Consider the following 57,671-nt stretch of genomic DNA (forward strand, 5'->3'; position numbering starts at 1 on the left):
CCGGTCGGTGGCCAGGACCTGCTGAATATCGCCGCACTGGGCGTGACCGCAGCGAGCTTCGCGGCCAACGTGACCATCGCCGATGTCGGGGCGGATACCCTGGTTACTATCGGAGTGGACAGCATCCGCCTGGTGGGCATCAACGATGCGACCAGCATCACCCAAGCAGACTTTATCCTGGCGGTGTGAGGAGGCCACCAGAGCAGAGCTAGCCACAAGCAGTCACGGAATGCGGCGCAATGCCGCATTCCGCATTTTCAGGCAGTGTAAAAAATTTCACGGCAGCCAAGCTCCGGCGAGTCGCAGCTTGGCTGCTGGTCGATTGCGTCACTCGGCACGGCTAATGCGATTTTTTTATTCGCGGCCGCCCTGCAATAGGCCACGCATGCGCCATCCCTGTCTCGGCACTTCAACCATTCGCACTTGAGTTAATCACCTGGCCGTACAGGCCACTAGGTCGCTCATTGTTGATGATGCGATGGCACTGTAGGCAGTCACCTGCATTGGCCGCTGATTACCGGTGGCCCATTGGCCTGGTAATCCCCACCCATGTTTAGCGCTCGGCATAAATAGAACTCAGGCCACTCTAGTCGGCTCGCTTATGCGTACCAGTCGATCAATCGAGGTCAATGGTTTCACTAATAAGCCGACGTCTCGACTTCCAGCGCTATTACACCTGGCGAAAGTAGTGAAAGTGTCGGCTTTAGTTTGGTGTATGTGAAATTTTCGTTAGTTAATTGTGAATTATTTGTAAGTTTGATGTGAAAAATTTGTTATTTAGCGTTGTTAAGATTTTGATTTATTAATCAATGACTTATGAGTTCTAAATTAGTTTTTGATTTTTAATTGTTGATTTATTGACAGAGCCTGCTGCCGGTACTTTATTCAAGACGTGAGTGAGTGCTGGCGAAGCATATTGCGCAGGAGAGGGCGCAGTGGCTTATGTCAGCCACCGACGGAAGAGACACACTATGAACAGTGTTTCGCGTCACCTGAAAGCACAGCTTTCATCGCTAGGGCATTTCTTCGATCCACAACTCCGTGGGCCACCTTATGCCTGAGGCTCAACGCCGAACCTTGCTTCGACGTTGATGGGATAAAGCCAAACCATGTTGGGCGCTGATCAGCACAGGCTGTCGGTGGAGAGAACGTTTGGCCTTATTCCTGGCATTAGTCATTTCTGAATTGCAACGCTGAGCCACGCCTTTGCGAGGTCGATGCATGCCCGTGGCTTTTTGTTTTTGCGCTTCTGCGCTTTGAACATTGAGGTAATAGCCATGGCCACCTTCATCAAATCCGATCTTGAGTTCATTCTTCAACAGATCCTTATTTCCGAAGCGCATGCCGCGGGTGGCGATCTCCTCGATTTGCTGCCGAACGTACAAGTGCCTTGGGGTATGCGCACCATCGATGGGACCTACAACAATCTCTTGACCGGGCAGAGCGGCTTCGGCGCCGCCGACACGATTTTTCCGCGTCTGACTCCCCCGGTATTCAACCCGGCGGAGGCGGGCACCTCCTACGCCCAGACCAGTGGCCTGGTGATCGACTCGCAGCCGCGCACCATCAGTAATCTGATCGTCGATCAGACCGCCAATAACCCGGCGGCGGTGGCGGCCGCGGCGGGCAATCCGGGTTCCGAGGTCGTTGTCAGTCCCGGTTTGGACGGTGTTTTCGGTACTGCTGACGACACCCTGGTCAACTTCATTCCGAACATTAAGCCGGACTTCGGTCTGACCGCGCCGTTCAACCAGTGGATGACCTTCTTCGGCCAGTTCTTCGACCACGGCCTCGACCTGGTGACCAAAGGCGGCAGTGGCACCGTATTCATGCCGTTGCAGCCGGATGACCCGCTTTACGTACCGGGCAGCCCGACCAACTTTATGGTGCTCACCCGGGCCACCAATTTGCCGGGGCCGGACGGCATTCTGGGCACCGCCGACGACATCCATGAGCAGGAAAACACCACCTCGCCATTCGTCGATCAAAACCAGACGTACACCTCGCACCCCTCGCACCAGGTGTTCCTGCGCGCCTATCAGCTCAACGGCGCTGGCGCGCCAGTGGCCACCGGCAAGTTGATCGTGAATCGCGATCTCGGTGTCGATGGCAAGTTCGGCACTGCCGACGATACCGAAATCGGCGGCATGGCGACCTGGAAGGTGGTCAAGGCGCAGGCCCGCGATCTGCTTGGGATCAACCTGACCGATGCCGATTTCGACAACGTGCCACTGCTCGCCACCGATCAGTACGGCAACTTCATCAAGGGCGCGCATGGCTACCCGCAGGTGGTGATACGTACCCCTGGGCCCAACGGCATCCTCGGCGATGCCGACGACGGCACCACGCTGGTTGAAGGCAATCCGCTGGCGCCGATCGACCTCACCAACGCGGTGCGCACCGGCCACCAGTTCCTCATCGACATCGCCCACAACGCCGTACCCGTGGATCAGGCTGGCAACATGCTCACGCCGGATGCCGACGGCGTAGCGGGCGGGCCGGTAGCCGCAGGCTTCTACGACAACGAATTGCTCGACGCGCACTACATCGCTGGCGATGGCAGGGTCAACGAGAACATCGGTCTGACCACCATCCACCACGTGTTCCATTCCGAGCATAACCGCTTGGTAGAGGTGACCAAGAGCACGATTCTCGACTCGAGTGACCTGGCGTTCCTCAACCAGTGGTTGCTCACTCCGGTCGTCGCGTTACCTACTACACAAGCGGCGATCGATGCCCTGCAGTGGAATGGTGAGCGTCTGTTCGCGGCGGCGAAGTTCGGTACCGAGATGCAGTATCAGCACATCGTCTTCGAAGAGTTCGCCCGGACCATCCAGCCGCAGATCGACATCTTCCTCGCGCCAAACGGTTATGACACTGTGGTCGATCCGTCGATCGTCGCCGAGTTCGCCCATACGGTATACCGCTTCGGCCATTCGATGTTGCTGGAAACCATCGATCGCCTCGATCCTAACTTCGCTTCGAGCGAGATCGGCCTGATCGCGGCGTTTCTCAATCCGTTGGAGTTTGCCAACAGTGGCCCGACTCCAGAAGAAGCGGCCGGCGCCATCGTCCGTGGCGTAACCCGCCAGGTCGGCAACGAGATCGACGAATTCGTCACTGAGGCCTTGCGCAACAACCTGGTGGGTCTGCCACTCGACCTCGCTGCAATCAACATCGCGCGGGGGCGTGACACCGGCATTCCGTCGTTGAACGCGGCGCGCAAGACCTTTTACGACATGACCCATGATGGCCAGCTGAAGCCCTACATCAGCTGGGCCGATTTCGTGATGAACATGAAACATCCGGAATCCTTGATCAACTTCATCGCCGCCTACGGCACCCACTCGACGATCACTAGTGCCACGACGCTGGACGGCAAGCGTGCGGCGGCCATGGCCATCGTGCTCGGCGGCGCTGGTGCGCCGGCTGATCGACTCGACTTCCTCAACAGCACTGGAGGTTGGGCCAACGATGGGCTCCATGCTAAGGACCGTGACGGTGTTACCACTACCGGTCTCGGCTCTATAGATTTCTGGGTGGGTGGTCTCGCCGAGCAGCAGATGCCGTTCGGCGGGTTGCTTGGTTCGACCTTCAACTTCGTCTTCGAGACGCAACTGGAAGCCTTGCAGAATGGCGACCGCTTCTACTACCTGTCACGCACCGCGGGGCTCAACTTCGGTACCGAACTGGAGAACAACTCGTTTGCCAATTTGGTGATGCTCAACACCGACGCGAGGCACCTGCCGGGCAACATCTTCCTGACTCCGGAATTTATCCTCGAGGTCGATCAGAGCAAGCAGTTCAATCCGAGCGTGATTGCCGGGGCAGATGGCATTGTCGGCACCGCCGACGATTTGCCAAGTAATGCCGACCCTGTCAGCAGCAATCCGATGATTCCGCTGGTGATTCGCGACAACCCCAACACCCCGGGGCCTGACTCAAATTACCTGCGCTACACCGGTTCGGCTACCGTGGTGCTCGGCGGCACGGCCGGCGATGACATCCTGATAGCCGGCGACAGCGACGATGACACCCTCTATGGCGACGCCGGTAATGACCGCCTCGAGGGCGGCTACGGCAACGACCTGCTGTTTGGTGGCGACGGCGACGACATCATTACCGATATCGGCGGCGACGACGTTATCCATGGCGGCGATGGCAACGACGTGATCCACGCCGGCAATGGCCTCAATCTGATCCATGGCGGTATGGGCAACGACTTCATCGTCACCGGTGAAGACATTTCCGAGGTGTTTGCCGGGCCCGGCAACGACTTCATCCTCGGCGCCAAGGTCAATGGGCAGATGGCCGGTAACGAAGGCGACGACTGGATCGAGATTGGCAGCCAGGACGGGGCGCCCGGCGATAACTTCGATCCGTTCGCCCGCGATCAGATCATCGGTAATGACGTGTTTATCGGCGGCGGCGGCTTCGACGAATTCATCGGCGAAGGCGGCGACGACATCATGGTCGGCAGCCAGGGCGAGGATCGCAATGGCGGCATGTCCGGCTTCGACTGGGTCACCTACAAAAACGATACGAAAGGCGTGTTCGCCGACATGAGCTTCCGCTTCGTCAATCAGCCACCGCTGCCGCTGTCGAATGCCACCATCCTCGATCGCTTCGAGCAGATCGAAGGCTTATCGGGTTCGGCGTTCAACGACATCCTGCTCGGCGATGATGCCGATGCGGCGTTTATCGCCACGGCCGGCGCCTATGGCAGTGTGCTTACTAACATCGCGCTTATCGACGGCTTGCAGGCCTTCCTCGACAGCATGCTCGGTGCGGGGCAGACCTCATTCGGCGCCGGCAACATTCTGCTGGGCGGTGATGGCAGTGACATCATCCAGGGCCGCGGTGGCGACGACCTGATCGACGGCGACAAGTGGCTGAACGTACGCATCAGCGTGCGGGCGAATATCGACGGCACCGGCCCCGAGATCGCCAGTTTCGACAGCATGGCGCCGATGGTGCCCTTCATGCTTAACGGCACCTACAACCCTGGGCAGCTGGTCATCGTCCGCGAAATCCTCTCGGGATCGGGCGGCTTCGATACGGCGGTGTACGCCGGCCTGATGTCGGAATACAACGTAACCATCAACCCGAACGGCACGGTCACGGTTGCCGACACCCTGATCAACGGCGATGGCACCGACACCCTGCGTAACATCGAGCGGCTGCAGTTCAACGATCAGGTACTGGTGCTTACCCCAGGGCTGAACGCCGAGCCGGTGGGGCAGTTGACCATCCTCGACGCCGCCAGCAACACCCCGGACAACACCCCGACCGAGGGGCAGGTGTTGCGGGTGTCGGCCGCTGGCGTCAGTGACGCCGACAATCCGGGCGGCACCATCACCGGCCCAGTGTCTTACGTCTGGCAGTTCGAGGCGGTACCCGGTTCGGGGATCTTCGAGGACATCAAGCTGGCCTTTGGCGGCGGCTTCGTTAGCGTGACCGGCCCGACCTTCAAGATCACCCCGGACCTCGCCGGTTTCGCACTGCGCGTCCGCGCCATCTACACCGATGCCCATGGGGTGATGGAGCAGGCCTTCTCGGCGGGGACCGCGCCGGTCATCGATGTGCCCAACGCACCGCCGGTGCCGCTGGCCCCGCCGGCCAACGACGTGATGAACGGCGGTGCTGGTGTGCATTTCATCCGCTCCGACCTCGACTTCATCCTCGACCAGATCCGTATCGCAGAGCGCCACGCAGCCGGTGAAGATCTGGTGACGCTGCTGCCGAACGTCGAAGTGCCCTACGGCCTGCGTACGGTCGATGGTTCCCTGAATAACCTCTTGACCGGGCAGACCAAGTTCGGCGCCGCCGACACGGTGTTCCCGCGCTTGACCGATCCGGTATTCAATTCGGCTGAGTCAGGCACCTCGTACACCCAGACCAGCGGCTTGGTGATCGACTCGCAGCCGCGGATCATCAGTAACCTGATCGTCGATCAGACCAATAACAACCCGGCGGCGCTGGCGGCTGCAGCGGCCAATCCGGGCTCACAGGTTGTCGTCAGTCCCGGCCTGGACGGTATCTTTGGTACCGCAGACGACACCCTGGTCAACTTCATCCCCAACGTGACGCCGGACGCGGGCTTCACCGCGCCGTTCAACCAGTGGATGACCTTCTTCGGCCAGTTCTTCGACCACGGCCTGGATCTGGTGACCAAGGGTGGTAGTGGTACGGTGTTCATCCCGCTGCAACCGGACGATCCGCTGTTCGTGCCGGGCAGCCCGACCAACTTCATGGTGCTGACCCGCGCCACCAACTTGCCAGGACCGGACGGCCTGCTGGGTACCGCCGACGACATTCATGAGCACAGCAACACCGACTCGCCGTTCGTCGACCAGAACCAGACTTATGGCACGCATTCCTCGCAACAGGTGTTCCTGCGCGCCTATGCGCTGAATGCCGCCGGTGCGCCGGTTGCCACCGGCAAGCTGATCGTCAACCGCGACCTCGGTGCCGACGGCCACTTCGGCACCGCCGACGATACTGTGATCGGCGGCATGGCTACCTGGAAGGTGGTCAAGGCCCAGGCGCGCGACATACTCGGGATCAACCTGACCGACGCCGACGTCGACAACATTCCGTTGCTCGCCACCGATGCCTACGGCAACTTCATCAAGGGCCCGCATGGCTTACCGCAGGTGGTGATGAAGGGGGCCGACGGCATTGCCGGAACCGCCGATGACGTGCTGGTGGAAGGCAATTTGCTGGCGCCGATCGATCTCACCAATGCGGTGCGCACCGGTCACCAGTTCCTGGTCGACATCGCCCACGCCGCAGTGCCGGTGTTCGATGGCGCGGGCAATCTGTTGCCCGATAGCGACAGCGTGGTAGGCCTGTCCGAACCGGGCACCTACGACAACGAGTTGCTCGACGCGCACTACATCGCCGGGGACGGCCGGGTCAACGAGAATATCGGTCTGACCACCGTGCACCACATCTTCCACTCCGAGCATAACCGGCTGATCGATCAGACCATGCAGACGGTGCTCGCGTCGCAAGACCTGGCCTTCCTCGCCGAGTGGCTGCTGCCGGGCACCGCGCCGGCCACACTGCCGATTACCCAGGCGCAGATCGATGCCCTGCAATGGAACGGTGAGCGCTTGTTCCAGGCGGCGAAATTCGGCACCGAGATGCAGTACCAGCACCTGGTGTTCGAGGAGTTCGCGCGCAAAATTCAGCCACTCGTCGATCCGTTCTTCGCGCCTAATCAGGTGTACGACACCAATATCGATGCCTCGATCGTCGCCGAGTTCGCCCATACGGTGTACCGCTTCGGCCACTCGATGTTGCTCGAAACCATCGACCGCCTCGATCCCAACTTCCAGAGTAGCGAGATCGGCCTGATCGCGGCCTTCCTCAACCCACTGGAGTTTGCCCCGGGCGGCTTGAGCCCCGATGAGGCCGCCGGCGCCATCGTCCGTGGTGTAACCCGTCAGGTCGGCAACGAGATCGACGAGTTCGTCACCGAGGCACTGCGCAACAACCTCCTGGGTCTGCCGCTCGACCTGGCCACCATCAACATCGCGCGCGGTCGTGACACCGGCATCCCCTCGTTCAACGCGGTACGTCGGGAGTTCTACGCTGCGACTGGCGACAGCCAACTGAAGCCGTACACCAGCTGGGTCGATTTACTGCTGAATCTCAAACATCCGGAGTCGGTGATCAACTTCATTGCCGCCTACGGCACCCATGCCGAGTTGCTCGCGGCCGATGTCGATACCCTGGCGGAAATGCGTGCGGTGGCTACGGCCCTGGTGATGGGTGGCAGCGCGGTGATCAACGCCGGAGGCGTCGGCGGTGCCGAACGGACCTTTACCGCCAATGACGCCGATCGCATGGCCTTCCTCAACAGTGCGGGCGCCTACGCCAACTTGGCCAATGGGGTCACCACCACCGGCGTCGATGCCATCGACTTCTGGATCGGCGGCCTGGCCGAGAAGCAGCAGCCGTTCGGCGGGTTGCTCGGCTCGACCTTCAATTTCGTGTTCGAGAACCAGCTCGAGAAATTGCAGGATGGCGACCGCTTCTACTACCTGAACCGGGTCGCGGGGCTGAATTTCGCCACCGAGCTCGAGCAGAACTCGTTCGCCAGGTTGGTGATGGCCAATACCAACGCAACCCACCTGCCGGGTCAGATCTTCCTGACTCCGGAGCTGATCCTTGAGGTCGACCAGAGCAAGCAGTTCAATCCGAGTGTGATTGCCGGCGCAGACGGCATCATCGGCACCGCCGACGACGTGCCGGGTAATACCGATCCGGTTGGCAGCAACCCACTCCTACCGCTGGTTATTCGTGACAACCCGGCGACGCCGGGACCCGACTCGAACTACCTGCGCTACACCGGTGCCGCCACTGTGGTGCTCGGCGGTACGCCCGGCAATGACATCCTGATCGCCGGTTCCAGCGACGACGACACCGTGTATGGCGATGCTGGCGATGACTGGATCGACGGTGGCTACGGTAACGACACGCTGCTGGGCGGCGCTGGCCACGACATCATCGTCGACATCGGCGGCGACGATGTCATCCATGGCGACGACGGTAACGACGTGATTCAGGGTGGCCCCGGCCTCAACCTGATCCTCGGTGGTTATGGCCAGGACTTCATCATCACCGGTGAGGACGCCTCGGAGGCCTTCGGTGGTCCCGGCAACGACTTCATCCTCGGCAGCCGCGCCAACGAACAGGACATCGGCAACGAAGGCGACGACTGGCTCGAAACCGGCACCGCAGATGGTGCACCGGGCGACAACTTCGACCCGTTCGGCAGGGACACGGTGATTGGTAACGATGTGTTCATCGGCGACGCCGGACCCGATAAGTTCAACGGCGAAGGCGGCGACGACATCATGGTCGGCAGTGGCGGCGAGGGTGACCGTTACATTGGTGCCTCCGGTTACGACTGGGCCACCTTCAAGAATGCGCTGGGTGGTGTCGAGGTCGATATGGACAACATCCTCTTCGATCAAGTACCGGTGCCCGGGGCCAGTGGGTCGATTCTGACCCGTTTCCAACTGATGGAGGGGTTGTCGGGCTCAGCGTACGGCGACATTCTGCATGGTGACAACTCCACCCCGACCACGCTCGCCGCGGCCGGTGCACAAGGCAGCGTTCTGACCAATATTGCCTTGATCAATGGCCTGCAGGCGTTCCTCGACAACATGTTGGGCGCCGGTCAGACCTTCTTCGATGGCGGCAACATCCTCCTCGGCGGCGATGGCAGTGACATCATCGAAGGCCGCGGTGGCGACGACCTGATCGATGGCGACAAGTGGCTCAACGTACGCATCAGCGTGCGCGCCGGCATCGACGCCAATGGCCTGCCAACTGGGCCAGAGATCGCCACCTTCGACAGCATGGTTCCGCTGATCCCGTTCATGATGAACAGAACCTATAACCCCGGACAGTTGCAGATCGTCCGGGAAATCCTCCCGGGTAATGGTGGTTTCAGCTTCGACACCGCGATGTTCACCGGCCCGCTGGCGAACTATACGGTTGTGGAAAATGCCAACGGCACCTTCACGGTCACCGACAACGTCGGCCTGGACGGCACTGACACGCTACGCGGTATCGAGCGCTTGCAGTTCAACGACCAGTCGGTTGTGTTGGTCGACGGCCTGAACGCAGAGCCCGTGGGTTTGGCCACGATCAACGACAGCACGCCAGAAGTCGGCTCCTTGCTGGCGGCGAATGTGGTCGGGGTGACCGACGCCGACAACCCCGGTATCGGTAGGGTTACTGGGCCGGTGAGTTACTTCTGGCAGGTCGACCGCGGCACCGGTGTCTTCGAAGACATCACCGTGATAGTCCTGGGACAGGTAACGCGTATGTCCGGGCCGACCTATCGGGTAACCGGAGACCTCGCCGGGTTGCAACTGCGGGTCAAGGCCATCTACCAGGATGCTCACGGCGTGCTGGAGACCGTGTTCTCGACCCCGACCACTGCGGTTTCGGCGGTTGCGGTCAACGACCCCCCGGTCGGCACCATGCTGATCAGCGACACCACGCCGAACGTGGGACAACTGCTAACGGCTACCAAGGCCTTCACCGACCCAGACGGCCCTGCCAACCCAGTGTTGTCGTTCCAGTGGCAGTCAGGTAATGGCGGCGTCTTCAGCAACATCGCTGGCGCAACCACCGCGACCTTCATCCCAACCTTGGCCCTGACCGGGCAGCAGCTGCGGGTGGTGGTCACCTACACCGATGACCTGGGCACGCTGGAGACGGTGACCTCGGTGGCGACGTCGGTGGTGACTAATCTAATCGTCGGCACGCCGGGGAACGATGTGTTGAACGGTACGGCGTTCGCCGACGAAATCCAGGGGCTCGCTGGGAACGACTCGCTCTTCGGTTTCGCGGGCAACGATGTGCTCATAGGTGGCGCCGGCAATGACGTGCTCAGTGGTGGCTCTGGGGCCGATACCATGACGGGTGGCACCGGCGATGATTTCTATGTCGTCACAGATATTGGGGATGTTGTCATCGAGCAAGCCGGCGAAGGTAACGACGTGGTTTGGACCACACTCTCCAGCTACACCCTTGGTGCCAATGTCGAGCGGCTCACCTATGGTGGCAGCGGTAACTTCGTCGGTAACGGCAATGGGCTTGCTAACGAAATCAGGGGGGGCGTTGGGAACGACTCGCTCTTCGGTTTCGCGGGCAACGATGTGCTTATAGGCGGCGCCGGCAATGACGTGCTCAGTGGTGGTGCCGGTAACGACACCATGGCGGGCGGCACCGGTGACGACACCTATGTTGTTACTGAGGCCGGTGATGGGGTAATCGAACAGGCTGGTGCGGGTAACGATTTGGTCTGGACCACGCTCTCCAGCTACACCCTCGGTGCCAATGTCGAACGGCTCACCTATGGTGGCAGCGGTAACTTCGTCGGTACCGGTAATGGACTTGCTAACGAGATCAGGGGGGGAGCCGGGAACGACTCGCTCTTTGGTAGTGCGGGCAACGATGTGCTTATAGGTGGGGCGGGCAATGACTTGCTCAGTGGTGGGGCAGGAGCCGACACCATGGTGGGCGGCACTGGTGATGACTTTTATGTCGTCACCGAGGTGGGGGACGTGGTAGTTGAGCAGGCCGGTGGAGGTAACGACTTGGTCTGGACCACGCTCTCCAGCTACACCCTTGGTGCCAATGTCGAGCGTCTCCAGTTTGGTGGCGTGGGTAGTTTCAGCGGTACCGGCAATGGTCTTGCCAACGAGATCAGGGGCGGAGCTGGCAACGATATGCTCCGGGGAGGGGCCGGTGACGACATGCTAGTAGGAGGCGCTGGCAACGATTCGTTAATTGGTGGCACGGGCAACGATGTGCTTGTTGGTGGTGCCGGTGACGATAACTTCGCGTTCGGGGTGGGCTTCGGCAATGACATTATCATGGACTTCGACGCCAACCCGGTCGGTGGCCAGGACCTGCTGAATATCGCCGCACTGGGTGTGACCGCAGCGAGCTTCGCGGCCAACGTGACCATCGCCGATGTCGGGGCGGACACCTTGGTGTCGGTCGGCGGCGGTACCATCCGGTTGGTGGGCATCAACGATGCGACCACCATCACCCAAGCAGACTTTATCCTGGCGGTGTGAGGAGGCCACCAGAGCAGAGCTAGCCACAAGTAGATGCGGAATGCGGCGCAATGCCGTATTCCGCATTTTGCTATCCCCCACGACCGTGGAGGGGAAATTCATCGATGCTAAAGATTCCTGGGCTGGCTGGGGGCGAGCCACGCTTCGAGTTTCAACGCGTTTAGCTTTCCAACTATTTATACCCACCCATCTGGCAAAGGGCTGTGGCTATGATGAACCCGAGCAGTAGGCGCGGGTCTGCTTCCAGCAGACTGTAGGTGCCACAATATTGGTCTGGATCAATGCCGCCGGGCCGGCGATGGAGCTATCGACATAGGACGCGGTGGCCAGGTATATGATCGCGTCTGGTAGGAATTGCGCCAGAGCTACCTTGGGTTGAGCGCCGATACTGGCCTGAAGGAACTGGTAGCGCGGGTTGTCGCCAATCAGTTATTCCAAGTAGTCGGCGTAGGTCAGCTTGTCGAGGTCGAATACCTGATGTTCGGTGTGGCGGAACAGCGCTGAGCCGATAAGATTGGCGCCGCCGGTGACCAATATCCGCATATCGATAGCCTTATTTACTAGCGCTCAGGGGGAGGCAGCATGAGTGCCACGCTCGTCCTGATCTGGTGCTTGCCTGACAGCCAAGGGCAAGTGGCCGGTAGAGGAGTGTTGCAGGTGTTGCTGAACTGGCGGGCTTCCGGAAAAAGCGCCATCGGCTGATTTATCTTGAATAGCGGCCACATTCATAGGTGGTTACTCATGCCCCAGGTTGGGGAAGATCCTCCCAGGTCAGGTTGAAAGCGCGTGGGTGGAAATTGAGATCCTCGGCGGCTGCGCTGTGAGAGAAGGCCTGGTCGCGGTTCATCCGTTCTGCCATTCCGGGTGTCCAGTCACGGTAGCGGGGGACGCGGCGTAACAGCAGCAAGGCAAAGTGAAACAGCGGTAAAGGTAGGTGCACGATCCGCGGTGGTTTTCCCAGGGCGGCGAATATTCTGCTCAGCATGTCGCGGTAGCTCAGCACTTCGGCTCCAGACAAGGTGTAAGTCTTGGCCGTGAGCGGTTTGCTCAGTGCGGCCAGGCAAGCCATCGCGACATCGTCTGCATGTACGGGCTGACGCAACCCCAAGGCCTTGCCGAAAACCGGAAAGAAGCCCAAACGTCGGATGGTTCGAGCCATCTCGGTTACATTGCCATCCCGGCCGTGCCCATATATCAGAGTAGGGCGCAAGATGAGCCAGTCGACTCGGTGGCTTTCGGCCCAGGTCTTGAAGGCTGCTTCGCTGTCCGCCAGGTGTTGGGCCAACTGGCGCTCGCGCGGATCCGGGGAGTGATCCTTGGCAATCAGGCTGGTGGACGAAAGGGCTACTACCTTCTGCGCCCCCATGGCGGAAAGCTGCGGCAGAAGGTCAACGAGCACCCAGATGGGCAGCAGGCTGATCCAGTGGCGAATGGATTTGGCAGGCGCGGTGGTGCCTCCTGGTTGGGGAAAACGCCGCCACGCGACTTGCGCATCCGTTTCGACCTCCTGGATGGATCTGGAGAAGGCGGTAACCTGATACTGCGCACCAGCCAGCAAAGCAAGCAGGCTGCTACCCACCAGGCTGCGTGCGCCCAGAACGCCCACGCTGCCATCAGTCATTGGTCTTGCCTCGTGGCCATGCGTTTCAGCAGGAGATAGCAGACGACCGCGCCAAAGCGCAGCCATACGCCGCAAATAACTAGGCCCATCAGTAGCCCAGGGTATTGATGGCGGAAGAACTTGCGGTAGAAACGCACCATTCCACGGTGTTTGTGCCACTCGACAAAAAATGGACGGGCTGAGCTGCAGCGGCCTTTGTGATGGGTAACGCGGGCGCTAGGTTGAAAAAGGATGCGAAAGCCGGCGGCGCGGAAGCGCATACACCAGTCCAGGTCTTCGCAGTGCATGAAGTAGCCCTCATCCATGACCCCGACTCGTTCCAGGGCATGTCGGGGCACCAGCATGCATGCCCCGGAAATGGCTTCTACCTCGACTGCAGCCGCGGGTAAAGGGGTGAGATGCAGCAAATAGTCCGAAAACAGGCGCGGATACCGCTGGGCGAGGTTGGCGAGACCGAATGCCCGGACAAAGGTACGCCAGGGCGTAGGCACTGAACGGCGACCACCGGCTTGTTCGCTGCCATCTGCATTGAGCAGCAGGCCGCCTACCATGCCCACGGATGGATGGTCGCTGGCCGCACCCAGGAGGCTGCTCATCGCTTCGGGCGCCAATTCGCAGTCTGGGTTGAGAAACAGTAGGAAGTCCCCCTCGGCTGCAGACGTGCCCTGATTGCAAGCACGGGCGAAGCCCAGGTTGTTGTGATTGCGTATGACCTTCAGACGGGTAGCGGCAGGAATGACCTGTATCGCCCGCTCCAGGCTGTCGTCGCTGGAGGCGTTATCCACCAGAATGATTTCCTCAACCTGGTTGTTGCAACTGATCAGGCAGCGGCTCAGATAGGGGCCGGCATTGTAATTGACTATGACCACGGAAACCCTGTTCTTCGTTTCGAGTAACTCCAAAAGCAAGCCTCTCTCTCAGTGGCGGTGAGTGCCGTTTAGGTGTTGTATTGAGCCTGACCTCAGGGTCCAAGCTGCCGCAGGTTGCCATGTCGAATGGCAAGCCCGGCGCCAAACTAATGTATTGAGCAGAAAATCCAATAGATGCAGGTATATGGCCAGCGGCAACTGCGAGAGTGCTCACTCGCATCGTGTGTCGTGATCTCTACTATTTCAGCTATTGGATGCGTGACAATTGATGCGCGGTTGCAGTACCTCAAGGATATGTTCAACGGTCTCGCTGATATGGCGGCCCTCGGTATCCACAGTCAGGGCCGGGCTCTGCGGTGGCTCATAGGGAGAGTTGATCCCAGTGAAGTCGCGCACCTCGCCGGCGCGGGCTCGTTTGTAGAGACCTTTGATGTCACGCTGCTCACAGGTCTTCAGTGAGGTGGCTACATGCACTTCGAGGAAGGCTGCCGGGCCGATGATCTGGTTGGCTTGCAGGCGGTCCTCACGGTAAGGCGAGATAAAAGAGGTGATGACGATCAGACCCGCCTCGTTCATCAGTCGTGCGACTTCGGCCACACGGCGGATATTTTCGCAGCGATCCTCTGGGGAGAAGCCCAGGTCACGGTTCAGTCCGTGCCGCACATTGTCGCCATCAAGGACGAAGCAGGCGTGGCCCATGGCGAGCAAGCGTGCTTCCAGGGCGAAGGCCAGGGTGGATTTACCGGCGCCGCTCAACCCGGTCATCCAGATGGTTGTCGGGCTCTGGCCGAAGAGGCGGCCACGCTCTTCACGGGAAACATGGCCATCTTGCCAAACGATATTTTCAGGCTTCATTTCTTATCCTTTACTTCAGCAAAGACCGCTGCTACTGACCATAATGTGGCCAAATGCCGGTGTTTTCGTTATCTAGGGTGGAGTCCAAAAAGAGCTACCGCAGCTACGGCGCTAGTTTTTCACTGAGCTGCATATTACGGCAACGGTTGTTTGGTGGCGTTGCGTTGGCGGCCCAAGCCTTTTTCCAGCAGGCGCCAGATGCTCATCAGGCTGGCTTTGCGTTGCGCCTGTATCTCACGGCGTTTGCGCCACATTTGTGGCAAGCCGCGGATGGCATCCCGCTTGGCGCGCAGTAAAACTCCACCACGGCCGCGACAAACATAAACCAGTGTGGTCAATAAGTTCATAAGTATGTGGGCGGGCAGCAGGAGCCAAAAGAGCGCGCCCGGCATGTTCTTCACATAGGTCCAGACCAAATTGCGATGCCCATGGTAAAGGGCGAAATCGCTCCTCTGGCCACCGCTGGATGCTGAGCCGACGTGCAGGGCGCGGGCGTTAGGTACCAGACGGCATTGATACCCTGCGAGCCACAGGCGAAAGCCAAGATCGACATCCTCGCAGTAGCAGAAGAAGTCTTCGTCCAACCCGCCGACGGCCTGATAAATATCGCGGCGGTAGAGTGCGGTAGCGGCACAAGGGGAAAATATCGGCCGATCCAGAAAGGCCGACTCGCTCAGCGGCTCGCCATGCCCCAGACGCCAGCACAGACCGCTGGCATGATAGGCATCGCCAATGCCATCCAGTCGCGCCGGCTCATGCGCCATCAGTGTCACCGCACCGAAACAAGCCGCCTGCGGCCAGTGCATGGTTGCCAGCAATAATTGCTCCAGGCAATCGGGCGCGAGAAAGGCGTCGGGGTTGACCAGCGCGACCCACTGACAATCCTGTAACTCGGCCATCGCCAGGTTATTGGCTCGGGCGAAGCCGAGGTTTTCTGCAGCGCGGATATAACGGGTGTTTGCGGGGCGCTTGCTTGGCAGCTCCTCGGGCGGGTTGCTGCTGGCGTTATCGATAACGATGGTTCTATGGATGGGCGCCTGTTGTTCGGCCAAGGCAGCCAGGCAGCGCTCAAGCACGTCGAAGGTATTCCAGTTGACGATAATTACACCGACCGTAGGTCTCTTGATAGAGGGGCCAGCTAGGGGGAGGCTGAAGGTGTCAGCTGAAAGGCTATCCATGGTGCTAGGGTACCGGTTTTGTAGGTAATCTGTCCCAAAGTGAAGGCAAGTCGGCACTGGCTGTCTCGATCCGAGTGGGCAGACCAATACCCCCTCACCAAACCGAAGGACAGAGCAGGCAGCTTCTGGCACGATTGCAGGGTTGCGAGAAGGTGTGCGCTAGGTAGCTACTGGGTTGAGACGGACGTACCGCGTTGCACGCCACCACTTGAGAGAGTATGAGAATGCAGATCCGTAACAGTATCGAATTGATTCTATATAAGGTCTATACCGACATTAAGGCTGAAGCGGCTCGGTCCTACCTGGGGCTAGTATGGTGGCTTATAGAACCGGTTCTGTATCTGTGTGCGTTCTACATCCTTTTCGTACTGGTATTACAGCGAGGTAGTTCGGACTTTGTGCCGACGTTTCTCTGTGGTGCGGTGGTATGGAAGTGGTTCGACAGCGGGCTTAAAGGTGGCAGCCATGCGATCAGTACTCACCATGGCCTGCTTCAGCAAGTGTATGTTCCTAAATACATTTTTCCGGTAATTGCAGTGCTTGGTAGCACGGCGCGCTTCTTCCCTGTCTTTGCGTGCTTCGCAATTTTCCTGCTTCTGTACGGGTTTCCTGCACAGGTCACTTGGCTGGCTGTCCCGATAGTCATGTTGGCCCAACTGTGCTTGATTATGGCCCTGGCATTGTTGGTGGGCGCCATCACCCCCTTCCTGCCTGACCTTAAGGTCGCAATTGACAACGGCATGCTGCTTCTGTTTTTTCTCTCGGGTGTGTTCTTTGACATTAACGAGGTACAAGAGCCTGTCAAAAGTTACTTGCTGCTCAATCCCATGGCTGGCCTGATTGACGAATACCGTAATGTCATGATCCGTGGTGTCTGGCCGGACATGGGGCGAATTGGTCTTATCATGCTTATTTCGCTTGTGGTCGGCGGTTTTGGGCTTGTGTTTCTGAAGCAGATGGATCACCGCTACGGAAAGGTACGCTTCTGATGAGCGCTAGCGAAGTACTGATCAGCGTACAGAACGTTACTGTTTCGTATCCAGTTCGACAGGGGCTCCTAAGGTGGTCGAAGTACACGCCACTCAAAGACATCTCTTTCGATCTGCATCGTGGTGAGACAGTCGGCATTATTGGGCGCAATGGTGCTGGAAAAAGCACGTTGCTGCGGATGATCGCAGGCATCTTGGAGCCGGATGGTGGACGCATTCTCAATCATGGTGCGCGCGTATCGTTGCTGTCGCTGGGGGTTGGCTTTATGCCTCACCTCAGCGGCAGACAGAATGCCATGCTGAGCGGTATGCTTCTTGGTCTGCACCGAAGTGAAATAGCCAAACGCATGGATGCGATCATCGAATTCTCCGATTTAGGTCAATTCTTTGATCAGCCGTTGCGTACCTATTCGTCAGGCATGCGTGCGCGGCTGGGATTTTCGGTGGCGATTCAAGTAAATCCGGATGTGTTGTTGGTAGATGAAGTACTTGGTGTGGGTGATGAAGAGTTTCGCGCCAAATCCACGGCGGAAATGAAACGATTGATAAAATCAGACAAGACAGTAGTTCTGGTTTCGCATGTGCTTCCAGTGATCAGGGATTTATGCGACAAGGTTGTGTGGATTGAAGATGGACTGGTAAGTCACACCGGTCCAACCCGACCAATTCTGAGACAGTACTTAGAGCAGCAAGCTGTTCTGCAAGAGAGTCAACCCGCTGTACTCGCACTAGAACAGTGCTGATGATAGTCGCATATTTCTAGCGCAGGCATAAAGATAGTGGCCCTTCTGAAACAGTTAAATATGTGTGGCTTTATCCATTCGTTCGTCAGTGTAACCAAAAAGATAATGATCGTTGTGCCTGTTATTTGGTTTGATCGTTTTAATATCCAGTTGCTTGGGAATAGTCAGTCAGTGGGTTATCTGCGAGCCTGTGGTCGTGTGAAACCATGAGGGTTGATTGCGTTGTCAATGATATTGGTTGAGAAGTTTAAAAGAGGTTTTTAATGCAGTTAGATGTTCTGGTTGGTGGTGTGCCGCGTGGCGGCACTACGGTAGCAGCAAAATTTTTGTCCTTGCATGAGGATGTTTTTTGTTATGCAAGTGAAACCCACTTAATATCGCTCATGCAAAGTATGTTTAGCCAGTTGCCGTGTCGCGCTGACAAGGTTGATGTGGTAATTGATTTTTTGCATCAACAATTTCTTGTTGCCATGGTTGAAATGCCTAGGTTTAACGTCAATCAAGGTGCACATCCTAAGAACCTCCTTTTTAACGAGAAACATGTAGCTCGCTTGGTTGAAGCGGTGCGGGGGCATTTGACCGCTCAATTGTCAGGTGTGGAGTTATATCAAGCGTCACTGGTAACGTTGCGTGATTTACTGGCGCAGGTTGAACAACGGCCGATTCTAGGGGAAAAGACGCCTGGTAATATTTTTGCCATGGCTGATTATGTTGGGCAAGGTGAGACTAAAAATATAGTTGTAATGCGTGAACCATTTGGTGTGCTTCGCTCCATGAAATCGCGTGTAGATGGTGGCGATCCTTATTCCAGCGCGTTCCAAGGGGGGCTGGAGACAAATATTGGCATGTACCTTGAGTACGCAACTGCTGCTCATCGTGCGCTGCAGTCCAGCAACAGCCTGTTAGTTAGCTATGAGGATATGGCAACGAATCCAGCCTTGGCCGTGACGCGTATGCTTGCGTTTCTTGGGCGTACGCCAGAGGAACGAGTCGTGCAGTTTGTCGAAACGGGTAAGGATCGCGAGATAGCTGACCGAGCACCAATGCACTACCGTCGTCTGTCCGTAAATTCAGGATTTGGTGAGCTTTCACCAGTCGATACTTGGAAAGTATTGAGTATTACGCGACCTATTCGTGAAGTGCTGGGATATTCGGATGCAGTATTGGCTCAGTTTGGGTTTGATATTTCTATCGAGTGGCCGGGGCTGGACGTTCCAACAACTGTCCTGCCGATGTCTGGCTTTCATCAGGGCGAAGAAGCTCCATGGATGAAGCGAAAAGGAAGTTTGATTGCCTATGCCGGCAAGGGACGTTCGTACAACCTCACTCTTGAACTTAAAAGCATATTTCCCGAACAGGTTAAGGGAGAGGTCGAACTGAAGGTATTCATCAATGGTGTGCTGCGTGAGTCGGTCAAGGTGGGCGCAGGCTATCAGTTCACAGTTATAGATGTGAACGTACATGCAGACGAATTGGTGCCCATCGGCAATAAGGGCGGGTACGCGATTATTGATCTTGAATCTTCCGGCGCATTTGTCGCGATAGGGCATATGGACGAAGGGAAAGATGTCAGGGAAATGTCTTTTCTGTTGAGCAAGGCGAAAATAAGCAAGGAATCACTATTTGGCTTTGCTGAAGTAAAGAAACGGCCTCTAAATCATGAATAAAATCATATCGATTCACGTGCCTAAAGCGGGGGGGACCTCGACCCTGACCACCCTTAAGCGAGCTTATGGGGATGATCATGTTCTGGAGGACTACAGCAGCGATCCTGGCGATCCGATTTCACCTTGCAACCTTGACCCGGAAGGTTGGCTCGCATACAGACCAATAAATATCCCGGAAAATATAATTGTTGTGCATGGGCACTTCAAAGCACAGAAATATGATCTTGTGAAGGATGCTTTTCGATTTACTATGCTTCGGCATCCATTAGATAACGTGATTTCGATCTATTGCTATTGGCGTGCAATTCCGCCGCAGCCTAGTGCTTTGCATCAATATTTTTGTATGCAGAATATGACAGTTATAGAGTTCGCCAAGTTGCCGCTCATTCGTAATTTGTATGGTGAGACTTATTTTGGCGGATGGGATATGAAAAGGCTTGATTTTATTGGGAGGCATGAAACCAGGTCGCATGACCTCCAGCGGTTAGGCGGGTTGTTAGGTATAGATATTGATACGAGTGTTCATCTCAATGTGACACCGTCTGACGAAATAGAAGTGAGTCGCGAAAAAATACTAGGGGATAGAAAAGTGTGTGCCCAGTTAATGGATATACTGGCAGCAGATATACGGTTTTATGAAATGTACGCTATTTAACTCGAGGCGTATTTGACTGAAGGGGTTGAGCGCTATGAATAAAATTTATCTAGTCGTTTGAATATGCAGAAATTTTCTGGTTCTTGTCCGGTATGTGGTTGTCTTGAATTTTCAGAGCGTGCTGTGCTCTGGCCTGAACTAATCAGTGCCTGGCAGTTGTCTGAAGTTGAAGTTTCATACATAAATAGACAGCAGGGGTTTCATTGTAAGCAGTGCTTTAATAATTTGCGTGCGATGGGGTTGGCAGCGGCTATTGTCCGAAATTACCAGTTCAATGAAACGCTCGTGCGGTTTTGTGAGTTGCACCACGAACTCAAAGTTCTCGAGATTAATGCTGCGGGCAATTTGACATCATTTTTAAGTAAGTTGCCTTTGCATCGTTTGGTTGAATATCCGCAGTTTGATATGCTCAACCTGAATGTCGAATCTAATAGTTTTGACTTAGTGGTTCACTCCGATACGTTGGAGCACGTTCCTTATCCAGAGCGAGCGCTCTCAGAGTGTCATCGAGTGCTACGTAGTCGTGGGCGATGTATTTTTACAGTGCCTATCGTGATTGAGCGAATGACTCGATCACGCGTTGGACTCGCCCCGAGTTATCACGGCCAGGCCGGGGTGCCGGCCAAGGATCAACTTGTACACACAGAATTTGGTGCGGATACCTGGCAGACGGTCTTGAATGCTGGTTTTAGTTCTTGCGAGATATTTTCGTTTGAGTATCCAGCAGCACTAGTGATGATTGCAATAAAATAGAAGGGCTATTTAATGGAATTTACCGGTGAGCGTTTTGTTCCAACAGAGCAAGGCAAAATTCGCCTTGAGCATTATCATCGTTATGCCATAGCTCTGGATCTTGTCGAAGGAAAGGATGTTCTCGATGTGGCGTGTGGTGAGGGCTATGGTTCTTTTTCAATAGCCAGTGTTGCCCGTTCAGTCGTCGGCGTGGATATTTCCGATGAAACGATTAAACATGCGTCGGTCACATATCAACAAAGTAATTTGACCTTTTGCCAAGGCAGTGCTGTTGCATTGCAATTTGCAGATGCGTCGTTCGATGTTGTAGTTTCCTTCGAAACCATTGAGCATCTGGCAGAGCAGGCGCAGATGCTGATGGAAATAAACCGAGTATTACGGCCGGGAGGCGTGCTCGTAATTTCCTCACCCAATCGACCAATCTATTCAGAGGAAAGTGGAGAACATAACGAATTCCATGTTAAAGAGCTAGACTTTGAAGAATTCGACACACTATTGAGAGCGCAGTTTTCGACCATTCAATATTTCGGTCAGCGCATGCTTATGGGGTCAATTATTCAACCGCTTGAAGGAGAGTCGAGTGCTTTTCAAATATGGCATGATGATGGAGTTGAACTCAAACGATTTGCTGGGCGTTTGGTTGATCCGGTCTATTTCGTAGCTCTGTGTGGGAAAGACAGAGTTGATTTGCCAGTAATTGATACATCGGCGCTTTACCCAGAAAATCTGGATTTGGTAAAGCATTATGTAGGGTTTGCTAAGTGGGCCCAGTCATTGGATAAAATTGTGAGCGAGCGTAGTGAACAGGTTGTTAACCTGAACCACTCTGTACTTGAGCGTAACGAGCAACTTGTAAAACTGAATGATACCGTTCACGAGCGTGATATGCAGGTTGCCAGTTTAAGTCAAGCGGTACTCAATCGTGATGAGCAGATTACCAGCCTGAATCAAGTGGTGCTCAATCGTGATGAGCAGATTACCAGCCTGAATCAAGTGGTGCTCAATCGGGATGAGCGGATTACCAACTTGAATCAAGTGGTGCTCAATCGTGATGAACAGATTACCAGCCTGAATCAAGTGGTGCTCAATCGTGATGAGCAGATTACCAACTTTAATCAAGTGGTGCTCAATCGTGACGAGCGGATTACCAACCTGAATCAAGTGGTGCTCAATTTTGATGAGCAGGTTGCCAACCTGAATCAAGTAGTGCTCAATCGTGATGAGCAGGTTGCCAGGTTGAATGAGGTGGTGCTTAGTTGTGACGAGCAGATCGCAAGCCTGAATCAAGCGGTGCTCAATCGTGATGAGCAGATTGCCAGGCTAAATGAAGTAGTGCTCAATCGTGACGAGCAACTTACCAGTCAAAACCAGGTTGCACTCGAACGAGACGGGCAAATAACTAGCCTAAATAAGTTATTGCTTGAGTGCAACGAACAGGCTGCTAAGCTGAACCAGACTGTGCTTGACCTTGATGAGCAGATCGTTAATCTGAAACAGTCTGTTACAGAGGAGAATAAATTAAGCACCAGCCTTTCGGACGAAGTCGTCCGGCGCGGTGAGTGGGGGTTGCGCCTAGATGCCACGCTCAAGCAAGAGCGCGACCGCTTTCTTGAAGTTTCACGAAGTAACTCTTGGCGACTGACTTTACCGTTACGTGAGGCCAGGCGCTGGATCTCATCACCTCTGCGCCAAACAAAGCGTTATACAGTGGGCACATTGCGCTTGGCCAAGCGCCTCTATCAATCGCTTCCCTTGAGTTATCAAACAAAGGCCGCGCATCGGCGTTTCATTGCAAAAAACTTCCCGAGATTATTGTTAGGAAGCGGAAGTCATCCCGCGACTATTTCGACGTTTACAGCAATTGCATCAGAACGAAGAAATTCTGAGCGCGTACCGGTGGCAGATGGGATAGGCTCCTTATTAACGGTACCCGCCTCCCATAGTCCCTCGGTCTCTGTAATTATCCCGGTGTACGGACAGCTTGACTACACGCTGGGCTGCCTCGCCTCAATTATAAAATATGCACCCCAGGCGCCGTTCGAAGTCATTGTTGTGGATGATTGTTCTCCCGATGGTTCGAAAGAGGTGTTGAGCAAGATCAGTGGCGTCCAATTGTTAGTCAATGAAAGTAATCAAGGGTTTATACGCTCTTGCAACCGCGGGGCTATCGCAGCTAAGGGTGAGTACCTATATTTTCTGAATAACGATACGGAAGTCACCCCGGGATGGATGGATGAGTTACTGCGGACTTTTCTGGAGTTTCCCGGTACCGGTTTTGTGGGATCAAAACTGGTATATCCTGATGGCAGGCTGCAGGAGGCTGGTGGGATAATTTGGCAGGATGGTAGTGCGTGGAATTTTGGCCGGCTTCAAGATCCACTACTTCCTGTCTACAACTACGCTAGAGAGGTCGATTATTGTTCTGGCGCCTCCATTATGCTACCAAAAGAACTGTTCACTCGTCTGGGAGGCTTTGACGAGCATTATTTACCGGCTTATTGCGAGGATGCGGATCTTGCACTTAAGATCCGCGATAGCGGTGCACGAGTTATTTATCAGCCGCTGTCGACTGTCATTCATTACGAGGGAATAACATCGGGCACCGACACCACACAAGGTGTCAAAGCATATCAGGTTGAGAATACCCAGAAGCTTTATGCGCGCTGGCAAGCGCGGCTGCAAGCGCACCAGCTACCTGGCCTAAATATCGATATAGCAAAGGACCGCCGTGCGATAAGACGCGCGTTGGTGATTGACCATTGCACCCCAACCCCTAATCAGGATGCGGGCTCTGTAATAATCTATAACCTGATGCTTTTATTGAGGGAAATGGATTTTCAGGTGACTTTTATCCCGGAAGACAATTTCCTCTACATGCCGGAGTACACGATTGCGCTCCAGCGCTCCGGTATCGAGGTGCTGTATGCACCCTATGTTACCAGTGTCGAACAGCACCTCGAGGCGTGTGCTGATCGTTATGATCTTGTCTCCTTGTACCGGCCAGGGGTGGTCGAACGGCATATAAAAAATGTTCGTAAGAACTGTCCAAAGGCCAAAATCCTGTATCACACGGTAGATTTGCACTATCTCCGCATGTCGCGTGAGGCTGAATTACTCTCTAACAAAGCTAAACAGAGAGAGGCCGACGAGATGAAGTTCCGCGAGCTAGCAGCTATACGTGCGGCCGACGCTTCAATTGTGCACAGTACTACAGAGTTAGCGCTTCTACAGCCTGAAGTACCGGAGGCCAAGCTTTATGTGTTTCCGTTGATCATGGACGTTCCGGGAACTGATAGGACATTTGCAGAGCGCAGAGATATTGTTTTTGTTGGAGGCTATCAACATACCCCCAATGTGGATGCAGTTCAGTACTTTGTAGCCGAAATCATGCCTTTGCTGCGTAGCCGTTTACCCGGTGTGCGATTCTATGTAGTTGGCAGCAAACCTCCAGTCGAGATACAGGGGCTGGCATCAGAAGATGTCATCATTACTGGCTTTGTCGAAGATTTAAATCCGTTGCTCGACAAGATGCGAGTTTCGGTAGCACCGTTGCGCTTTGGGGCGGGAATTAAAGGGAAAATTGGTTCGGCGATGGCGGTGGGCTTACCGGTAGTAGCGACTTCATTAGCAGCAGAAGGGATGTCGCTTTCTGGTGATGAAAATATCTTGATCGCTGATGATGCCGAGCAGTTTTCCAGTGCTGTCGTAAGGCTTTACCAAGATGAGTCTCTCTGGAATCGAATCAGTCAACGTGGAATAGATTTCGCAGAGAAAACATGGGGAGGGGAGTCTGCTTGGAAAACGCTGAGCTTGATTCTTGCGGGGGTATCAATAAATACGACTCGAGGAGCATACGCGCTCTCGGTTTTTTCAGATGCAGGTATGGGGCATGCGAAGGTCGTTTCTCGGAGTATTCAACTAGCCCCGCTTTGCGCTCTCAGAAGTCGAGTAGAGTTCAATGCGATGTTGAAGGGTGAAGAACTAATGAGAATCAAGCAACTTGAGAAAGAGTTGATTGATTCTTCACCAACTGAGGCTTTTGCAGTCAATGGGTTTTGTGTGCCGTGTAACAAGATGGTCTCCTTGCTGGTTGATATGAGCTCGGGTGGCCAGCGTCAAGATAATGGATGGCTACCAAATTGGCGCGAGAGATTAGAGTGTCCACTGTGTAGAATGAATAATCGCCAGCGTTTAATAGCTACGCTTGTTAAGCAGGAGTTAGAGGCAGGCGATAAGAAACGTGTGTATTTCATGGAGCAGGTTACCCCAATTTATAATTGGGCCCTGAAAGTTTTTGAAGGACATAGTCTCGTTGGCAGTGAGTACCTAGGTCATGAGTATGCAGGTGGAGAAATCGTCAGAGGGGTACGTCATGAGGATGTCGAACACCTGAGTATGTCAGCCGGTGAATTGGATTTAATCATTAGCAATGACGTGTTTGAACATGTTCCGAACCCTAGTGTGGCTTTTGCTGAGTGTGCTCGCGTGCTTAAGAAGGGTGGTGTTCTACTTACGACTTTCCCATTCCATTGTGAAAACGACTTGTCGATTTGTCGAGCAAAACTAGAGAATGGAAAATTAGAGCATATTTTACCTCCTTCATATCATGGAAATCCTGTCTCTGCTGATGGTTCGCTGGTGTTCACCGATTTTGGTTGGGACATACTTGGTGAAATACAAGCGGTGGGTTTTTCAGATGTATACGTCGAAGTATATGCATCTGCGGAACTCGGACATTTGGGTGGTGGGCAGTTGGTGTTTAGAGCGATTAAGTGAGAGTACGAAATATATAATGTGCAAACAGCTGCCCGAATGATTTTAAATATTCGAACACTCATGATTTACGGATAGGAACGTGATCCTGGGTTCTGGATTTTTACATCTGGCAGCTGAAATTGACGTCTAAATATTTACGTTTACTGCTTATGATCAACACCTAATGGACAGATTTTCCATCTGTCGAGGAAAGTAGAGAGCTACACGTGTCCCCCTATGCTTTATTCTCCCTGACATCGGGGGGCTAAATCAGGCCTTTCTTAGTACCTGTAATCGTCGAATGATTATGAAAAAAATATTAACGTTGCATATTGGCCGAGCAAAAACTGGCTCTTCCGCAATACAAGGCGCTTTGAAGGCGAGTCGAACGTCTCTTGCCTTGGCGGGTTTCTGCTACCCTATGACTGGCGGGAAGAAAAATGATAAAAATCACCCGATTTTAGCGCATGCCTGCAATAAAAATCACCCTCTCATAGCGCGCGCTTGCAATAAAAACTATCAAGCTACGCAGGGTGTCGATATAAATAATCTTAAATCAGAGTTCGAGAAAGAAACTGCTGAGTTTAATAAGATTATTGTTAGTTCTGAAGGGTTTCAAAATATAATTGAGCCAAAGTTATTCGAGTATTTCTTTCCCAGGCAGCTCGCAAATAGTGAAGGATTGTTTAAAACGTACTATGAAATAAGGACGTTATGTTATTTACGAGAGGTTCTTTCTGGTGCGAGGAGCGCCTTTTCCCAGCGGGTTCAGACGACAGGAATGTTCTGTAGTTTTAGTCAATTTTTACATCATTATGCAAGTATAGATTTGCACGTATTTTCCAAATTTTGGCGTAGTGTTTCAGATACGGTTGAATTTGCTAACTATTGCGCAGCAAAGCAGTTGCCGAAGGGTGTTGTATCTGACTTTGAACGACGCATAGGTCTTTCGCTTGAATCATCTTCGGATATTTTGTCACGAAATCCTTCGATTTCTGGAAACTTGCTAATATTTAAGCTGTTGATAAATAAGCTTGGTTTGTTTGATGAGGCTCACTCACCCCTCCTTCTTGATCTTGCAACCAGTGAGGCTCGATTCAGTGGCGGGTTTTGTATTGAAAAAACTGTTTCAGAAAAATTGAGGAATAAGTATTCGGAATACAATAAGTGCGTAACCTCCCTTTCTGGCGATTTTATCCTGGAGGACTATTCGCATGCTCCGCCACTATTTGATGCGGAAAATTGGCAAAAGGATCTTGAAATGTTTCTTGATAAGCCTGAATTTTCTGGGTTTAAGGATGATTCAAGAATTTGGAGCGAAGATCCAGGGGGATGGCGAATTGATGAGTAAAGTACAGTTTTTCGCTTAGCGAGATGCACAGTACGGGAAACTCTAGTCTGGCACTCGGCGCGAACATTAAAGAAGCGTGAAGTCGATACGCGTTCTAGTAATTTTCTGCGGCGGATCAATAAAAATGCACAGCGCTGATTTGCAAATTAAAAAAACAGAGAGTGGCTTAAAAAGTGAAAACCCTGCGAAAATCTATAGTCACGATGCTATCTATAGAAAGCTACAGCCTGACCGAAAACATGTGTGGTTGGTCTGTGCTCCAAAGTCAGGATCGACTTGGCTTAGTGTAATACTGGAAGATTATTTGGGTTGGGCCAGAGTAAGTCTCGTTCCTGGATATGATAGGCGCGAACAGGAGGTCGATCCCTTACAGCTGTTAAGAAGAAATGCGGAGTCTGGGAATGTATTTTCTCCGCACCAGCACTGCCGTTATAGTGTAAGTACCTCTGAATTTATTGCTCGCGCAAATGTAACAGTAATACTTCAGATTAGAGATATTTTTGACACCGTACTAAGTTTTTGGGATCACTTGGAGACGCATAAAAAAAATTTACCGATGGCGTATATGGACGATACGAATTGGAGTGCCTTAAGTAAGGAAAAAAAGGTAGATTTCATCATTGACTTAGTTATCCCATGGTATTTTAATTTTTATGCGGGCTGGTTTTCTTCGCCAGAATATAAGGCGGGGGCGGTTAAAGTAATATCATACGAAGATCTTTTGTCTGACCCAATATGTGAAATGAAAAATATTCTTCACCATTGCAAGGTTGAAGTTGAGCAACAGCGACTTGAGTATTCATTGACGAAAGCCAATACAGGAAATAAATCCACGCTAAAAAATGTTGGAGTAACTGGGCGAGGGGGTAGCTTGTCCGAAAGACAGGTTGAACGTATACATAAGCTGGCCAGTTACTATCCAAAAATTAATTTCAGCTCAATCGGCTTGTGATCACTGATTTTATGGTCCCTGAACTCATAGACTAAGTGCGTCACTTAAAGTGATAGGCAGAGAGCCGGCCACCGGTACAATCTAGGTGTTCATATCCTGTGCTTGGATTAAGCCGGCTCGGTAAAAAACGCGTGAATTTGATCGAAAGATCAGTCAACACTCATTAGTGGCAGAGCATCCAGCGTAAAGTTTCTTCGAGCGGCGGTGTATCCCAATCACCGATCAGTTGGCGTAGGCGTGTAGCATCTCCACAAAGGGTTTTAACCTCATTGCTGCGAACGAAGGTCGGGTTGACGTGTATTTCCAAGCTGTGGCCGGTGATCTGCTCACATAGTACGATTATCTCGCGCAATGAATGAGGGCGGCCGGAGCAGACATTTACGGGCTCACCGGTATGGCCAGACTCGATCAGTCGGCGATATGCCTGGATCAAGGCGCGTACATCAGTAAAGTCGCGCCAGACATCGAGGTTGCCCAGTTCGATCCGCGCTGCGCGCCGCCGGAAGTGTGCAACTATCTTTGGCAATAGAAACTGTTCGGCTTGACCGACCCCGGTGTAATTGAAGGGCCGCGTGATGACCAGCGGCAGGCGTTCCTGCCACAGGTTGGCCATGGCTTCCATAGCCATTTTACTTACAGCGTATTCATTGACTGGGGCCATCCTGGCTTGTTCGTCAATCATGCCTGCGGTCGCATTGCCATAGACATTTGCACTGCTGGCAAGTAGTACGCACTCTGGTTGTTTGCCCATAGTGGAAACAGCATCCAGTAGATTGCGTGTACCCATCAGATTTGTTTGATAAAAAGCATTAGGGTCACTGTGACCAACAAATGCCAATGCAGCCAGATGGATGACAATATCGGGTTGCAATTGGGCCAGGCAGTTTTTCAGTCCAACATTGTCGGTGAGGTCTACTTGGTAGTATTCGGGTTCTTGACTTGATTGTGTGCCGAGTCCAGATACTCGATACCCATGAGTGATTAGCTCCTCGGCCATATAACGGCCTGTGAAGCCGAGGATGCCTGTGATCAGTACGTGCTTGCCTAGATGGCTCATCAGAATGAAGAGCCATTTTCATTGCGACGTATATCTGCTTGCACCATCATTTGACATAGTTCCTCTAGGGTGGTTTTGGGTTTCCAACCCAGTTCACGCTCCGCTTTTTCTGGGTTGCCAATCAGTAGTTCGACTTCGGCCGGTCGATAAAATTTCGGATTGACAGCGACTACTACTTTGCCAGACGAGACATCCAGCCCCTTTTCGTTTTCGGCTGTGCCGTGCCATTCCAATTCAGTGCCGATTGCCTTGAAGGCCATATTTACAAAGTCACGTACCGTTTCTGTACGGTTTGTGGCTAGTACATAGGTGTCTGGTTGTTCGGCCTGAAGCATGCGCCACATGCCTTCGACATATTCCTTGGCAAAACCCCAGTCACGCTTGGCGTCTAAGTTGCCAAGTTCGAGGCAACCTTGCTTGCCCATTTTGATACGGGCCACTGTGTCGGTAATTTTGCGGGTGACGAACTCTTTGCCACGCAGAGGAGATTCATGATTGAACAGAATGCCACTGCAGCCGAAGATGTTGTAGGACTCGCGGTAGTTAATGGTCATCCAGTGTGCGTAGAGCTTGGCCACGCCATAGGGGCTGCGTGGGTAGAAAGGGGTGCTTTCAACCTGAGGAATGCTCTGTACCTTACCGAACATTTCTGAGGTGGAGGCTTGATAGAATCGAATCTTCGGATTAACGATACGAATCGCTTCTAATAGATTCACTACGCCTAAGCCGGTGATTTCGGCTGTGGTGATTGGTTGGTCGAAAGATGCGGCGACAAAGCTCTGCGCGGCCAGATTGTAGACTTCAACCGGTTGAGCTTTTACAAGTAAACGGAGGCAGCTGCTGAGGTCGGTTAGGTCATGTTCAACCAAGTTCAGATTGGGGTGGTTACGTATACCCAGTTCTTCGATCCGCCAGAAATTTTCTGAACTGGTGCGCCGAAAGGTACCGTAGACGGTGTAGCCTTTCTCCAGCAGTAGCTGCGAGAGATAGGCTCCATCTTGCCCTGTAATCCCAGTTACAATCGCGCATTTAGAAGTCATTTAACATCCTATTATCGTGCTATTAAGCTCACTATGCGTAGGTGATAAGCTTAACTGACTCTGTGGTTGGTGAGTGCTGCAAATATATTGTAATAGTTATATTAGGCTTGTAGGTGCGACGAGTAGTTACTAAATTCAAACTTCCCGCATCGGTCAAGTCGGTTGCTAATTTTTAGTGCGTAATTTATGGTTGTGATATGAGTGTTGTCCAGTGTCGTGTTATGAATATTAATATTCCAGCTGATTGGGTGCCGTAACTCTAGCTTGGCTTACACTGTTGGCGGTTAGGGACGTCCGTAATTATCATCGAATCTAACTATGTCGTCTTCCCCTAGATATTCACCACTTTGTACTTCAATCATGATTAGTGGTACACGCCCGGGGTTGCTTAGGCGGTGTTTTTCACCAGCCGGTATGTATGTAGACTCATTTATATGAAGGAATTTTTCACTGTCGCCGTTAATTATTTTAGCGGTACCAGAGACTACTATCCAGTGTTCGCTACGGTGATAGTGAAGTTGCAGGGATAGGCTACCGCCAGGGTTGACTTCAATGCGTTTTATTTTGAAGCGATGGCCTTCTTCCAAGACCGTATAAGTACCCCAGGGGCGATGTGCAGTTCGGTGAGTTTTGTACGCTTCGTGACCGTTGGCTTTAAGTTGTTTGACGATATGTTTTACGTCTTGGGAATTATCCAGTGTCGAGATAAGAAGGGCATCTGGCGTGTCAACGACCACCAAGTCGGACACTCCAACTAGAGCCGTTACTCTGTCTGGGCTATGAACAAAGCAATTTGTGGACTCATGAGAGTAGAATTTTCCTTGGCAACGATTACCGGCACTATCAACTTGAGTCAGTTCGCTCACTGCGTTCCAAGAGCCTACATCACTCCAACCAATTGAGCAGGGTACTACTGAAATGCGATCGGTTTTCTCCATAACCGCATAGTCAATAGAAATGTCCGGTACGTTTACAAAGTGATCGCTATCAAGTTCGAGTTGATAAAATTTATCGCCAGTAGCAATGCGTGCCGTTGCTAGAGACTTCAGTGTGCCTGCTAGGGTCGTTGGGGCATGTTTCTCAAGCTCTTCTAGTAGGCTGCCAGCCCGGAAGCAAAACATTCCTGAATTCCATAAGTATCTCTTGCTATCAAGATATTCCTGGGCTTTTTCTAATGTTGGCTTTTCAATAAAGCGAAGAACATTTGAACCTTCACTCTCTATGTATCCATAACCTGTTTCTGGAGAGTCTGGCTGGATGCCGAATGTGGCAATGCGGCCGTCATGGGCTAGCGCGCAAGCATCGCTAACGGCGCCCTTGAAAGCCTCAATATCATTGATTATATGATCTGCGGTAAGCACTAAAATCAAAGTGTCCTGACCGTGACGTTTTGCTATGTCCAAACTTGCGGCGGCAATGGCGGCAGCTGTATTGCGACCGAAGGGCTCTAAAATAAATGAAAGATGGATGTTGGCACTGATTGATGCGTATTCATCTTCTGTTTTGAAAAGCAACTCACGGTTCGTGACAGTGACTATCTCCAGAACACCCGGCAGCTGGGCAGCTCGGTTAAATGTATTTTGGAGTAGGCTTTTTCCATTCTGAAGACGCATGAAAGGCTTGGGATGTGCTTCGCGTGAGATCGGCCAGAGCCGAGTTCCGGCGCCACCCGAGAGGATTACAGGGATTAGTTGCATTCGTCCTGCTACGCTCCGGAGAGATATGGGGCTGGGATCCATAATCGAAAATTGATCATGGCGTCTTCTTAATCTGAACGTTATGAAGTAAGGAATTCGAGGAAGGTTGGATCGTAAGGCATATTCCTTGGCTAGAAAAGACTCATCTGACCGGGTGGAGGGGCGCGCTGAAATCAGTGCTCCTCAGAAATAGCGCTTTCTCCTAGTCGGATCAAGGAAATTTTGCCTGAAGACATCGCGTTTTTCGGGCAGCCAGATCATCGCCATCCTCAAGCAGGCCGAAGCCGGCAGCCCGGTCCCGGAGCTGTGCCGCGAGCATGGCATCAGTTCGGCGACCTTCTACAAGTGGCGCGCCAAGTTCGGCGGTATGGACGCCTCGTTGATGTCCCGACTGCGTGAGCTTGAGGAGGAGAACCGCCGCCTCAAGAAGATGTACGCCGAGGAGCGCCTGAAGGCCGAGATCATCCAGGAAGCCATGGCAAAAAAATGGTGAGGCCATCTCGGCGGCGATAGATGGCGCAACAGGCCGTTCACTCCGGCCGGGTCAGCATCAAGTGGGCGTGCCTGGCATTCGGTGTCAGCGTAGCCTGCTATCGCTACCAGCCACGATTATCATCGGAAAATGCCGAGATCGCCGATCACCTGATCCGGCTTACGCACAGCCAGCGCAACTGGGGTTTCGGCCCGTGCTTCCTGTACCTGGGTAACGTGAAAGGCTACCGCTGGAATCACAAGCGGGTGTACCGGATCTATCGGGAGTTGGAGCTGAACCTGCGGATCAAGCCGCGCAAGCGCATCGTGAGGGATAAATCCGAGCCTTTGGTGGTGCCGGAGGTAATTAACCACTGCTGGTCGATGGACTTCATGCCCGATCAGTTGGTCGATGGCCGCAGCTTGCACCTGTTCAACCTGATCGACCTGATCGACCTGATCGACGATTTAGCCGTGAAGCCTGGCCATGGATATCGACCTGTCGCTACCGGCGGAGCGCGTCGTGCGCGCACTGGATCAGTGTCATCGGTTGGCGCGGCAAGCCGCAAACCATACGCAGCGCCAGCAGGTCGGGGTACATCAGCAGCACACTTGTTCTCTGGGCAGAAAAGCGCGGTAGCTGTCTGAAATATATCCAGTCAGGAAATCCGCAACAGAATGCCTACGTTGAGCGCTACAATTGCACGGCGCGTTACGACTGGCTGGGGCGCTTCCTGTTCGGGTGGATCGTCAAGGTGCAGGATGACGCCACTCGGTGACTCCGGTCATACAATCATGAACAGTCAAATAGGGTGCCGGGAGGCATCACCCCAAAACAGAAGCTGGCCCTAGTGGCCTGACCTCTACTTTTGACAAGCACTAATAATGAGAAGGCTACCGCTGCGTACAGTTTGCGGTTTGTCGCGCCACTCGAGCACTTCACCCAGTGCGCTACGACATATACTGACGCATTCAGGTGAGGTACGCTGCGTAATGGGAGAGGACATCACGATTGATGCCTCTATTGGAAGCAGGCAGAGCCTGGGCACAGGAGCGAAATCCATATTGGTCGTTTCTGCGGGCCAGTCAGCCGAATATGTTCTGAAGTAAAACTATGCTGGCGAGAACGTTGGGACTGCTGATGTATACGTTCAGAAAGAGTAATTATGTTGGATGGGTTATGTTAAGAAAAACAATTCAGATTATTAAATATTTTTTTTCATATGATAGAGAGTTGCGTCTTATCGTTAAGAAAATGGTTGCAGTGGCCTGTGATAAAGAGAATCGGAAGCTAAGGGTTTTAGATGTTGGTTGTGGGACCACATCAATGCTTAGTGAGTTAGCTGGTGAAGTGAGCTTGAGAGGAAAATGCCATTTGGTGGGTTTGGATGTATATGGGCCGACGATTGAGTGGAATAGGGTAAACGGATTCCATGACGAATATGTTTTAAGTGATATTCGAGAACATGATCCAGTTCATAAGTATGATGTTGTAGTAGCTACAGACCTGATTGAGCATTTTGGTAAAGATGAGGCTTATGCTCTATTGAAAAAACTAGAGTCAATGGCTGGGCGCTCGATTATTCTGATTACGCCTAATGGGTATAGAGAGAATACCCCGCAGGATGGTAATTTTTATATGGAGCATAAGTGTGGATTCAATGCCGGTGAGTTGAGGTCTTTGAACTATGCTGTCTACGGAGCTGGTGGATTCAGATTTATGAGAGGAATGTATTCATTGCCTTGGGGGAATAAAAAAATTATGAATGTTATTTTGTATTTTGTGAGTAGACTTTTGCGATATTTCCCGAGAGCCTCTTATCATTTGGTTGCTGCAAAAAATATTTCTTGAAGTTTGCGATGATAAGATTGCCCGCGGCTCATGCTAACCTCCAGGCTGCGGTCTAAGGCCAAGGTTGCGATGGATGGAGGGTTGATGTTGGATCTTAGCTGAGGCTGGCTAACCGGCTCATTCAGGTTTGTTGACATCAGTGACTTTATTTGGGGAATTAATCCCTTCTGCGTGTAAAATTCGTCTGCTGGCCGCTACTTGTCTTCAACTATTTGGTTGATATGAGTGGCTGGATTGATCGTTTTTTTATCGGCACGAGGCTTTTTGAGTCCTGGATAGCGAAGCAGCCTGAAAGCATCGAATTACTTCAGGTCACCCCAAATGGATGCTTGATTCTGACAGGGTATTATCCGATTTATCTCGCTAGCATCAATAATTCTGAAGCAGTAGACTAGTTTAAAGTTGCTTATTTAATTGATGTTGCTTGACTTTGCAGGAAGTCGAATATTTTGAAAGATAATATAAGTGTAGGTAGCTGTGACACCTCTGGGGCTGTGAAGAGTAGCATTATTGTTCGCTTGCTCCGCGGCGGGAAGTGGGCATTCATCTTTCGTTTTATGACATCGATCATCGGTTTCTTAATTAGTGTGCTGTTGACGAGAGTCTTACCGATTTCTGATGTTGGACAGTATTTCTTGGCGCTTAGTGCCGTGTCTATACTATCTGTTGTGGCCTTGTTTGGTGTTAATTTCTCCGCTGTCAAGCTAGTGGCGGAGTCTGTTGAGTTAGGAGCGCAGGAACAGCTTAAGGGCATATTTTTGGGATGTGCCGCTATAGTTTTTTTCGCCGCTGGATTGGTTGCTCTGCTGTTTTATGTCGTTTTGAATACACTGCCGCTTGATCTTGGGGGGTTGAACTACTTAAGGGGGGAGAAGGCTACGCTGATAGCTATTTGGATGTGCTTGTTTTCTATCCAGCTGTTTTTTGCTGAATTTTTCCGTGGATTGCAGGATGTTTTTAGGGCGTCAATTTTTAGTGGGTTTTTGTCTGGAATGTTATCGCTTTTGATATTGTTTTTTTGCTGGCTCACAGGTTTTTCATGTTCGTTAGAGTCGGTTGTTTTGATAATAATTATTTCTAATTTCGTGGCGTGTATTATTCCAGGATATGAGTTGCTCAGTAGGTTCTGGTCGGCTAGCTTTTGTATCCCTTGGAGGAAAATAGTGATTGTATCAATGCCGCTTTGGATTACGAATTTAATGCTGGTTGTATTGCTTCAGGCGGATATTTGGATATTGAGTTTTTATGCGGATGGCGCTGCGGTGGCTTTGTATGGAGCTGCTTCTAGGTTTACACAATTCTTAACGCTGCCTCTGATGGTTGTGAATATGGCGTTAATGCCAATAATAAGTGAGCTGTATGTGCGGGGAGATGTTTCCCGGTTGGAGAATATCTTGCGCGCAACTGCCTCTGTTGCTTTTTTGCCAGCGCTATTTGTCATAGTGGCATTTTTGTTCGTTGGTCGTGATGTGTTGGATTTTGTTTATGGTCCTGGGTACGTGGATGCCTACTATGTATTATTGATTTTGAGTGCGGGGCAGTTGGTGAGTGTCGCATGCGGGTCTGCAGGTTATGCGTTAATGATGACAAGTAAACAACGAGCGATGATGTGGATCACCATTTCCTGTGGGGCGCTCTCTGTAACACTAAGCCTTCTGTTAGTTTCAAATTACAGTGCGCTTGGGGTTGCAATAGCATCTGCATTCGGTCTGTCTCTCCAAGGTGTTCTTATGCTCTTTTGGGTCAAGAGTGGAATTGGTATCTGGACTTTTCCGGTTGTGGGCTTGTTGTTTCGGCCGCGGAGAATTTTAAGTTATTTTGATTGATTTAAAGGTGTAGGTTATGTCGAAAGAGTACCCAAAAGTTTCTTTGGTCGTTCCTGTTTATAATGCGGAAGACTACGTTGCTGAGGCGATAGAGAGCATATTGGCTCAGACTTACAAAGATATTGAATTGATCGTTGTTGATGATGGTTCGTCTGATGGGTCACTTGAAATCATAAGTGCGTACGCTGATCGCTGCACCGTAATCTCACAGGAGAACCGTGGTCAGTCAGCGGCGCTTAATGCAGGGTGGGAGATTAGTACAGGAGATAAGCTGGGCTATTTGAGCGCAGATGATAAACTAGAGAGTAGCGCTGTTGAGTATTTGGTTTCAGCGTGGGAGACACAGCCAGAAGCGGTGATGGTATATCCGGATTACTGGTTGATTGATGAGTCCTCCAGCATTATCCGCCGTATTGAGGCGCCTACCTTCGACTATGCGGATGTAGCGCTTAGAGGAAGCTGCCCTGTTGGGCCAGGTGCTCTATTCAAGCGTGAACTTCTCGAATTTACGGGAGGGTGGGACGCCATGCTAAGGCAGATTCCTGATTATGATTTTCTTTTGCGAGTTGGTCTGTTTGGCGATGTGTTGCATGTGCGCAAAGCATTGGCAGGCTTTCGTGTTCATGGTGCTTCTCAAACCTTTGCCGCCTCGGATGAATCGAAAGCAAGGGAGTATCATTATGTGTTGGATAAATTTTTTTCCCGCGAGGATGTACCTGCTGCTTTTCGTGATGCGCGGCCAACGGCGGAAGCTAACTCACTTGTCTTGATGGCGCGATTGCATTTTCGTGCAGGGCGTTTTTTGAAGGCGTTCGATTGTTTGAGGCAGGCTTATAGTCTTGTGGGGGGCGCTATTATTAGTTATAGAAATTTCCGCTTATTAATTAATGGGATTTTTGGTCGAGTGTTTCATGGGTTCCGGGTGGTGTGCTCAAAATGGATTTAAATAAAGCGATGTGCTTAGGTGTCAAAGGCGAGTCGGGGGTAGTAATAGGTGGGTGGCTTCTGAGTGTATGTTCTAAAGGGTTTTGGCTTGCTGTTTTTGTAGTCATTTTTTTCTTGTTGTGTGCTGGTTCGCTATTTTATTATCCTGGGAGTGTTCTTGTGCTCCTGTGCTTTCAGTTGGTTTTCCTTTTAATGTTTGTATTGGCCTGGGTGCGCCCATTCGTATATTCTCATTTTTTTTTGATTTTATTCTTGTTTTTGGGGTTTTGTTTAAAGTTCAATGCTCATCTTTTTTTTGATTATCCATTTGTTGAGCCTGTTGGCGACTTTAGTGGGAGTCCACAAGAGTGGGATAGAGCTTTGGCTGGGGGTGCGGCAGCCGCCTTGGGGGTTGTGGTGTTCAAGTTCTTGCAACTTATTTGGTATTATTTTTATCCATCGGTACGGTCGGCTGCAGGCCAGTTAGTCCCTAATTGGTATCTGAGATTTCCTGGTTTTATGTGGGTTTCGCTAATTCTTTTCTCTGTCGTCTTGTACGTGACGAATTATTTTTTTGCTTTTTATCAGACTGGGGTTAATTCACGTCTCGTGCTTCCTTTTGGTTTGGGGGCAGTGTTTGCGTGGCTTTGCTATTGCGGTTCAATTATCGTATTTTATCTTATGTTGGATTGGGAGTATTTTCGAAGAAAGGACCGTACTTGGCCTCTTGTTTGGTCGCTATGTTTGTTGGGTGTGTTGGTGTCTGTGTCGTTACTTAGCAGGGCAACAGTAGTTTTACTGTTTTTGAGTTTTTCTATGGTTTTAATTTTTCATAAAAAAGATCTCCTTCTTCAGTTGTGGGGCTCTTGGCGGTGGAGAATTTTGGTTTTACCTGTTCTCTCTTTGTTCATTAGTCTCGTTCTCGTTTCTTGGTTTAGGATGAACACCTATCACTATGAATCTTCGGCGGTTTCCGCTATGCCGGTTCCAGAGCGCTCAACTGCGAGCCAGATAGAGCCATCACCGCTCGAGGGGACGGGCATGACGCCAACTTTGATGTTTGTCGAAGTGATGCGACTGGGGGTTGATCGCTGGATTGGCCTTGAGGGGATGCTGGTATTTGCAGCAAGTGATGCACGTGGATTACCTGTATTTAAGAGTATATTGAGCGAGAGTCCGGGTACAGGTATCAACTCAATCTTTCAACAGCTCTCAAACTCGCCTTATAAGCTTATGAAGGATTTTACTTATCTGACTTTGCCAGGGGCGTCGGCGTTGTTGTTTTCAAGTGGCTCGCTGATGATTACCTTTGGTGGAATGCTTTTGCTCGCAATGTTTTTGAGCCTGTTTGAATGCTTCACTTTTTGGGCGTCGCAGAGTCGGTTTGTGACTTCTTGGATGGGGGTTCTAATGGCCAATGCTGTGTGTCAGATGAGTTTTCCTTACTTATGGGGCGTATTTGTCGTTGAGTCATTTTTGGCTCTGTGCACTCTCGCTTTTATTATTAGGAGGCCGCAGGGTGAGCATTGAGTGTGCGGTGGATAAAAAGATCATCTGTGTGACTGGGGGGGCAGGCTTTATCGGGTCTTATCTATTGCCTGTTCTGTTAAGTCATAAAAATGTGTGTGTGCGGGTCTTACAGAGAACGGCTGGTACAAGAGTACTCGATCAAGTAAGTGCCTTTGCAGGCGATCTTCATGATAAAGACAGTTTGGCCCCATTCCTGCTCGGGGCTGATAGCGTTATTAATCTTGCGCTGCCATCGGTTGAGCAAGGCGAAAAAAGTATAGTGGCCGTCCAAAATCTGGCGCAGATGAGTCGTGATGCTGGTGTTAGACGAGTGATTCATATCAGTACTGCTATGGTTGTCGGTTCCGCTGCAAACACCTGTGTAAATGAAGACACGTTGTGTAACCCGATTAATGCCTATGAGCGTCACAAGTTTGTTGCTGAGCAAGTCATTCAGCAAGAATTGGTCGGTAGTGTTGATCTAGGGATCCTGCGTCCTACTGCTGTTTTCGGCGCGGGAGGAAAAAATTTGCTCAAGCTGGCGGGTGTCATAGCCCAAGGCGCTCCGTGGTACAGGCTCTTGCTTCGATTCATTCATGGGGATAGGCGGATGCACCTCGTCAGTGTCGATGATGTTGTCGCCGCTATAGTTTTTCTCGCTATGGATGCACGTTCACTTGAAGGCAACATTTTCCTTATCTCTGCGGACGATGAACCATGTAATAACTATCAGGCTATAGATGCCATTCTGGGGCGTGCGATGGGCAAGCCCATGCCAAGGCGTTCGATGTGCCTACCACATTGGGTGTTGCGGTCGTTGCTGGCGCTGGCAGGGCGGTCTCAATCCAATCCACAGCTGATTTATGACAGCAGTAAGCTGCAGTCGTGGGGCTTCCAGCGTAAAACTGACTTCGAAGGTGATCTGGAAAGGTTTGCGCATAACTATCAGGCGGAGAGTCGTTCCTGATGAAAGTCCTGCACGTTTCGGACGCGATCGATCCCTCCTTGGGGGGAGGAACGGCGGAGCGTACTTTTCAACTGGCTCTAGCGCTGCATCGAGCCGGTGCCGATTGTACGGTTCTTTGTACGAATCTTGGGCTGGGCGAGAAACGCAGGGCCGAACTCCAGTCTATTGAACTGATAGCCGTGTCGACTTTGATGCGTAGGTTTCTGGTTCCGCGAATTTCATGGAAACGTATCAATACGTTGGTGGCGGATGCGGATGTCGTGCATGTCACTGGGCACTGGAGCGTTCTGGGGGCGCTGGTTTGTTTGGCCGCCCTCCGACTGGGGCGCCCCTATGTTTATTGCCCTGCTGGGTCGTTGCGAGTTTTTGGGCGATCCGCTCCGTTGAAGCGCCTCTATAACTGGTTGGTTGGCAAGCGGATTGTCCTGAGTGCATCTCGTTGTCTGGCTGTGACCGCACTTGAACGGGAGCAGTTCCATGAGTACGGGGTGGCGGATTCCGACATCGTCCTGTTGGCAAATGGCGTGCACCCCGATCCCGATATGGTGGCCGATCCTCAGACCTTCAGGGATCGTTATGGCTTGGCGGACGGACCGCTCATTCTTTTTCTTGGCCGCCTAAGCCCTATCAAGGGGCCCGATCTGCTTTTGACGGCCTTCGAAAAAATTGCTTCGCAACTGGGTTCGGCTCACCTTGTATTCGCCGGGCCCGACGCGGAACTGGGTGAGCAATTGCGTGCTAGGGTTGTCGCTGCAGGATTGTCCGATCGTGTGCTGTTCACTGGGTTCCTGGCCGGACAGGACAAGCAGTGTGCTTTGGTTGCCGCCGATCTTTTGGTCGTACCGTCCCGTCAGGAGGCCATGTCGTTGGTTGCCTTGGAGGCAGGTCTGTGTGGAACCCCTGTATTGTTGACTGACCAGTGTGGTTTCGATGAGGTGCAGAACATGGGGGGGGGAGGCGTAGTCAGCGTGGATGCTGATGAGTTGGCCAAGGCCATGCACGCCATGCTGCAAGATCCACAGGGCCTGCGTGCCAAGGGTGAGCGGTTACGCGAACTGGTGCTGTCTCGTTACACTTGGGATGGTCTGACACAGCGTGCGCTGGCTCTTTACTGCGATCTCAAATCCGAGCGGTAGAGGCGTAACGTCCAGCGTGGCCAACAGTAAAAAGTGAACAGTCTTGAAGTTATTACTCGTTTCCCAGTATTTCAGTCCTGAAAACTTCATCATCAACGACGTGGTGCGCATGCTAGCTACACAGGGGCATGAGGTTGTCGTTGTGACAGGCAAGCCCAACTATCCGGACGGAAAGATCTTTCCCGGTTATCGGGCCGGTGGGGTTCAGCGTGAGTTATTTTTGGATAAGATCGAAGTGCTCCGTGTGCCGCTCTGGCCGCGAAGCAATGGTGGTGCTCGCAATTTGATCTTGAATTACCTTTCATTCGTGTTCTCCGGCCTTATTTTCTTTCCATGGTTGTTAAGAACTCGGAAGTTCGACTCCATCCTCGTATTTGCTCCATCCCCGATCACCCAGGTTATTCCAGCCATTCTGCTCAAGTGGTTGAAGAAGGCTCACCTAGCTGTATGGGTTCAAGATCTTTGGCCGGAGAGTCTTGCAGCCACAGGGTTTATCAGGCACCCGAACCTTCTCAAGGCGGTTGGTTATCTTGTCAGGGGTATATATGCTGGCTGCGACACGTTGTTGGTTCAATCCAGGGCGTTCGTCGAGCCCGTGGCTCGCTATGCGCGGCGGGAAAAGATCATGTATTACCCCAACTCTATAGATGTTCAGGCTCCGGCCAAAGCCGTGGAGAGAATTTCTCCCGAATTCGCTGGGGAGCTTGAGCAACATTTCAGTGTTGTTTTTGCGGGTAATCTGGGGACGGCCCAAGCGGTTGAGACGCTGCTCGAAGCAGCTATCGAGTTGAAACACGATGCAGATATCCGCTTGGTGCTCGTCGGCAGTGGCAGTCGGCTCGCCTGGCTACAGGCGATGAAGCAGGCACACCAACTGGATAATCTGCTGCTGCCTGGGCGCTTTCCAGTGGAGGCTATGCCGCAGATATTCGAGCGTGCGGATGCTTTGCTGGTGTCACTCCGGGACGAGGCGATCTTCGCTCAGACGATACCGAGTAAAATCCAGGCATATCTTGCCGCTGGGTGCCCGGTTATTGCCTCGTTGCGGGGCGAGGGCGCGCGAGTCCTGATGGAGGCGGGGGCGGGGAGAGTTTGTGAACCTGGTGATCCCACTGCGCTGGCAGCGTTGATCCATACCATGAAGGGTCTACCTGCCGCTGAGCTGCAAGCCATGGGACAGGCGGGTAAAGCATATTTCCATGAACATTTCGAGATGAGCAGCCAGGTAACGCGCTTGGTGGAAATTCTCGATACTCAGCGCAAGGAGCGACAGTCGTGCGCGTATTGATATTGGGTGTAACTGGCATGCTTGGCAGTGCCGTACTCAGGGCCTTGAGCCCGGATTCTGATTTTGAGGTCTGGGGTACGCTGCGTAGTGCCAGCGCACTGCGGCATTTTCCTGAGCAGGATAGGGCGCGCTTGCTGTGCGGGGTGGATGCACTCGACCAGGATGCTTTGGTTGGCGTGTTTGAGCGTATCCGTCCAGATGTCGTCATCAACTGCGTCGGTTTGATCAAGCAGTTGGCTGACGCCAAAGATCCGCTTTCGGCTTTGCCGATTAACGCCATGCTGCCGCATCGATTGGCGAAGCTCTGTGGGTTGGCCGGAGCACGGTTGATTCATGTGAGCACCGATTGCGTGTTCTCTGGCCGTAAAGGCGGTTATGTTGAAGCCGACCTCTCTGACGCTGAAGATCTCTATGGCAAGTCCAAGTTTATCGGTGAGCTACATGAGGTAGAGCATGCGATTACTCTGCGCACGTCGATCATCGGTCACGAACTCGGCAGCAACTATGCCTTGGTTGACTGGTTTCTCTCGCAGACAGGCCCGGTCAAAGGCTATGCCAAAGCCACATTCTCTGGGCTGCCTACAGTCGAGCTAGCGCGGGTGATGAAGGATTATGTTATCCCGGCTCCCGGGTTACACGGCCTTTACCATGTGTCTGTTGACCCGATCGACAAATTATCGCTGCTCCAGTTGGTGGCGGAAGTCTATGGAAAAAAGATCGAAATCATTCCAGACGAACACGTCTGCATCGATCGCTCATTAGATTCGTCACGCTTCCGCCAAGCAACTGGTTATATGCCGCCGACTTGGTTTGAATTGGTAAAGATGATGTACAACAAGCGTTGATGTTTATTTTTTATAGTTTGGTGACTATTTATGTTCGATGACAAAATTTTGATGATCACCGGTGGTACTGGTTCCTTCGGTAATACGGTGCTGAAGCGTTTCCTCGATACTGATGTCAAGGAAATCCGGGTATTCAGCCGGGATGAGAAGAAGCAGGAGGATATGCGAATTGCCTTGGCCAATGACAAGGTCAAGTTCTATATCGGTGACGTGCGTGATTACGACAGCGTTTCTCAGGCGATGGTTGGTGTTGACTATATCTTCCATGCCGCAGCATTGAAGCAGGTACCTTCCTGCGAGTTCTACCCGATGGAGGCGGTGAAAACCAATGTCATTGGTACGGACAATGTGCTGAGTGCGGCGATTGCCACTGGCGTCAAGCGTGTGGTGGTGCTAAGCACTGACAAAGCTGTGTACCCGATCAATGCCATGGGTATTTCCAAGGCCATGGCGGAGAAGCTCACGGTCGCCAAGTCGCGGATGATTCCAGAGTCCGGTCCGGTTATTTGCGCAACTCGTTACGGTAACGTGATGGCTTCGCGTGGCTCGGTGATCCCGCTGTTCATCAGCCAGCTCAAGAGTGGCGAGCCGCTGACGGTCACTGACCCGAATATGACTCGTTTTTTGATGTCTCTGGAGGATTCTGTGGATCTGGTCCTGCATGCCTTCGAACATGCTGAACAGGGCGACATCTTTGTGCAAAAGGCTCCCGCCTCGACGGTGGCAGATCTCGCTCAGGCACTCAAAGAGCTGTTTTCTTGTGATAACCCAGTCAAGGTTATCGGTACTCGGCATGGCGAGAAGCTGTATGAGTCGCTGATTTCCCGCGAGGAAATGGCCAAGGCTGAGGACATGGACCGTTATTACCGCATTCCGGCGGATAACCGCGACCTCAACTACAAGAAATTTTTCGTCGAGGGTGAACAGCATATTTCCGAACTGGATGACTATACCTCGCACAATACCGAGCGCCTGAGTATTCAAGGCATCAAGGATGTATTGCTCAAACTGGATTACATTCAGGAGCAGCTCGATGCTTAAGGTAATGACGCTGGTCGGCACCCGTCCGGAATTGATCAAGATGAGCCGCGTGATCGCGGAGTTGGATAAGCAGGTTCAGCATGTGCTGGTGCACTCGGGGCAGAACTACGACTTCGAACTGAATCAGGTATTTTTCGATGATCTGGAAATTCGCAAGCCGGATCATTTTCTGGGGGCTGCCGGCGATACCGCGGCGAAGACCATTGCCGAGGTGATTGCCAAGGCCGACGAAGTATTCGAGCTGGAAAAGCCCGATGCACTTTTGTTGTATGGCGATACCAATACCTGCTTGGCGGTGATTGCAGCTAAGCGCCGGAAGATTCCGGTTTTCCACATGGAAGCAGGAAATCGTTGCTTCGATCAGCGCGTGCCAGAGGAGTTGAACCGCAAGGTGCTCGACCATTTGAGCGATATTAATATGGTGCTGACCGAGCACGCCCGACGTTACCTGATAGCTGAGGGCATTCGCCCGGAAACCATCATCAAGACCGGTTCGCACATGGAGGAAGTACTGGATTACTACATGCCGCGTATCCAGGCCTCCGATGTGTTGCAGCGAGAGGGTTTGGACGAAGATAAGTTCTTTATTGTCAGTACCCACCGTGAAGAGAACGTCGATACGCCGGAAAACCTGCGTGATCTGCTGGAAACTCTGCGGGCACTCGCCGATACCTACCAGTACCCAATCATCGTTTCCACGCACCCCCGCACTCGGAAGCGCCTGGAGGCACTGGGCGAATCACTGGATCATCCGCTGATTCGCTTCGTCAAGCCATTTGGCCTGCTGGATTACATCAAACTGCAGATGTCCAGCTTCTGCGTGCTTTCCGATAGCGGGACTATTACCGAAGAGGCTTCGCTGCTGAACCTACCGGCGATCACGATTCGTAATGCGCACGAGCGGCCAGAAGGGATGGATGAAGGCACGCTGATCATGAGCGGCCTGAAAAAGGAACGTGTGTTGGACGCTGTGCGTGTGGTGACTACTCAACATGATCGTGCTCAACGTGTTATTCCTGTTGTGCGCGACTATCAGGCGGGGCCGGTATCGAAGCAGGTCGTCAGGGTGGTGCTCAGCTACACCGACTACATCAATCGCACGGTCTGGTCGAAAGGCTGAGTATTTCAGAGGTAAGAATGCGTGTTTTATTGACTGGAGCTACTGGCTTTGTCGGCCGGGGACTGCTGGATAGGATGTCGACTCTGGTTAACCTGGAGCTGGTCGCTGCACTGCGTAGGCCGGTATCAGGGTTCCCCGAGTATGTTACGCGCCTGCAGGTTTCAGGGCTTGAGCCCGATACCGACTGGCAAGAAGCGCTAAAGGGGATTGATGCTGTCATCCACAGTGCGGCTCGCGTTCATGTCATGCACGATCAGGTATCCGAACCGCTCGCCGCGTTCCGCAAGATAAACCTCGACGGCACATTGAATCTCGCCCGCCAAGCCGCGACAGCGGGTGTACGCCGCTTCGTCTTTATCAGCTCTATCAAGGTCAATGGCGAGGGCACGTCGGGTGGCGTGCCTTATCTTGCCGATGCCCAGCCAGCGCCAGCGGACCCGTACGGAATTTCCAAGATGGAAGCCGAACAAGGGTTACGCGCGCTCGCGACCGAAACCGGGATGGAAGTGGTGATTATCCGCCCAACACTGGTCTATGGGCCGGGTGTGAAAGCCAACTTCCTCAATATGATGCGTTGGCTGGACAAGGGCGTGCCCTTGCCGTTTGGGGCCATCAACAACCGACGCAGCCTAGTGGCCTTGGACAATCTGGTCGATCTGATCGTGACCTGTATTGATCATCCCGCCGCGGCTAATCAGACCTTTTTGGTCAGCGATGGTGAGGACCTTTCGACTACCGAACTGTTGCGCCGTATGGGCGCTGCCTTAGGCAAGCCGGCGCGCTTGTTGCCGGTGCCGAGTTGGCTGCTGGTGACTGGGGCGGCGGTACTGGGTAAGCAGGCACTCTCCCAGAGGCTGTGTGGCTCGCTGCAGGTTGATATCGGCAAGACTCAAAAATTATTGAACTGGACACCGCCGGTCAGCGTCGATGAGGCGCTACGCAAGACGGCCAAGCACTTTCTGGAACAGCAGAGCAAATGACTATCTGGTGGTTGTTGCCGGTGGTGGCCGGTTTTTCGCTTTTGATGACCGGCGCGTTGCGTCGTTACGCCTTGGCCCGCAGCTTGATGGATATCCCCAACGCTCGGAGTTCGCACTCGGTGCCGACGCCACGCGGTGGCGGGGTGGCCATCGTGCTGGCCTTCCTGGCGGCTTTGCCGGTTTTGACCTTTGCCAATATGTTGCCTTGGGCCGTGATGTGGGGCTTATTGGGAGCTGGGACTGGGGTGGCCGTGATCGGCTTTTTGGATGACCACGGCCATATTCCCGCGCGTTGGCGGTTATTGGGGCATTTTGCAGCGGCCTTTTGGGCATTGTTCTGGTTGGGCGGGTTGCCGCCGCTGAGCCTGTTCGGCATGAGCCTCGACCTGGGGTGGCTTGGGCATGTGCTGGCTGCGGTCTACTTGGTGTGGTTGTTGAACCTCTACAACTTCATGGATGGCATCGACGGAATTGCAAGTGTCGAGGCCATTTGTGTGTGCCTGGGTGGCGGTCTGTTGTATTGGTTGACCGGGCAGGTGGAGTTGGCGACGGCGCCACTTTTGTTGGCGTTGGCGGTTGCTGGCTTTCTGTATTGGAACTTCCCGCCGGCAAGGATCTTCATGGGCGATGCGGGCAGCGGCTTCCTGGGGGTCACGCTGGGGTTGTTGTCCTTGCAGGCGGCTTGGGTGGCGCCCGAGCTGTTGTGGAGTTGGTTGATCCTGCTCGGAGTCTTTGTACTGGATGCAACCTGGACCTTGATGCGCCGCTTGCTGCGCGGGGACAAGGTGTATGAGGCGCATCGTAGCCATGCCTATCAGCACGCTTCGCGCCAGTTCGGTAAACACTTACCGGTGACCTTGGCGGTCGCGGGGATCAATCTTTGTTGGTTGTTGCCGATTGCCCTCTGGGTTGGACTAGGTGGGGTGGATGGTTTGCTGGGTTTGCTTGTCGCCTATCTGCCGCTGGTATCGTTGGTGGTGAAGTTCAAAGCAGGGGAACAAGCGTAGTCACATCTCTTGTTCCTTTGCGGTTGCGCTTTAGTGACCGGAATTAAGCAGGTGTAATTATGGGCGACAGTTTTGTAAGTCTAGGCGCATAGTCTGCGAGATAGAACGCACGCTGGCGGATACGTGTTTCACTGAGTCTTTGTCACGCTATGTATAGAACATGGCGCCAAGGCAAAGCGTACCTGATAGTTTTACCCTAGGCTTGCGCAGATATTGAGTGAAGTGGATGAGTCGCACTGTGGCTTATTCGTCCACTGAATGCTTTAAGACTTGAGGACCTGCTGTGTTGAGAGTTGCTGATAGGTTACGTGAGCGGTTGCTAGGGCTCCCGCGTCGCTATAAGCGTTTATTACAGGTGGTCACGGATGTAGTGCTGCTATGGGGCGCTTTGTGGTTGGCATTCGTCGTGCGCTTGGGCACTGATGATTTGATTGACCCGCTGGGTGGCCACCTCTGGTTGTTTATTGTCGCCCCGATGATTGCCATCCCACTGTTCATTAAATTCGGCATGTACCGGGCGGTGATGCGCTATTTTGGCAACGACGCGCTACTGGCCATAGCCAAAGCGGTAACTCTCTCGGCTTTATGCCTCGCGTTGGTGGTGTATTGGTATCGCGGTGCTCCGGCAGTGGTACCGCGCTCGCTGGTATTCAATTATTGGTGGTTGAGCCTGGTGATGGTCGGAGGGTTGCGCCTGACGATGCGCCAATACTTTATGGGCGACTGGTTTTCTGCCAATCAACCGATGCCTTTTATGAACCGCGATAATTGTTTACCCAAGATTGCGATCTATGGCGCAGGCGCGGCCGGCAACCAACTGGTGGCGGCCTTGCGCATGGGGCGGGCAATGCGTCCGGTGGCGTTTATCGATGATGACAGCGGTATCGCCAGTCGAGTAATTGCCGGCTTGCGGGTATACAAGCCCAAGCATATTCAGCAGATGATCGATGAGACGGGCGCGCAGGAGATTCTCTTGGCGCTGCCTTCGGCTACGCGTGGGCGCCGCCGGGAGGTGCTGCAACTCCTCGAAGAGTACCCCTTGCACGTACGTAGCGTTCCAGGTTTCATGGATCTGGCCAGTGGCCGGGTTAAGGTCGATGACATTCAGGAAGTCGACATCGCCGATCTTCTGGGACGTGATGCTGTACCGCCGCAACAGGAGTTGTTCGAGCGCTGCATTCGCGAGCAAGTGGTGATGGTGACGGGGGCTGGTGGCTCGATTGGTTCCGAGCTGTGTCGTCAGATAATCGGTCGTGGTCCGACTACGTTGCTGCTATTCGAGCACAGCGAATTTAATCTCTACAGTATCCACAGCGAGTTGGAGCAGCGCATTAAGCGCGAGTCACTGCCGATACGCTTGGTGCCGATCCTAGGTTCGATCCGTAATGCAGAACGTTTGTTGGATGTGATGCGCACCTGGGAGGTGAACACCGTTTACCACGCCGCCGCCTACAAGCATGTGCCCATGGTGGAGCACAACATTGCCGAAGGCGTATTGAACAATGTAATGGGCTCGCTATTCACCGCTCAGGCGGCGGTGAAGTCTGGCGTCGAAAACTTTGTACTGATTTCCACCGACAAGGCGGTACGGCCTACCAATGTGATGGGCAGTACCAAGCGCCTGGCGGAGATGGTTTTGCAAGCATTGAGCCGGGAGTCGGCTCCCATATTGTTCGGCGATGTGGAGGGTGTACACCAGGTCAACAAGACCCGCTTCACCATGGTTCGCTTTGGTAATGTATTGGGTTCATCAGGCTCGGTAATTCCGCGCTTTTACGATCAGATTCGCCGTGGTGGTCCGGTGACAGTGACTCACCCGAACATCACCCGCTTCTTTATGACTATTCCCGAGGCTGCGCAACTGGTGATTCAGGCCGGTGCGATGGGCCAAGGCGGTGATGTGTTTGTGCTGGACATGGGCCAGCCGGTGAAGATTATTGATCTGGCGGAGAAGATGATTCACCTCAGCGGGCTTAGCGTGCGCTCGAGCAAGAATCCCCATGGTGATATTGCCATCGAGTTCTCCGGCTTGCGCCCGGGCGAGAAGCTCTATGAAGAGTTGTTGATCGGCGATAACGTCAGCCCGACTGATCACCCGATGATCATGCGCGCCAATGAGGAGCACCTGTCATGGGAGGCCTTCAAGGTAACTATGCAGGAGCTGCTGGGAGCGGTGGATCGGGATGATTACAACCAGGTGCGCCAGTTGCTGCGCAAGACGGTGAACGGCTATACCCCGGAGGGTGAGATCGTCGATTGGATTCACCAGAAGCAACGAATCGAGTCTTAGCTGCTTCTCTGGATTGTTAGCTGTTAGCTGTTAGCTGTTGGCGATGGTGAAGGCAGTTAGATATGTGGTGAGCACCGTGCCCACTAACATACAGCGCGTATCCACCTGCATGTTGCAATCAACATGTAGGTGCAGAGACTGCTGACGCTTTTTGTGGGAGCCAGCTTGCTGGCGATACGGGCGCTGTGACCAGCGCTTCGCGAGCAAGCTCCGTTCCACAAGAACCGGATTCGTTATCTCGTTCAACGCTCTGTTGAGCGTTCTCGACGTGGGTATCACTATGCTCTTGCGTCTAGCTGCGGATGCCGTGTTGCTAACCCATCTGTTGTTTATTGCCTTCGTGTTGTTCGGCGGATTACTGGTGTTGCGCTGGCGTTGGTTGGTCTGCTTTCACCTCCCGGCGGCTGCGTGGGGCGTGGCGGCGGAGTTATGGCACTTGCAGTGTCCGCTGACTCCTTTGGAGAACAGCCTGCGTCAGGCTGCTGGGCAAGCGGGTTATAGCGGGAGCTTTGTCGAGCATTACCTGGTTCCGTTAATCTATCCCGCCGGGCTGACCCCGCAGATCCAGCAGTGGCTTGGGGGCTTTGTGCTCGCGCTGAATCTGCTGATTTATGCCTTGTTGCTGTTGCGTTTGAAGCGCAGACGCTGACTCAGAAATCCCCATCAGTTTCGTAGGCGGGGTTAGACGCGTGCGCGGTGCTCCGGCCACGCCGCCGATTCTGGCGCGGCGTAACCCGGCAGTGCGCTGTGCGCGTCGATGCCATGCCGGGTTACGCGGCGCTCGAAGCATTCTGTCGCCGACACGCCGCGGGTATGCGCCGCTGACCCAGCCTACGGGCCGCTGCACTTGCCTGCCGACCCCTTAGCTTGTTCCAGGCCAATCCGCGAAGAACCTTTATTCAGAGGCAACGTACTAGCATCCGCTGTTTGCCTAGGTCATTCAGGCTCTTGATGGTGGGTGGGGAGGATTATTTCCTTCGCTACACTGCTGTCTATCTTCCACAGCACTACAAGGCGACCTCTGTATGCAAAATCGCATGATGATTACCGGCGCAGGTTCGGGTTTGGGTCGTGAAATCGCCCTGCGTTGGGCGCGCGAAGGTTGGCGCTTGGCGCTCTCCGATGTCAACGAGCCGGGTTTGGCCGAAACCCTGCAACTGGTGCGCGCTGCTGGTGGCGATGGTTTTACCCAGCGCTGCGATGTGCGTGATTACAGTCAGCTGACGGCTCTGGCGCAGGCGTGCGAACAGAAGTTCGGCGGTATCGATGTCATCGTCAACAACGCCGGCGTGGCTTCGGGTGGCTTCTTCAGTGAACTGTCCCTTGAGGACTGGGATTGGCAGATCGCGATCAACCTGATGGGCGTGGTCAAGGGCTGTAAGGCATTTCTGCCGTTGCTCGAACGCAGCAAGGGCAAGATCGTCAATATCGCTTCGATGGCAGCCTTGATGCAGGGCCCGGCAATGAGCAACTACAACGTCGCCAAGGCCGGTGTGGTGGCGTTGTCGGAGAGTCTGTTGATTGAGTTGAAGCAGCAGGAAGTGGGCGTGCATGTGGTTTGCCCGTCGTTTTTTCAGACTAACCTGCTCGACTCCTTCCGTGGCCCGACTCCGGAGATGAAGGCCCAGGTCGGCAAGTTGTTGGAGAGCTCGCCAATCAACGCCGTCGATATCGCCGACTACATCTATGAGGAAATGGCCAAGGGCGTGTTCATGATTCTGCCTCATGAGCAGGGCCGTATGGCCTGGGCGTTGAAGCAGAGAAATCCACAGCTGCTGTATGACGAAATGACCGGCATGGCCGACAAGATGCGGGCCAAGGCCAAGCAAGGCTGAGTCGCTTGGTTTTTGAGCTGACGGATTGGTCAATTTAATGCGCTGTCTGACTTGTCCTTGAACGTGCCTCGGGGTAGGGTCGCGAGTCCGCCCTGAGGGGTCGCCAACATGTTGGGCTTTCTGTGAAAACCGTACCCCGGGTCATGCTGTTGCTGGCCCTGGTGCTGGCAGCGATTAATTTGCGCCCTGGCATCACCTCCCTGGCACCGCTGATCGAGCGGATCGCCGCGGAGCTTAGTTTGAGTCGAAGCCTGATCAGCCTGACTACGGCACTGCCGGTGCTGTGCATGGGCTTGCTGGCACCTGTTGCGCCGCGCTTGGCGCTACGCTTTGGCCTGGAGCGCACCATTGTTCTGTGCTTGGCGGCAATCACGCTTGCCTTGCTGATGCGTTTGGCTGGCCAGGCCAGCGCCATTCTAATTGCCAGCGCGGTGCTGCTCGGTGCGGCGATCGCCGTGGCCGGACCATTACTGTCGGGCTTCATCAAGCGCTACTTCGTTGACCGGATGGGCCGCGTAGTGGCTTGGTACTCCTTGGGCATGGCGATTGGTGGTGCGGGTGGGGTGGTGCTCACCGCGCCGGCCACTCAGCTGTTCGGTGGCAATTGGACCTATGGGCTCGCGGTGTGGGCCTTGCCCGCGTTGTTGGGGGGGCTGCTGTGGCTATGCCTGCCTAATCAGCTGGAATCTGACGATGCTGCGGATGCCAGCGTCGGCTTGCCGTGGCAACAACCGCGGGCCTGGTTGATCAGTGGCTTCTTTGCGCTTCAGGCTGGGCTGTTCTACGCGCTGGCGACTTGGGCCGTGGCGCGCTATCACGAAGCCGGCCTGACCTTGTTGCACGGCAACTCATTGTTCAGTCTGTCGATGTTAATGGGCTTGCCCAGTTCCTTCCTGTTGCCCTGGCTAGCCCAGCGATTCGGCAATCGCTACCAGCTGCTATTGGCCTGTGGAGTGCTGTCCACTGTCAGTCTGGCGATGATCACCTTTGCCCCGACCTTCTTGCCTGAACTGTGGGCGGTGACCAGCGGTTTTGGCCTGGGCGGCTCTTTTGCCTTGTCGCTGGTGCTGCCGCTGTACGAGGCCGGCTCGCCACTGGCGGTTAGTCGCTGGACCGCGATGATGCTCTGCACCGGTTACAGCATGGCCAGTTTGACCCCGATTCTCACCGGTCTGGCGCGTGACCTGGCGGGCGACTATCAGTCCCCCTTTATCGTGTTGACCGGTCTGGCGTTATTGATGACCTGGGTGGCCTGGTTGCTGCGCAAAGGGCCACGTTCAGTTTGATGCTGACGGTTGACTGTCGATTCCGTCCGGGCTGCCTCTGCAACAGTCCTGAGAGTACTCGTGTGGACGCGCGCTGAACCGCGATAGCTTTGCACGTGACAACAGGGCTTCGCGGTCGAGACCGCTCCCACGGGATTTCGGGTTGCTCAGAGCGTTGCAGAGAGTATTTGAGCATGCAGCGGCTCCTGGCTCGACCGCTGTCCTGATCGTGTGGTGTCCGGCTTAGTGCGTGGATTGCTCTTAAAGTAGGCAAAGTTTCGCCGCAGTTCCTTCCTTGATTCCTGGCCCTGTGATAGAAGGCAGCCTTGATTTTCTGGAGTGCCGGTGTGGAGTCTGAATCCATCGTCTATGGTTGCATCCGCGATTGGCCGTCGGAGAACCCGGCGCAGAGCCGTTTGCGTCGAGAGATTAACCACCAGGTGCTGGACGCCTTGCCGGATGGCGATGTCTGGCCATTTCTTGGGCGTGAAATGTTCGCATTTTGCCAGCAGCCAGGCGATGGCCTGTACCAGACTCAGGTGATCCACTTCGGCGCCAGCTACCGTGCGGTCGAGTACGAGTGGAGCCTGTGGATCGAGCACTTCGAGGCGCTGCTCAAGCGCCTGTACTGGGGCAGCGCAGTGGTGCACCTGGATACCGAGTTGAGCGGCACTCACACCTTTCGTTGGGAGTCGGACAACGGCTTTCACAGCCCGCAGGAAGGCGCGCTACGCGTGCGCTGCGCCTGGGAGCGGGAGGGCGGGTTGCGTGGTTAAGCGATGGCTTGGACTGGCTCTGGAGCGCACGGGCAGGTCGGCTGGAGTGCTGGCATGTGGGCACTTACAAGGCAACCCGCTTTACTCGTAGCCCGGATGTAATCCGGGTTCTGCATCTTCCCGGATTACATCCGGGCTACGGGTGGGGCCGAACATTACGTGTGGAGGTGTGGCGGGTTGTACGGCGCTATGTTGTAGGTCAATTGCCATCGTGGCTAAGGCCGTTCCCATCTACCCACTGCATTGCCACGAGGCTTGCCGTTGATGCGATGTGAGGGCGCGTCGCGCTCCTGCGCTAACCGGCCGGCAAACGGACTACTCGTTGAGCGCTTGCAACCACTCCTTGGGCACCTCGCGTTTCAGCGCCAATTGGCATTGCTGGCTTTCCGGGTCGAAGACGATGACCGCTTCGCCTCTATCGAGGGCGCGGCGTACGCGTTGGATACGGGTATCCAGTGGTGTTTCGTCGCCGTTGTCGGTGCCGTCGCGGGTGACGAAGTCTTCGATCAGGCGGGTGAGGGTGTCGGCTTCTAGCAGGCTTGGGGGGATCAGCACGGTGTAGGTCTCCAAAACGCAGCGGCGATGCTAACGCGTGATCAGCTCTCTGGCCATGCCGGCTTGTGAGGCGTGCGGGCTTGGGGCGACCCAAGCGGATAGGTGGGCAGTGGGAACGGGGGGCAGCTTGGTACGCCGCACGGGCAGTTAGCTAGGGGAGTCCGAGGTCTGTCCCAGCAGGTAGCGATCCAGTGTGCTGTACAGCTGGGCGCTGTCCAGCGGTTTGCCGAGGAAATCGTCCATGCCGGCCTCGGCGCTGCGTCGGCGGTGTTCCTCTAGGATGTGCGCAGTCAATGCAATGATGGGGACCGCAGGCAGGTTGTGCTGATGCTCCAGACGACGGATTCGCCGGGTCGCCTCGAAGCCGTCCATTTCCGGCATTTCGCAGTCCATCAGGATCAGCTGAATCGCCATTGGGTCGCGTTGGTACTGGTTGACTGCGGCCAGCCCATTGGGCACCAGGTGCACTTGGTAACCACGCTTTTTCAGGAACCCTTGCACCACCAGTTGATTCACCGCGTTGTCTTCGGCGACCAGAATACAGGGGGCGCCGCCGTCGCTGCGTGCGGCCTGCGGCAGGCTGCGTACTTCGCTGCGGCGCTCCTCATACAGCTCGTTCAGGGTTGTGCGTAGCGCGGTAACCGCGAAGGGCTGGGCAAGGCTTAGCAAGCGCAGGCTGTCGTTGGGTAGCAGTTGCTGACACTGCGCTGCTGGGCACAACAGCAACACCCGTTGGCCGTGTTGCAGCTGCGGCTGTAGCGACTCCAGCCAGTGACTGGCACTGCCCGGCCAGGGCGCCATCAGCACCAGCAGCGGCGGTGTGGCGAAGTCCTGCAGATAACCGTGCAGGCGCTCCGGGTTTTGGCAGCGCTCGGTGCGCATGCCCCAACGCCCGAGTAAGTGGCCCATGGCATCCAGCCCGAGGCCGTCGAGCGAGGCGAGCAGCGCAGGGCGGCCATTGAGCAGTTGCTTCAATGGGTCGGGCTCGGCTTCTTCGCTGGAGAGGGGCAGGTCGAAGGCGAAGCGCGTGCCCTGGCCTGGCCTGCTATGTACTTCGATGTGGCCGCCCATCATCTCCACCAGTTCCTTGCTGATCGCCAGGCCGAGACCGCTGCCGCCATAGCGCCGGGTGGTGCTGGAGTCGCCCTGGGCAAAGGATTCGAACAGTTGCGCCAGGGCCTGCTTGGTAATGCCGATGCCGCTGTCGCGGACGCTGAACAGCAGGTGTGGATTGCCCTGCGAATCGCTGCGCCGGCTGACATTTATCGTCACGTGGCCTTCCATGGTGAATTTCAGCGCGTTACTAAGCAGATTCATCAATATCTGTTTGAGCCGCGTCGGGTCGCCCCGCACGCTGCGCGGCACACCGCCCTCCAGGCTGATATAGAGGCGCAGATGCCTGTCCAGGGCCTGTCCGGTGAACAGGCTGAGGATGTCGGAGATCAGTTGTTCCAGATCGAAATCAATATGTTCCAGGTTGAGCTTGCCGGATTCGATCCGTGCGTAGTCGAGGATGTCATTGATCACGGCCATCAGCGAATTTCCCGAGCTGGAAATGGTGTCGAGGTAGAAACGCTGGCCGCGATCCAGTGGGGTTTCCTGCAGTAATTGCAGGGTGCCCAGCACGCCATTAAGCGGGGTGCGAATCTCATGGCTCATCTTGGCCAGGAAGCGGCTCTTGGCCTGATTCTCGACTTCTGCCTGCTCGGCGGCGCGGCGCGACTGGAAGCCTTCCTCCTTAAGCGTATTGATGCGATCGGCCAGACCGATAGACAGGGTGATCAACTCGAACGTCACGCCGATCTTCACCACAGTGGCGCCATACCAGCCGAACAGTTCGATGCCCAACGAGCCTGTGGTGGCGATGATGAACGAGACGAGCAGGATGCCCCAGGCCAGGGTGTAGTAGGAGCCATAGCGCAGGCCTTGACGCCAGACATAGGCGCCACCAAGCAGCAACACAAGGGATGATGCCAGCACTGTCAGACTGGCGAGGATATTCCAGGCGTGCAGGCCGATCAGTGGTACTGAAACCATGCAGCCGGCGATCACCAGCATGAACAGGCGCAGGCTGAGGTCGAGGCGCGGAAAGTGCTGACGGGTATGCAGGAAGTGGCGGCTGAACTGGGTGGCGCTAAAGCAGTGCAGGTACATCAGGATATAGATGCTCACCGACTGCAAGCCGACGTGGTCCGGCAACAGCTTGAACAGCATGCCGTCAAAGCTGGCGGCGAACAGGCCGATATTCAGGTTGTACACCAGGTACCAGAAGTAGGCCGGCTCGCGCAGCGAGAGAAACAGGAACAGGTTGTAGCAGAACATCGCAAACAGCACGCCGTAGAAGGCGCCAGTGACGCCCATGAGGTCTTCCTGGGCAGCGGCGCTGGCGTGGTAGGTGCTGAAAAATAGCGGCAGGAAGATGGTGCTGGTGCTGTCGACGCGAATCAGCAGGGTGGTGTTGCCCGGTGCCAGGTTGAGGGGGAACCAGAAGTTGCGTACCTGTACCGGTCGATGGGAGAAGGCGTAGCGGTCGCCGCTTTGCTGTAGCTGCCAATGGCCGTCGGCTGCTACCGAATGGACTTGCAGGTCGTCGAGCAGCGGGTAATTGACTTCCAGGTAACCGCCCAGATCGTGTCCGAGGCTATTATTCAGGCGGACCTTGAACCACCAGACCGAAGTGTTCTTACCGAGGTTGGCATGCTCGCCGCGCACCGGCGTGAAGCGTTCATCGCTAATGGCGGCGACTTGCTCGACGGACAGTCTGCCCTTGGGATCTTCCAGATAGCCCATGGAGGACCCGAGCGATATACGCAACTCTTCTTTATCCAGGGCCACAGGCGACAAGGCCCAGGCCGGAGCGGAGAGCCAGAGCAACAGCAGGGCCAAGCATATACGCGGCATCCGCGAATCCCATTGTTATTATTCGGACGCTAGCGGCCTGGGTGCGAGGTCAATTAGTCAATTTCGGCGTCCGTGGCGCTGAACATGAGCTGCAATGGGTCATAACCCGCCATGACTCGTTGCAGTTTCAGGTCTAAGCACCTCAGTCATCCTGACTCGCTGTAATTCTCGGGCAGGTCACGCCACGCCTTGTATCCATGTTAGTCACTGTGCCCGGATGTGCATGGCCCTTCAAGCGTTGGGCTCTCGATGGCTGCCGAGTAAGCTGTCGACCGTAGGTACGCGCGTCTCGCTTTCCATCTGTGCGTCGTGTTCGATCTGGTGGCTGAAGCGCTCCAGCGAGCCTTGCGCGGGTTGTGCATCGCTGGCGAACACCGGCGGGCTGAGCAGGTAGGCACTGAGCAGGCGGGTCAGTGCGGTCAGGCTGTCGATATGGGTGCGCTCATAACCATGGGTGCCATCGCAGCCGAAGGCCAGCAGGGCGGTCCGGATATCGTGGCCGGCGGTGACCGCCGATTGCGCGTCACTGTGGTAGTAGCGGAACAGGTCACGACGCGCCGGAATGTCGCCCTCACTCGCCAGGCGCAGCAAGTGCCGTGACAGGTGATAGTCGTAAGGGCCACCGGAGTCCTGCATGGCCACGCTGACGCAGTGTTCGCTGGAGTGTTGGCCCGGCGCCACTGGGGCAATGTCGATGCCGACGAACTCGCTGACATCCCAGGGCAGGGCGGCCGCGGCGCCGGAGCCGACTTCCTCGGTGATGGTGAAGAGGGGGTGGCAATCGATTTCCGGTTCTATGCCGCTTTCGCGGATCATTTTCAGCGAGGTCAGCAGCGCCGCCACGCCGGCCTTGTCATCCAGGTGGCGGGCACTGATGTGGCCGCTTTCGGTGAACTCCGGCAGGGGGTCGAAGGCCACGAAGTCGCCAATGGCGATGCCCAGCGTTTCGCAATCGGCACGGGTGCTGCAGTAGGCGTCGAGGCGCAGCTCGATGTGGTCCCAACTGATCGGCAGCTCGTCCACCTGAGTGTTGAAGGCATGCCCGGACGCCAGCAGCGGCAGCACGCTGCCACGCAGTACGCCGTGGTCGGTAAACAGGCTGACGCGGCTGCCCTCGGCGAAGCGGCTGGACCAGCAACCCACCGCAGCCAAGGTCACGCGGCCGTTGTCCTTGATCTCACGGACGCTGGCGCCGATGGTGTCGAGGTGCGCGGAAATGGCGCGGTCGGGACTGCTCTGGCGACCCTTGAGGGTGGCACGGATGGTGCCGCGGCGAGTCAGTTCGAAGG

At 54.1% G+C, this 57,671-nt stretch carries 36 protein-coding genes and 3 pseudogenes (1 of these 39 running past the window's edge); 28 read left to right on the forward strand and 11 right to left on the reverse strand.

The genetic code is table 11. The annotated features are described in order from the left end of the window. Together FBY03_RS23055 and FBY03_RS11710 are read left to right on the forward strand one after the other, a co-directional pair. Window positions 1-189, forward strand: a pseudogene (locus FBY03_RS23055) (calcium-binding protein); the annotation flags it as partial. A 1,088-nt stretch (window positions 190-1,277) separates the two neighbouring features. After that, window positions 1,278-11,612, forward strand: coding sequence for a peroxidase family protein (locus tag FBY03_RS11710; RefSeq protein WP_147172514.1), 10,335 nt, complete (start codon window positions 1,278-1,280; stop codon window positions 11,610-11,612). A 238-nt stretch (window positions 11,613-11,850) separates the two neighbouring features. On the opposite strand, the pseudogene FBY03_RS23275 reads toward FBY03_RS11710, so the two are convergent. From FBY03_RS23275 to FBY03_RS11730, 5 genes and pseudogenes are all read right to left on the reverse strand, one after another. Then, window positions 11,851-12,155, reverse strand: a pseudogene (locus tag FBY03_RS23275) (GDP-mannose 4,6-dehydratase); the annotation flags it as partial. A 196-nt stretch (window positions 12,156-12,351) separates the two neighbouring features. Beyond that, the gene (locus FBY03_RS11715) at window positions 12,352-13,233 is read right to left on the reverse strand and encodes an NAD(P)-dependent oxidoreductase (protein WP_147172515.1); all 882 of its coding nucleotides are present in this window, start codon (window positions 13,231-13,233) and stop codon (window positions 12,352-12,354) included. Further along, the gene (locus FBY03_RS11720) at window positions 13,230-14,102 is read right to left on the reverse strand and encodes a glycosyltransferase family 2 protein (RefSeq protein ID WP_218570776.1); all 873 of its coding nucleotides are present in this window, start codon (window positions 14,100-14,102) and stop codon (window positions 13,230-13,232) included. The genes FBY03_RS11715 and FBY03_RS11720 overlap by 4 nt, the downstream gene beginning before the upstream one ends. 243 nt (window positions 14,103-14,345) lie before the next feature. Continuing rightward, a complete protein-coding gene (gene cysC / locus FBY03_RS11725; RefSeq protein WP_147172517.1) occupies window positions 14,346-14,957 on the reverse strand; it encodes an adenylyl-sulfate kinase in 612 nt (203 codons plus the stop codon). A 134-nt stretch (window positions 14,958-15,091) separates the two neighbouring features. Then, window positions 15,092-16,222 (reverse strand): glycosyltransferase family 2 protein, encoded by a 1,131-nt coding sequence (locus FBY03_RS11730; protein WP_218570777.1) that lies wholly within the window; start codon window positions 16,220-16,222, stop codon window positions 15,092-15,094. Between the two features lie 137 nt (window positions 16,223-16,359). On the opposite strand from FBY03_RS11730, the gene FBY03_RS11735 reads away from it, so the two are divergent. The 8 genes from FBY03_RS11735 (at window position 16,360) to FBY03_RS11770 (ending at window position 28,000) form a co-directional block, all read left to right on the forward strand. Next, window positions 16,360-17,124, forward strand: coding sequence for an ABC transporter permease (locus FBY03_RS11735; protein WP_178090648.1), 765 nt, complete (start codon window positions 16,360-16,362; stop codon window positions 17,122-17,124). After that, the gene (locus FBY03_RS11740) at window positions 17,124-17,867 is read left to right on the forward strand and encodes an ABC transporter ATP-binding protein (protein ID WP_147172519.1); all 744 of its coding nucleotides are present in this window, start codon (window positions 17,124-17,126) and stop codon (window positions 17,865-17,867) included. Before FBY03_RS11735 ends, FBY03_RS11740 begins: the two co-directional genes overlap by 1 nt. A gap of 263 nt (window positions 17,868-18,130) precedes the next feature. Next, a complete protein-coding gene (locus FBY03_RS11745; RefSeq protein ID WP_147172520.1) occupies window positions 18,131-19,534 on the forward strand; it encodes a sulfotransferase in 1,404 nt (467 codons plus the stop codon). Continuing rightward, on the forward strand, window positions 19,527-20,189 hold the full coding sequence (locus tag FBY03_RS11750) for a sulfotransferase family 2 domain-containing protein (RefSeq protein ID WP_147172521.1): 663 nt from the start codon (window positions 19,527-19,529) through the stop codon (window positions 20,187-20,189). The genes FBY03_RS11745 and FBY03_RS11750 overlap by 8 nt, the downstream gene beginning before the upstream one ends. Window positions 20,190-20,252: 63 nt before the next feature. After that, a complete protein-coding gene (locus FBY03_RS11755; RefSeq protein WP_147172522.1) occupies window positions 20,253-20,942 on the forward strand; it encodes a class I SAM-dependent methyltransferase in 690 nt (229 codons plus the stop codon). Window positions 20,943-20,954: 12 nt separating this feature from the next. After that, window positions 20,955-25,718, forward strand: coding sequence for a methyltransferase domain-containing protein (locus FBY03_RS11760; RefSeq protein WP_147172523.1), 4,764 nt, complete (start codon window positions 20,955-20,957; stop codon window positions 25,716-25,718). A 286-nt stretch (window positions 25,719-26,004) separates the two neighbouring features. Further along, window positions 26,005-27,048, forward strand: coding sequence for a hypothetical protein (locus FBY03_RS11765; RefSeq protein WP_147172524.1), 1,044 nt, complete (start codon window positions 26,005-26,007; stop codon window positions 27,046-27,048). Window positions 27,049-27,172: 124 nt separating this feature from the next. Next, the gene (locus tag FBY03_RS11770) at window positions 27,173-28,000 is read left to right on the forward strand and encodes a sulfotransferase domain-containing protein (RefSeq protein WP_147172525.1); all 828 of its coding nucleotides are present in this window, start codon (window positions 27,173-27,175) and stop codon (window positions 27,998-28,000) included. A 163-nt stretch (window positions 28,001-28,163) separates the two neighbouring features. Here FBY03_RS11770 and FBY03_RS11775 read toward each other — a convergent pair whose 3' ends face one another. The 3 genes from FBY03_RS11775 to FBY03_RS11785 all read right to left on the reverse strand — a co-directional run bounded on the left by FBY03_RS11775 (window position 28,164) and on the right by FBY03_RS11785 (window position 31,794). Beyond that, window positions 28,164-29,057: a GDP-mannose 4,6-dehydratase gene (locus tag FBY03_RS11775; protein ID WP_147172526.1), complete on the reverse strand. Its 894-nt coding sequence runs from the start codon at window positions 29,055-29,057 to the stop codon at window positions 28,164-28,166. Then, window positions 29,057-30,097, reverse strand: a complete 1,041-nt coding sequence (gmd, locus tag FBY03_RS11780; RefSeq protein ID WP_147172527.1) for a GDP-mannose 4,6-dehydratase — start codon at window positions 30,095-30,097, stop codon at window positions 29,057-29,059. Before gmd ends, FBY03_RS11775 begins: the two co-directional genes overlap by 1 nt. Before the next feature lie 284 nt (window positions 30,098-30,381). Further along, window positions 30,382-31,794, reverse strand: a complete 1,413-nt coding sequence (locus tag FBY03_RS11785; protein WP_147172528.1) for a mannose-1-phosphate guanylyltransferase/mannose-6-phosphate isomerase — start codon at window positions 31,792-31,794, stop codon at window positions 30,382-30,384. Window positions 31,795-32,020: 226 nt separating this feature from the next. On the opposite strand from FBY03_RS11785, the pseudogene FBY03_RS11790 reads away from it, so the two are divergent. The 18 genes and pseudogenes from FBY03_RS11790 (at window position 32,021) to FBY03_RS11875 (ending at window position 52,926) form a co-directional block, all read left to right on the forward strand. Further along, window positions 32,021-33,125 (forward strand): annotated as a pseudogene (locus FBY03_RS11790) (IS3 family transposase). A gap of 281 nt (window positions 33,126-33,406) precedes the next feature. Next, window positions 33,407-34,117 carry a bifunctional 2-polyprenyl-6-hydroxyphenol methylase/3-demethylubiquinol 3-O-methyltransferase UbiG gene (locus FBY03_RS11795; protein WP_178090649.1) on the forward strand — a complete coding sequence of 237 codons (711 nt, stop codon included), beginning with the start codon at window positions 33,407-33,409 and terminating at the stop codon, window positions 34,115-34,117. A 449-nt stretch (window positions 34,118-34,566) separates the two neighbouring features. Beyond that, window positions 34,567-35,943 (forward strand): oligosaccharide flippase family protein, encoded by a 1,377-nt coding sequence (locus FBY03_RS11800; protein ID WP_147172530.1) that lies wholly within the window; start codon window positions 34,567-34,569, stop codon window positions 35,941-35,943. A gap of 16 nt (window positions 35,944-35,959) precedes the next feature. Further along, window positions 35,960-36,889 (forward strand): glycosyltransferase, encoded by a 930-nt coding sequence (locus FBY03_RS11805; protein ID WP_147172531.1) that lies wholly within the window; start codon window positions 35,960-35,962, stop codon window positions 36,887-36,889. Continuing rightward, on the forward strand, window positions 36,880-38,397 hold the full coding sequence (locus FBY03_RS11810; RefSeq protein WP_147172532.1) for a hypothetical protein: 1,518 nt from the start codon (window positions 36,880-36,882) through the stop codon (window positions 38,395-38,397). The genes FBY03_RS11805 and FBY03_RS11810 overlap by 10 nt, the downstream gene beginning before the upstream one ends. Before the next feature lie 7 nt (window positions 38,398-38,404). Beyond that, a complete protein-coding gene (locus tag FBY03_RS11815) occupies window positions 38,405-39,343 on the forward strand; it encodes an NAD(P)-dependent oxidoreductase (RefSeq protein WP_178090651.1) in 939 nt (312 codons plus the stop codon). Beyond that, window positions 39,343-40,479 carry a glycosyltransferase gene (locus FBY03_RS11820; protein ID WP_147172534.1) on the forward strand — a complete coding sequence of 379 codons (1,137 nt, stop codon included), beginning with the start codon at window positions 39,343-39,345 and terminating at the stop codon, window positions 40,477-40,479. The genes FBY03_RS11815 and FBY03_RS11820 overlap by 1 nt, the downstream gene beginning before the upstream one ends. Window positions 40,480-40,522: 43 nt before the next feature. Next, window positions 40,523-41,767: a glycosyltransferase family 4 protein gene (locus tag FBY03_RS11825; protein ID WP_147172535.1), complete on the forward strand. Its 1,245-nt coding sequence runs from the start codon at window positions 40,523-40,525 to the stop codon at window positions 41,765-41,767. Then, entirely contained in the window at window positions 41,755-42,612 is an 858-nt protein-coding gene (locus FBY03_RS11830) for an SDR family oxidoreductase (RefSeq protein ID WP_147172536.1), read from the forward strand. The genes FBY03_RS11825 and FBY03_RS11830 overlap by 13 nt, the downstream gene beginning before the upstream one ends. 30 nt (window positions 42,613-42,642) lie before the next feature. Next, window positions 42,643-43,653, forward strand: a complete 1,011-nt coding sequence (locus tag FBY03_RS11835) for a polysaccharide biosynthesis protein (RefSeq protein WP_147172537.1) — start codon at window positions 42,643-42,645, stop codon at window positions 43,651-43,653. Continuing rightward, on the forward strand, window positions 43,646-44,773 hold the full coding sequence (wecB, locus tag FBY03_RS11840; RefSeq protein WP_147172538.1) for a non-hydrolyzing UDP-N-acetylglucosamine 2-epimerase: 1,128 nt from the start codon (window positions 43,646-43,648) through the stop codon (window positions 44,771-44,773). The genes FBY03_RS11835 and wecB overlap by 8 nt, the downstream gene beginning before the upstream one ends. Before the next feature lie 17 nt (window positions 44,774-44,790). Beyond that, window positions 44,791-45,753, forward strand: a complete 963-nt coding sequence (locus tag FBY03_RS11845; RefSeq protein ID WP_147172539.1) for an SDR family oxidoreductase — start codon at window positions 44,791-44,793, stop codon at window positions 45,751-45,753. Next, window positions 45,750-46,760, forward strand: coding sequence for a glycosyltransferase family 4 protein (locus tag FBY03_RS11850; protein ID WP_147172540.1), 1,011 nt, complete (start codon window positions 45,750-45,752; stop codon window positions 46,758-46,760). The genes FBY03_RS11845 and FBY03_RS11850 overlap by 4 nt, the downstream gene beginning before the upstream one ends. Window positions 46,761-47,046: 286 nt before the next feature. Then, window positions 47,047-49,050 (forward strand): nucleoside-diphosphate sugar epimerase/dehydratase, encoded by a 2,004-nt coding sequence (locus FBY03_RS11855; RefSeq protein ID WP_147172541.1) that lies wholly within the window; start codon window positions 47,047-47,049, stop codon window positions 49,048-49,050. Between the two features lie 280 nt (window positions 49,051-49,330). Continuing rightward, window positions 49,331-49,699: a DUF2784 domain-containing protein gene (locus FBY03_RS11860; protein ID WP_147172665.1), complete on the forward strand. Its 369-nt coding sequence runs from the start codon at window positions 49,331-49,333 to the stop codon at window positions 49,697-49,699. A gap of 376 nt (window positions 49,700-50,075) precedes the next feature. Then, window positions 50,076-50,885, forward strand: a complete 810-nt coding sequence (locus FBY03_RS11865; protein ID WP_147172542.1) for an SDR family oxidoreductase — start codon at window positions 50,076-50,078, stop codon at window positions 50,883-50,885. 143 nt (window positions 50,886-51,028) lie between these two features. Beyond that, a complete protein-coding gene (locus FBY03_RS11870; RefSeq protein WP_147172666.1) occupies window positions 51,029-52,171 on the forward strand; it encodes a CynX/NimT family MFS transporter in 1,143 nt (380 codons plus the stop codon). Between the two features lie 326 nt (window positions 52,172-52,497). Continuing rightward, window positions 52,498-52,926 carry a hypothetical protein gene (locus FBY03_RS11875; protein ID WP_147172543.1) on the forward strand — a complete coding sequence of 143 codons (429 nt, stop codon included), beginning with the start codon at window positions 52,498-52,500 and terminating at the stop codon, window positions 52,924-52,926. A gap of 315 nt (window positions 52,927-53,241) precedes the next feature. Here FBY03_RS11875 and FBY03_RS11880 read toward each other — a convergent pair whose 3' ends face one another. From FBY03_RS11880 to FBY03_RS11890, 3 genes are all read right to left on the reverse strand, one after another. Next, complete coding sequence (locus FBY03_RS11880) at window positions 53,242-53,481, reverse strand: YheU family protein (RefSeq protein ID WP_147172544.1); 240 nt, start codon at window positions 53,479-53,481, stop codon at window positions 53,242-53,244. Window positions 53,482-53,628: 147 nt separating this feature from the next. Beyond that, window positions 53,629-56,382: a hybrid sensor histidine kinase/response regulator gene (locus FBY03_RS11885; RefSeq protein ID WP_147172545.1), complete on the reverse strand. Its 2,754-nt coding sequence runs from the start codon at window positions 56,380-56,382 to the stop codon at window positions 53,629-53,631. A gap of 231 nt (window positions 56,383-56,613) precedes the next feature. Beyond that, on the reverse strand, window positions 56,614-57,671 hold the 3' portion of the coding sequence (locus FBY03_RS11890) for an osmoprotectant NAGGN system M42 family peptidase (protein ID WP_147172546.1). The gene runs 136 nt beyond the window's last position; 1,058 of the gene's 1,194 nt are visible here — the last part of the coding sequence; the start codon falls outside the window, past its right edge; it ends in the stop codon at window positions 56,614-56,616.

This window comes from Pseudomonas sp. SJZ079, from assembly GCF_007993865.1.
Classification (GTDB): domain Bacteria; phylum Pseudomonadota; class Gammaproteobacteria; order Pseudomonadales; family Pseudomonadaceae; genus Aquipseudomonas.

Coding starts and splice junctions, on each gene's coding strand:
- FBY03_RS11755 (WP_147172522.1), top strand. CDS start 20,253: ATGCAGAAATTTTCTGGTTCTTGTCCGGTATGTGGTTGTCTTGAATTT.
- FBY03_RS11735 (WP_178090648.1), top strand. CDS start 16,360: ATGCAGATCCGTAACAGTATCGAATTGATTCTATATAAGGTCTATACC.
- FBY03_RS11850 (WP_147172540.1), top strand. CDS start 45,750: ATGACTATCTGGTGGTTGTTGCCGGTGGTGGCCGGTTTTTCGCTTTTG.
- FBY03_RS11710 (WP_147172514.1), top strand. CDS start 1,278: ATGGCCACCTTCATCAAATCCGATCTTGAGTTCATTCTTCAACAGATC.
- FBY03_RS11745 (WP_147172520.1), top strand. CDS start 18,131: ATGCAGTTAGATGTTCTGGTTGGTGGTGTGCCGCGTGGCGGCACTACG.
- gmd (WP_147172527.1), bottom strand. CDS start 30,097: ATGACTTCTAAATGCGCGATTGTAACTGGGATTACAGGGCAAGATGGA.
- FBY03_RS11750 (WP_147172521.1), top strand. CDS start 19,527: ATGAATAAAATCATATCGATTCACGTGCCTAAAGCGGGGGGGACCTCG.
- FBY03_RS11865 (WP_147172542.1), top strand. CDS start 50,076: ATGCAAAATCGCATGATGATTACCGGCGCAGGTTCGGGTTTGGGTCGT.
- FBY03_RS11820 (WP_147172534.1), top strand. CDS start 39,343: ATGAAAGTCCTGCACGTTTCGGACGCGATCGATCCCTCCTTGGGGGGA.
- FBY03_RS11775 (WP_147172526.1), bottom strand. CDS start 29,057: ATGAGCCATCTAGGCAAGCACGTACTGATCACAGGCATCCTCGGCTTC.
- FBY03_RS11885 (WP_147172545.1), bottom strand. CDS start 56,382: ATGCCGCGTATATGCTTGGCCCTGCTGTTGCTCTGGCTCTCCGCTCCG.
- FBY03_RS11860 (WP_147172665.1), top strand. CDS start 49,331: ATGCTCTTGCGTCTAGCTGCGGATGCCGTGTTGCTAACCCATCTGTTG.
- FBY03_RS11810 (WP_147172532.1), top strand. CDS start 36,880: ATGGATTTAAATAAAGCGATGTGCTTAGGTGTCAAAGGCGAGTCGGGG.
- FBY03_RS11765 (WP_147172524.1), top strand. CDS start 26,005: ATGAAAAAAATATTAACGTTGCATATTGGCCGAGCAAAAACTGGCTCT.
- FBY03_RS11760 (WP_147172523.1), top strand. CDS start 20,955: ATGGAATTTACCGGTGAGCGTTTTGTTCCAACAGAGCAAGGCAAAATT.
- FBY03_RS11715 (WP_147172515.1), bottom strand. CDS start 13,233: ATGACTGATGGCAGCGTGGGCGTTCTGGGCGCACGCAGCCTGGTGGGT.
- FBY03_RS11805 (WP_147172531.1), top strand. CDS start 35,960: ATGTCGAAAGAGTACCCAAAAGTTTCTTTGGTCGTTCCTGTTTATAAT.
- cysC (WP_147172517.1), bottom strand. CDS start 14,957: ATGAAGCCTGAAAATATCGTTTGGCAAGATGGCCATGTTTCCCGTGAA.
- FBY03_RS11785 (WP_147172528.1), bottom strand. CDS start 31,794: ATGCAACTAATCCCTGTAATCCTCTCGGGTGGCGCCGGAACTCGGCTC.
- FBY03_RS11740 (WP_147172519.1), top strand. CDS start 17,124: ATGAGCGCTAGCGAAGTACTGATCAGCGTACAGAACGTTACTGTTTCG.
- FBY03_RS11835 (WP_147172537.1), top strand. CDS start 42,643: ATGTTCGATGACAAAATTTTGATGATCACCGGTGGTACTGGTTCCTTC.
- FBY03_RS11870 (WP_147172666.1), top strand. CDS start 51,029: ATGCTGTTGCTGGCCCTGGTGCTGGCAGCGATTAATTTGCGCCCTGGC.
- wecB (WP_147172538.1), top strand. CDS start 43,646: ATGCTTAAGGTAATGACGCTGGTCGGCACCCGTCCGGAATTGATCAAG.
- FBY03_RS11795 (WP_178090649.1), top strand. CDS start 33,407: ATGTATACGTTCAGAAAGAGTAATTATGTTGGATGGGTTATGTTAAGA.
- FBY03_RS11845 (WP_147172539.1), top strand. CDS start 44,791: ATGCGTGTTTTATTGACTGGAGCTACTGGCTTTGTCGGCCGGGGACTG.
- FBY03_RS11770 (WP_147172525.1), top strand. CDS start 27,173: ATGCACAGCGCTGATTTGCAAATTAAAAAAACAGAGAGTGGCTTAAAA.